The 57,671-nt window shown below is 48.2% G+C and carries 48 protein-coding genes (1 of these 48 running past the window's edge); 19 read left to right on the top strand and 29 right to left on the bottom strand.

Annotated elements, in window-relative coordinates:
- Positions 1–1,173: 1,173 nt before the first annotated feature.
- From CLV25_RS13490 to CLV25_RS13500, 3 genes are all read left to right on the top strand, one after another.
- The gene (locus tag CLV25_RS13490; RefSeq protein ID WP_131840192.1) at positions 1,174–4,473 is read left to right on the top strand and encodes a T9SS type A sorting domain-containing protein; all 3,300 of its coding nucleotides are present in this window, start codon (positions 1,174–1,176) and stop codon (positions 4,471–4,473) included.
- Positions 4,474–4,499: 26 nt separating this feature from the next.
- Positions 4,500–5,861, top strand: a complete 1,362-nt coding sequence (locus CLV25_RS13495; protein ID WP_131840193.1) for an OmpA family protein — start codon at positions 4,500–4,502, stop codon at positions 5,859–5,861.
- A gap of 287 nt (positions 5,862–6,148) precedes the next feature.
- The gene (locus CLV25_RS13500) at positions 6,149–7,402 is read left to right on the top strand and encodes an aspartate kinase (protein WP_131840194.1); all 1,254 of its coding nucleotides are present in this window, start codon (positions 6,149–6,151) and stop codon (positions 7,400–7,402) included.
- A 116-nt stretch (positions 7,403–7,518) separates the two neighbouring features.
- On the opposite strand, the gene CLV25_RS13505 is transcribed toward CLV25_RS13500, so the two are convergent.
- Positions 7,519–8,427, bottom strand: a complete 909-nt coding sequence (locus CLV25_RS13505; RefSeq protein WP_131840195.1) for a helix-turn-helix domain-containing protein — start codon at positions 8,425–8,427, stop codon at positions 7,519–7,521.
- Between the two features lie 251 nt (positions 8,428–8,678).
- On the opposite strand from CLV25_RS13505, the gene CLV25_RS13510 reads away from it, so the two are divergent.
- The 3 genes from CLV25_RS13510 (at position 8,679) to CLV25_RS13520 (ending at position 14,373) form a co-directional block, all read left to right on the top strand.
- Positions 8,679–9,629, top strand: a complete 951-nt coding sequence (locus CLV25_RS13510) for an efflux RND transporter periplasmic adaptor subunit (protein WP_165877087.1) — start codon at positions 8,679–8,681, stop codon at positions 9,627–9,629.
- A complete protein-coding gene (locus tag CLV25_RS13515) occupies positions 9,626–12,706 on the top strand; it encodes an efflux RND transporter permease subunit (protein WP_131840197.1) in 3,081 nt (1,026 codons plus the stop codon). The genes CLV25_RS13510 and CLV25_RS13515 overlap by 4 nt, the downstream gene beginning before the upstream one ends.
- 380 nt (positions 12,707–13,086) lie before the next feature.
- Positions 13,087–14,373: a TolC family protein gene (locus CLV25_RS13520; protein WP_131840198.1), complete on the top strand. Its 1,287-nt coding sequence runs from the start codon at positions 13,087–13,089 to the stop codon at positions 14,371–14,373.
- Between the two features lie 609 nt (positions 14,374–14,982).
- On the opposite strand, the gene CLV25_RS13525 is transcribed toward CLV25_RS13520, so the two are convergent.
- Entirely contained in the window at positions 14,983–15,744 is a 762-nt protein-coding gene (locus tag CLV25_RS13525; RefSeq protein WP_131840199.1) for a DUF6261 family protein, read from the bottom strand.
- A gap of 13 nt (positions 15,745–15,757) precedes the next feature.
- Here CLV25_RS13525 and CLV25_RS13530 point away from each other — a divergent pair, with 13 nt between their 5' ends.
- From CLV25_RS13530 to CLV25_RS13540, 4 genes are all read left to right on the top strand, one after another.
- Complete coding sequence (locus tag CLV25_RS13530; protein ID WP_165877088.1) at positions 15,758–16,147, top strand: hypothetical protein; 390 nt, start codon at positions 15,758–15,760, stop codon at positions 16,145–16,147.
- A 282-nt stretch (positions 16,148–16,429) separates the two neighbouring features.
- A complete protein-coding gene (locus CLV25_RS13535) occupies positions 16,430–17,350 on the top strand; it encodes an ABC-three component system protein (protein WP_131840201.1) in 921 nt (306 codons plus the stop codon).
- Positions 17,350–17,586 (top strand): ABC-three component system middle component 6, encoded by a 237-nt coding sequence (locus CLV25_RS16190; protein WP_394345244.1) that lies wholly within the window; start codon positions 17,350–17,352, stop codon positions 17,584–17,586. The genes CLV25_RS13535 and CLV25_RS16190 overlap by 1 nt, the downstream gene beginning before the upstream one ends.
- Positions 17,577–19,310, top strand: coding sequence for a DUF2326 domain-containing protein (locus CLV25_RS13540; protein ID WP_131840202.1), 1,734 nt, complete (start codon positions 17,577–17,579; stop codon positions 19,308–19,310). The genes CLV25_RS16190 and CLV25_RS13540 overlap by 10 nt, the downstream gene beginning before the upstream one ends.
- Before the next feature lie 146 nt (positions 19,311–19,456).
- On the opposite strand, the gene CLV25_RS13545 is transcribed toward CLV25_RS13540, so the two are convergent.
- From CLV25_RS13545 to mraZ, 15 genes are all read right to left on the bottom strand, one after another.
- Complete coding sequence (locus tag CLV25_RS13545; RefSeq protein ID WP_131840203.1) at positions 19,457–19,648, bottom strand: hypothetical protein; 192 nt, start codon at positions 19,646–19,648, stop codon at positions 19,457–19,459.
- A 97-nt stretch (positions 19,649–19,745) separates the two neighbouring features.
- A complete protein-coding gene (locus tag CLV25_RS13550) occupies positions 19,746–20,441 on the bottom strand; it encodes a hypothetical protein (protein WP_131840204.1) in 696 nt (231 codons plus the stop codon).
- 286 nt (positions 20,442–20,727) lie between these two features.
- A complete protein-coding gene (gene ftsZ / locus CLV25_RS13555; protein ID WP_207895679.1) occupies positions 20,728–22,125 on the bottom strand; it encodes a cell division protein FtsZ in 1,398 nt (465 codons plus the stop codon).
- 12 nt (positions 22,126–22,137) lie between these two features.
- The gene (gene ftsA, locus CLV25_RS13560) at positions 22,138–23,511 is read right to left on the bottom strand and encodes a cell division protein FtsA (protein WP_131840205.1); all 1,374 of its coding nucleotides are present in this window, start codon (positions 23,509–23,511) and stop codon (positions 22,138–22,140) included.
- The gene (locus CLV25_RS13565) at positions 23,508–24,326 is read right to left on the bottom strand and encodes a cell division protein FtsQ/DivIB (RefSeq protein ID WP_131840206.1); all 819 of its coding nucleotides are present in this window, start codon (positions 24,324–24,326) and stop codon (positions 23,508–23,510) included. The genes ftsA and CLV25_RS13565 overlap by 4 nt, the downstream gene beginning before the upstream one ends.
- 1 nt (position 24,327) lies before the next feature.
- The gene (gene murC / locus CLV25_RS13570; RefSeq protein WP_131840207.1) at positions 24,328–25,716 is read right to left on the bottom strand and encodes a UDP-N-acetylmuramate--L-alanine ligase; all 1,389 of its coding nucleotides are present in this window, start codon (positions 25,714–25,716) and stop codon (positions 24,328–24,330) included.
- A 1-nt stretch (position 25,717) separates the two neighbouring features.
- The gene (gene murG / locus CLV25_RS13575) at positions 25,718–26,815 is read right to left on the bottom strand and encodes an undecaprenyldiphospho-muramoylpentapeptide beta-N-acetylglucosaminyltransferase (RefSeq protein ID WP_131840208.1); all 1,098 of its coding nucleotides are present in this window, start codon (positions 26,813–26,815) and stop codon (positions 25,718–25,720) included.
- Positions 26,808–28,022 (bottom strand): FtsW/RodA/SpoVE family cell cycle protein, encoded by a 1,215-nt coding sequence (locus CLV25_RS13580; protein WP_131840209.1) that lies wholly within the window; start codon positions 28,020–28,022, stop codon positions 26,808–26,810. Before CLV25_RS13580 ends, murG begins: the two co-directional genes overlap by 8 nt.
- A gap of 3 nt (positions 28,023–28,025) precedes the next feature.
- Entirely contained in the window at positions 28,026–29,372 is a 1,347-nt protein-coding gene (gene murD / locus CLV25_RS13585) for a UDP-N-acetylmuramoyl-L-alanine--D-glutamate ligase (RefSeq protein WP_131840210.1), read from the bottom strand.
- Between the two features lies 1 nt (position 29,373).
- On the bottom strand, positions 29,374–30,624 hold the full coding sequence (gene mraY / locus CLV25_RS13590; RefSeq protein WP_131840211.1) for a phospho-N-acetylmuramoyl-pentapeptide-transferase: 1,251 nt from the start codon (positions 30,622–30,624) through the stop codon (positions 29,374–29,376).
- Positions 30,625–30,635: 11 nt separating this feature from the next.
- Positions 30,636–32,096 carry a UDP-N-acetylmuramoyl-L-alanyl-D-glutamate--2,6-diaminopimelate ligase gene (locus CLV25_RS13595; protein ID WP_131840212.1) on the bottom strand — a complete coding sequence of 487 codons (1,461 nt, stop codon included), beginning with the start codon at positions 32,094–32,096 and terminating at the stop codon, positions 30,636–30,638.
- 6 nt (positions 32,097–32,102) lie between these two features.
- Positions 32,103–34,226, bottom strand: coding sequence for a penicillin-binding protein (locus CLV25_RS13600; protein ID WP_131840213.1), 2,124 nt, complete (start codon positions 34,224–34,226; stop codon positions 32,103–32,105).
- Between the two features lie 12 nt (positions 34,227–34,238).
- Entirely contained in the window at positions 34,239–34,643 is a 405-nt protein-coding gene (locus CLV25_RS13605) for an FtsL-like putative cell division protein (RefSeq protein ID WP_131840214.1), read from the bottom strand.
- 2 nt (positions 34,644–34,645) lie between these two features.
- A complete protein-coding gene (gene rsmH, locus CLV25_RS13610; RefSeq protein WP_131840215.1) occupies positions 34,646–35,545 on the bottom strand; it encodes a 16S rRNA (cytosine(1402)-N(4))-methyltransferase RsmH in 900 nt (299 codons plus the stop codon).
- Entirely contained in the window at positions 35,542–36,000 is a 459-nt protein-coding gene (gene mraZ, locus CLV25_RS13615; protein WP_131840216.1) for a division/cell wall cluster transcriptional repressor MraZ, read from the bottom strand. Before mraZ ends, rsmH begins: the two co-directional genes overlap by 4 nt.
- A gap of 225 nt (positions 36,001–36,225) precedes the next feature.
- On the opposite strand from mraZ, the gene CLV25_RS13620 reads away from it, so the two are divergent.
- Positions 36,226–37,059, top strand: coding sequence for a 1-acyl-sn-glycerol-3-phosphate acyltransferase (locus CLV25_RS13620; RefSeq protein ID WP_207895681.1), 834 nt, complete (start codon positions 36,226–36,228; stop codon positions 37,057–37,059).
- A 23-nt stretch (positions 37,060–37,082) separates the two neighbouring features.
- A complete protein-coding gene (locus tag CLV25_RS13625; protein WP_131840218.1) occupies positions 37,083–38,024 on the top strand; it encodes a GNAT family N-acetyltransferase in 942 nt (313 codons plus the stop codon).
- A gap of 134 nt (positions 38,025–38,158) precedes the next feature.
- On the opposite strand, the gene CLV25_RS13630 is transcribed toward CLV25_RS13625, so the two are convergent.
- The 3 genes from CLV25_RS13630 to CLV25_RS13640 form a co-directional block, all read right to left on the bottom strand.
- Entirely contained in the window at positions 38,159–38,869 is a 711-nt protein-coding gene (locus tag CLV25_RS13630) for a DUF6261 family protein (protein WP_131840219.1), read from the bottom strand.
- A gap of 1,055 nt (positions 38,870–39,924) precedes the next feature.
- Entirely contained in the window at positions 39,925–41,289 is a 1,365-nt protein-coding gene (locus CLV25_RS13635) for a serine hydrolase domain-containing protein (RefSeq protein WP_131840220.1), read from the bottom strand.
- A gap of 138 nt (positions 41,290–41,427) precedes the next feature.
- Positions 41,428–42,537 (bottom strand): carbohydrate-binding family 9-like protein, encoded by a 1,110-nt coding sequence (locus CLV25_RS13640; RefSeq protein WP_131840221.1) that lies wholly within the window; start codon positions 42,535–42,537, stop codon positions 41,428–41,430.
- Positions 42,538–42,716: 179 nt separating this feature from the next.
- Here CLV25_RS13640 and miaB point away from each other — a divergent pair, with 179 nt between their 5' ends.
- Positions 42,717–44,114, top strand: coding sequence for a tRNA (N6-isopentenyl adenosine(37)-C2)-methylthiotransferase MiaB (gene miaB, locus CLV25_RS13645; protein ID WP_394345245.1), 1,398 nt, complete (start codon positions 42,717–42,719; stop codon positions 44,112–44,114).
- An 88-nt stretch (positions 44,115–44,202) separates the two neighbouring features.
- Here miaB and CLV25_RS13650 read toward each other — a convergent pair whose 3' ends face one another.
- The gene (locus CLV25_RS13650) at positions 44,203–45,090 is read right to left on the bottom strand and encodes an ROK family protein (RefSeq protein ID WP_131840223.1); all 888 of its coding nucleotides are present in this window, start codon (positions 45,088–45,090) and stop codon (positions 44,203–44,205) included.
- Between the two features lie 26 nt (positions 45,091–45,116).
- Positions 45,117–46,139 carry a LacI family DNA-binding transcriptional regulator gene (locus CLV25_RS13655; protein ID WP_131840224.1) on the bottom strand — a complete coding sequence of 341 codons (1,023 nt, stop codon included), beginning with the start codon at positions 46,137–46,139 and terminating at the stop codon, positions 45,117–45,119.
- 240 nt (positions 46,140–46,379) lie between these two features.
- Here CLV25_RS13655 and CLV25_RS13660 point away from each other — a divergent pair, with 240 nt between their 5' ends.
- From CLV25_RS13660 to CLV25_RS13680, 5 genes are all read left to right on the top strand, one after another.
- On the top strand, positions 46,380–46,871 hold the full coding sequence (locus CLV25_RS13660) for a hypothetical protein (protein WP_131840225.1): 492 nt from the start codon (positions 46,380–46,382) through the stop codon (positions 46,869–46,871).
- A gap of 103 nt (positions 46,872–46,974) precedes the next feature.
- The gene (locus tag CLV25_RS13665; RefSeq protein WP_131840226.1) at positions 46,975–47,457 is read left to right on the top strand and encodes an SPOR domain-containing protein; all 483 of its coding nucleotides are present in this window, start codon (positions 46,975–46,977) and stop codon (positions 47,455–47,457) included.
- 63 nt (positions 47,458–47,520) lie between these two features.
- Positions 47,521–49,413, top strand: a complete 1,893-nt coding sequence (locus CLV25_RS13670; protein WP_131840227.1) for an amidophosphoribosyltransferase — start codon at positions 47,521–47,523, stop codon at positions 49,411–49,413.
- A 173-nt stretch (positions 49,414–49,586) separates the two neighbouring features.
- A complete protein-coding gene (locus CLV25_RS13675; protein ID WP_131840228.1) occupies positions 49,587–49,982 on the top strand; it encodes a hypothetical protein in 396 nt (131 codons plus the stop codon).
- Between the two features lie 66 nt (positions 49,983–50,048).
- Positions 50,049–51,101, top strand: a complete 1,053-nt coding sequence (locus CLV25_RS13680) for an endonuclease/exonuclease/phosphatase family protein (protein WP_131840229.1) — start codon at positions 50,049–50,051, stop codon at positions 51,099–51,101.
- Positions 51,102–51,179: 78 nt separating this feature from the next.
- Here CLV25_RS13680 and CLV25_RS13685 read toward each other — a convergent pair whose 3' ends face one another.
- The 6 genes from CLV25_RS13685 to CLV25_RS13710 form a co-directional block, all read right to left on the bottom strand.
- The gene (locus CLV25_RS13685; RefSeq protein ID WP_131840230.1) at positions 51,180–52,343 is read right to left on the bottom strand and encodes a glycoside hydrolase family 27 protein; all 1,164 of its coding nucleotides are present in this window, start codon (positions 52,341–52,343) and stop codon (positions 51,180–51,182) included.
- Between the two features lie 147 nt (positions 52,344–52,490).
- Positions 52,491–54,128 (bottom strand): ABC-F family ATP-binding cassette domain-containing protein, encoded by a 1,638-nt coding sequence (locus tag CLV25_RS13690; protein ID WP_131840231.1) that lies wholly within the window; start codon positions 54,126–54,128, stop codon positions 52,491–52,493.
- Between the two features lie 198 nt (positions 54,129–54,326).
- On the bottom strand, positions 54,327–54,704 hold the full coding sequence (locus CLV25_RS13695; RefSeq protein WP_131840232.1) for a DUF5329 family protein: 378 nt from the start codon (positions 54,702–54,704) through the stop codon (positions 54,327–54,329).
- A gap of 139 nt (positions 54,705–54,843) precedes the next feature.
- Positions 54,844–55,068, bottom strand: coding sequence for a hypothetical protein (locus CLV25_RS13700; RefSeq protein ID WP_131840233.1), 225 nt, complete (start codon positions 55,066–55,068; stop codon positions 54,844–54,846).
- A 24-nt stretch (positions 55,069–55,092) separates the two neighbouring features.
- Positions 55,093–55,317, bottom strand: coding sequence for a hypothetical protein (locus CLV25_RS13705; RefSeq protein ID WP_131840234.1), 225 nt, complete (start codon positions 55,315–55,317; stop codon positions 55,093–55,095).
- A 13-nt stretch (positions 55,318–55,330) separates the two neighbouring features.
- Positions 55,331–55,555, bottom strand: coding sequence for a hypothetical protein (locus CLV25_RS13710; RefSeq protein WP_131840235.1), 225 nt, complete (start codon positions 55,553–55,555; stop codon positions 55,331–55,333).
- A 525-nt stretch (positions 55,556–56,080) separates the two neighbouring features.
- On the opposite strand from CLV25_RS13710, the gene CLV25_RS13715 reads away from it, so the two are divergent.
- Positions 56,081–56,434 carry a helix-turn-helix domain-containing protein gene (locus CLV25_RS13715; protein WP_131840236.1) on the top strand — a complete coding sequence of 118 codons (354 nt, stop codon included), beginning with the start codon at positions 56,081–56,083 and terminating at the stop codon, positions 56,432–56,434.
- A gap of 64 nt (positions 56,435–56,498) precedes the next feature.
- Here CLV25_RS13715 and CLV25_RS13720 read toward each other — a convergent pair whose 3' ends face one another.
- On the bottom strand, positions 56,499–57,671 hold the 3' portion of the coding sequence (locus tag CLV25_RS13720) for a glycoside hydrolase family 97 protein (RefSeq protein WP_131840237.1). It continues 840 nt past the right edge of the window; the window shows 1,173 of its 2,013 coding nt (coding positions 841–2,013); the start codon falls outside the window, past its right edge; its stop codon occupies positions 56,499–56,501.

Below are 57,671 nucleotides of genomic sequence, written 5' to 3' on the forward strand. Positions count from 1 at the left end.
CAAAGGAAGGCTAGGCCTCTTATCGGAGCAAGGGTATACAAGTGGCTCCGTTCCCTCGCCACCCTTGCTCCGATAAGAGGCCTAACCTAAAAGGCAGGTGTAATTCCTGCTTCCGAGAAAATATGGTAGACACAGTTCCGTGAATACTCCCTAAAAGGCAGGTGTAATTCCTGCTTCCGAGAAAATATGGTAGACACAGTTCCGTGAATACTCCCCCTCTACCGTTTCCGAACATGCTTCGAAGCACATAAAATTAGCTTCGACGGCTGTTTACGGGGCTTCGACGATGCTCCATACTCCTTCGAGGAAGGTTTACGGAGCTTCGAGAGATCTTTACGCCATTCAAAAATTGGTTTACGAGCTTTCGACAATGGTTTACGAGCTCGTAAACTACTCTCGAAACAGCGTAAACGTCTTTTGAAAGCACGTAAGCTACCCTCGAAGCTCCGTAAAGCATTGTCGAAAGGGCCTAAACCATATTCGAAAGGGGAAAAACGTTCTTCGAAAGGCCTTTGGGGCGGTTTGGAGCGCCAGACACTCTTTTGTAGCTATCTGCGATTTTTTTGAGGCAAGATGCTGACCACTTACATTCTCATTTTGTCCATAATGAACGAAAGAGCAGATACCCCTCCTATGTTAGGCGGTATATCCTAGGTGCAAAAATTCCCGTTTAATGGCAGGGATATTGGGTAAAAGTCAGAATGGCTAAAGGCGTATTCCTACAACGTTTTCTCGGGGTAAGCCCTAGTCCCATGCCATGCGAGGCTATTCGAGTTCAATCCATTCGGATTGCAACTCTGCTTGGATGAGTCCCCTGTGTATTGCCGTTACCGTTCCGTACGCCTTTAGCTACTAACCCATTAGTTCCAACCCCGAAAAAGTATTTTCCCATTGTCCACTTTTTGTCCCCCTCCGTTTTGCATCAAAACCTCAATCAACGTATAGTTTTGCCCCAATTATACAATCAGACAAATTTATAGTTAAGCGTTACCGGAGATTTATGAATTGATTAAACATTTACTTGTTTTTACACCTCCTGAAGCTTTATCAAACATGATTTTCAACAGGTGTACTAAGGAGAAATAATCATCACAACATAAAACATAAAGCGACAGCTGGCAAGCGGGATAATCTCATCGCACTGTATCAGTAAAAACCAACAACCATTAGCGCATGAAAAAAAAATTGCTTTTTCTAGTTTTCTTCTTAGCCATACTGCAAAGCGGCATGGCGCAAACGCCAGTTCAACTCGATGCTTTCAAGAAGTCATCCACTCTTTTCAGTAGCAAGTACTATAAAGACAACGTATGGGACGTGCAACGATCTCCTGCAAATGCCACAGCAGGAACCCCATGGCGTTTATCAGGGTTTGCAGCACCTTATGATGCTAAAACGGGAGGTTTTATAGATTGGGGTACAACAAAAAACCGGTATTTATCGTTTGACCTTGTAACATCTGCAACAGGATCGTATACAGATGATGTTATGAATTCTGGCAATAAATTCAACATTGTGCTGAAGCTCTACGAAGCCAACGGAACCTATGTTAAGGATATTTGCAGCTTAGGAACGTTTATGGGATTTGGCAATAAAGGATTTCTATTTAACCAAGATAATTTCTACGGAACCTTCTTTGCCAACGACTCCTATACAGCGGGTGGAGAGGTAACGTATACACCAGTAACAGGAAAACTAACAAAACTTTCGGAGCTTAAGGATTACAAGTACTCGCCACAACTTTTAACAAAGCCAGCGGTTACCACCACAACCTTTACCTACAACGGTACACCGCAAGGACTAAGCATTCCTGCAAATGCGGCATATACCGTATCTGGAGCATCTGCAACCGATGTGGGCAACTACACCGCCACCATTACGCTTAATGATAAGGTTAAGTACACTTGGTCTGATGGTACAACTGATGACGTAACTATCGCATGGAGTATTATAAAAGGTACGTACAATATGACCACCGCGAAATGGGACTACACCGCACCTTTCACCTACGACGGCAACCCAAAGAGTGTAACCCTAACGGGCTTACCTATTGGAGTAACCGTACAAAGCTATACGGGGAATAGCGCAACCACCCCAGGGAGCTATTCCGCATCGGCTACGCTAGCCTACGATGCAGCCAACTACAATGCCCCTGCCCCTATTGCATCTCTCAATTGGGAGATAATTAATACAACAGTTATCAAACCAACCGTTGCTACCACAGCATTCACCTACAACGGAACTCCTCAAGGGCTAAGCATTCCTGAAAATGCGGCATATACCGTACATGGAGCATCTGCAACCGATGTGAATAATTACACCGCCACCATTACGCTTAAAGATAAGGTTAAGTACACTTGGGCTGATGGTACAACAGATGACGTAACTATCGCATGGAGTATTATAAAAGGTACGTACAATATGACCACCGCGAAATGGGACTACACCGCACCTTTCACCTACGACGGCAACCCAAAGAGTGTAACCCTAACGGGGTTACCTAGCGGAGTAACCGTACAAAGTTATTATGGAAATAGTTTTACCAACGCAGGGAAGTATCTTGCAGAGGCTGGACTTAGCTACGATAAAACGAACTATAATGCTCCTACCCCTATTGCAGCTCTCAAGTGGCAGATAGATAGGGCTTCGATTAACAAGCCAACCGTTGCAACCACCACATTTACCTACAACGGCACCTCACAAGGGGTAACCATTCCTGAAAATGTGACATACACCGTATCAGGTGCAGCATCAGCAACCAATGCGGGTAGCTACACCGCTACCGTTGCGCTAAAGGATAAGGCAAACTACCAGTGGAGTGATGGTACAACCGACGACGTCAATATCAGCTGGAACATTAGCCCTATTGGCGTGGCAAAGCCAACCATTGCTACCTCCACCTTTACCTTCAACAGCAATACTCAAGGGGTAACCATCCCTGCGAATACGGCATATACCGTATCTGGAGCATCAGCAACCGATGCGGGCCGCTACACCGCCACCGTTGCGCTAAACGACAAAACCAACTATGAGTGGAGTGATGGTACAACAGACAACATCAATATCAGCTGGAGCATCGCTAAAGCGAGCTTCGACATGTCCAATGCCAAGTGGGACTACACTGCACCATTCACCTACAACGGTACCTCAAAAAGTGTAACCTTAACGGGATTGCCTGTAGGAGTAACAGTACAAAACTATACAGGAAATAGCGCAACCAACGCGGGAACTTATACCGCATCGGCTACGCTTACCTACGATGCAGCCAACTATAATGCCCCTACTCCTATTGCTCCACTCACCTGGGAGATAAGCAAGGCAATGGTTAACATGCCAACCGTTACTACCACAGCATTCACCTATAACGGCAGTTCACAAGGGGTAAGCATTCCTGAAAATGCGGCATATACCGTTACAGCCACAACATCAGCTACTGATGCAGGCAGCTACACTGCAACCGTTGCGCTAAACAATAAGGCCAACTACCAGTGGAATGATGGCACAACGGGCGACATCAATATCAGTTGGAGCATTAGCGCCATCGGAGTGGCAAAGCCAACCGTTACGACGACCTCTTTTACCTACAACAGCAATCCACAAGGGATAAGCATTCCTGAAAATACGGCATATACCATCTCAGGAGTAGCATCTGCAACAAATGCGGGTAGCTACACTGCAACTGTTGTGCTAAAGGATAAGGCTAACTACCAATGGAATGATGGTACAACGGGCGACATCAGTATTAACTGGAACATTGCTAAGGCAAGCTACGATATGAGCAGTACCAAGTGGAACTATACTACTCCTATTCCTTTCGATGGCACGCAAAAAACGGTAGCTGTTACCGGGTTACCTAGCGGTGTAACTGTAAAGTCCTACTTAGGGAATACAGCTACAACCGTAGGAATCTATACAGCATCAGCCACCTTTGCCTACGACGAGGTTAACTACAACGAGCCTACAATAGCTTCGCTTAGTTGGGAAATCGAAAAAACCTTCAGCAACCTATCCATCATCAAGCTATGGAATAATGTGCTGGCCGTAAGCAACGGCGACAAGTACGAGGAGATCCGCAACGCCACCTTCCGCTGGTACCGCAATGGCACCCTACTTAGCGGAAGCCTGCAGTACCTCCGCTTCGATGGCGCCATACCCGCCGGCGAGTACAAGGTCGAGATTACCACCAAGGATGGATTTACCATAACAGTAACCTTAACCGTAGCAGCAGCTGCTGCAGTTAAGGCCTACCCTAATCCCCTTATGGCTGGCACCACCCTCACCATTGAAACGGGCGAGGAGCGTTCTGCCAATGAGCAGGTGCAAGTGTACAACCTCCTCGGAACTCCCGTTCGCGCTGCTGTAAACAGAGAAACCAATGGATACCGAATTTCGGGCCTTAACGCCTCAGGAACATACCTAATACGCATTGCCAAGCCCGGCGAAACGCCCACTTCAATTAAGGTAATTGTAAAGTAACTGAATCGCTTAAACCGACATATACAATGATCAAAATATACAAAACGACCCTAACCCTGCTGCTAGCGACCATGCTAGCAGCCGCTTCGGGGGCAGCAGCCCAGACCGACACCACCAGCAGTAAGCACTCACTCGAGGTGTCGGTTATCCCATCATTTAGCAAGCTATCCTACAAGAGCACCGACAACTCCAGCAAGGGGGCATTTGCCCTAGGCGTAGGTATCGGCTACACCTACCACCTTACCGAGCGATGGGGCCTCGGCATCGGGTTGCGCTATCAGAGCTTTACGGCTACGTACCAGAACAAGGGGTACCAATCCACCTCTGCCCTCTTTCCCGAACCCAACGGACATCAATACACCATAACCCAAACGCTCGACAGCAAGGAGAAACAACGGGTAAGCTACCTGATAGTTCCCTTAACGGCCAGCTACCGCTACCCACTTACCAGTAAGCTCTCGCTTAAGGCTGCTGCTGGCGCTGCCTACGCGCTGAACATGAAAGAAAAGATGGAGGTAACGTCGGGAACCATTACCCGTACTGCCTACTTCCCCAATGCCGACCTCACTATCGATAACCTGCCCGAGCAAACCATAGGAACCTACACCGACTACATCAACAGAACATCGGACAAGCAGTTCAAGAATGCCATTATGGGCATAGGTGAACTTGGCGCTGAGTACACCCTCAACGAGCGATGGCTCCTCGCTGCTGGCATCAGCACCACCCTAGGCGGCGACATCAAGAAGCAGGCCGACCCTATTCTCCAACAGTACAGCTACGCTGGGGTTACAGCCTCGAACTACGTAGGCTCGGCAAAGCCCGTTTCAGTTGGCCTGTCGCTAGGCGTGGTGTACCGCTTCGCCCGAAAGTCCTCCAAGCCTGCCCCTGTAGTGGTGGAAGTACCGGTGATAGAAACTCCCGCACCAACCCCCGAACCTAAGCCTGAGATCAAGCCTGAGCCTGCTCCCTCCCCAGCCCCTGTGCCCGTGGTAGCACCCGCTCCTGAGCCCCAAGGACCAACCCCTCTTGAAGAACTGCAGGTAGAAGTGCGCAAGTTCAACGCCAGCGAAAGCGTTCAGTTCAGGTTCAACTCTAAGCAACCGCAGGCCGAAACCAAGCAAAAGATCGGAGAACTCGTACAAATGATCAGCGAAGCTCAGGTAGAGATCGTTGTTGTTGGCCACGCTTGCAATATCGGAAGCACCCAAGTAAACTACAAGATTGGACTCGAGCGCGCCAACCGCGTTAAGCAGTACCTCGTAGAGCAGGGCTTAGCCCCCGAAAAGATCGAGGTGCAGTCGATGGGCGAAAAGAACCCCAAGTTCCCTAACAACACCCCCGAGAACCGCGCCAAGAACCGCCGCGTAGAGATCATCATAAAGTAAAACGACCACTGCCACTCTTTTCATTAAGCTTAACTCCCCCACAGCACTCCTCGCTGTTGGGGGGCTTTTGCATATATTCTGACCAACACACGAGCCCTTTATAGGCGCACCGCTTAACCAGAGAATTATTCAACTAACACGCCTTTATCGTGCAATCAATTTCAGAAAATGCTTACTCCCAGCGGCTATATCGCCCTACGAACGCACGAATCCTTTTCTCTTCGCCAAATAACCGCTATCTTGTGCCGATTTTTTATAGCATCCAACCTTAAAATAATAGTATTCGGATGAAAGTTTACAAGTTTGGAGGGGCATCGGTAAAGGATGCCAGCGGAGTTAAGAATGTTTGCAGCATAATTACCAGCACCAACGACAACCTAGTGGTGGTGGTATCGGCCATGGCCAAAACCACCAATGCGCTAGAGCGGGTTCTTGCGGCGTACCTCGAGAACAAGCCCAACGACCTAAAAGCCGAGATGGCTGAGCTTAAAAATTTTCACGCCAACATCATAAACGAGCTTTTCGCCAATCCCGAAAAGCAGCGGTTCGAACTCGAGGCGGTACTCGAGGGGCTTAGCTACTTCCTATCTATTAACACCAAACGCGACTACGACTTCTGCTACGACCAAGTGGTGTCGGTTGGCGAGCTGATATCGACCAAAATAGTTGCAGCCTACCTTGCATCGCAGAATATCGATGCCGAGTGGGTGGACGTGCGCACCATCCTGAAAACCGACAGCACCTACCGCGATGCCAACGTCAACTTCGAGACTTCGGGCGAGCTGTTCCGCAACACCATCGACTTTAACCAGCACCACATCTATCTTACCCAGGGGTTCATCGGAGCCAACCACAAGGGCTACTCCACCACGCTGGGACGCGAGGGGTCGGACTACACGGCGGCCATCATCGCCAACCTGCTGGGGGGCGAGAGCGTAACCATTTGGAAGGATGTGCCAGGGGTACTCAACGCCGATCCGCGTATCTTTAAGGATACGGTGCACCTGCCATCGGTGTCTTACAAACAGGCCATCGAGCTGGCCTTCTACGGGGCGCAGATCATCCACCCAAAAACGATTAAACCGCTGCAGAACCGCAGCATCCCGCTATACGTTCGGTCGTTTGTCGATCCGGCAGCACCCGGCACCGAGGTGGCGGCCAGCATCGCCAAAACCGAGGCCGTGCCAGTGTACATCCTCAAGCAGAAGCAGACGCTGATTTCGGTGGAGCCCAAGGACTACTCGTTTGCGCTAGAGGATAGCTGGATTAAGGTATTTTCCATCATGCAGAAGTACCGCCTGAAGGCGAACTTGATCCAAAACTCGGCCATCAGCATGAGCATTAGCGTGGACGGCACCAACCAGCAGCTGCCCGCCGCCATCGACGAATTTATGAACGACTTTAGGGTGAAGTACAACGAGGGGCTAAACCTGCTCACCATCCAAAACTACAACGAGTATATCCTAGAGAGCTACTCGGCCGATGTGGAGGTAATTCTGATGCAGAAGAGCCGACGTACGGCGAGGATACTTTATAGATAATCGCATCACGACACATGTATCACGTATCAAGACTTTGGTTCTGCAAACTTTCGTAATACGTGTGTCATGATACGTGAACGATGTAAGCCGTGGCGCAATGCGCTGCGGCTTTTTTGTTACTGCTTTCGATACTCGCTCGGGGTAATCCCCGTCTGATTCTTAAAGTACTTGCAGAAAAATGTCGCCGAAGGAAAATTCAAGGAAAAGGCCACCTCTTGAATGCTAAAAGACGAATATTTAATCCGAGCCTTTGCTTCAAGAATGACGTACTCATCTATCCATTCTGCAGCTGTTTTCCCACTCACATTCTTTACCACCGTTGCCAGATGTTTTGGTGTTACATGCAGCTGGTTCGCATAGAATTCGACCTTACGCTCGCGCTCGTAATGCTGGAGTAGTAGCCAAATAAAACGCTCAAATATTACATCCTTACGGGTTTTATCGCGCGGTGCATTCTCCCTTGTCTCCTTTATTTCCCGCTGAAGAATATTGGCAATAGTATAAGCATATGCCGAGGTTAATCCCCGAACCATCTCATCCCGAAAGTAGGTCGATTCTAGAGCCTCTTCGAGCAAGGAAAAGTATTGAAGGAACGAGTCGTATTCCTTTTGGGTTAGCATCATAAAAGGAGATTCCTTCACCTGAACGTACAGGGGTATAATACTATGTATGTCTATATGAATGCGACTTAGGTACGATGCCGATGCAATTACAAGGCTGGCCTCAAAATCATCGCTCTTTTCCTTTAGCTGGATAATATTCTCGGGCATAATGAAGAATAACGTCCCAGATGCAATCTCGAATTCATTCAGATTTGCATACACCACAACTTTTCCTCTGGTAACAAGCCCCATTACTATACCATCCAGACGAAACGGGTACTTAAAAAGCTCGTAGTTAAGGCTCATCCTATCCGACAGGATAAGCTCGTTTCCATAGGCAAAAGGCTCTATAAGCATCGACCTCATTCGTTCAAAAGGAATGATGCCGATATCCCCCTGCTCCCCCTTTACAATAGTAGCCATAGGCTAGAAAACTTAAAAAAATATCCCATTTAAACCAAAAAAGTGCAATTAATCTGGATATCGCTCTGCCAAAATACGACTTTTAGAACATTTATCATTCCAAAACGACCTTTATTCTAACAACCAAAGTGGCCAACTTTGCTTTTAACATAAAAGGAAATAATATGAAACTCAGAATGAAGAGACCCTACTTCTATGCGGCAATCGCTTTGGCGATGCTGCTAGCGAGCTGTACATCAAAAAGCCAAGAAATGCAAAGAGAGCAAGGCGTAAAGGTTAAAACCATCAGCCTTAAGTCCGACGAGTTAACAGCCTCTAAAAGCTACGTTGGCGTAGTAGAAGAGGAGACGGCCTCAGCGCTTAGCTTTAGCGTACAAGGAAATGTTGAAAGAATTTACGTTACCGAAGGACAGTTGGTAAACAAAGGACAGCTTTTGGCTGAACTTGGTACGGAAAACCTCAAGAGCGCGTGCGATGCGGCACAAGCCACCCTTAAGCAGGCTCAGGATGCTATGAGCCGTTTGCAGCAGCTCTACGATAATAAAAGCTTACCCGAAATAAAATACGTGGAGGCACAAACCAAGCTCGATCAAGCCCGATCGATGGCTGCAATATCGAAAAAGAACCTAAGCAACAGCCGCCTTACGGCACCATTTTCGGGGGTTATCGGCAAGCGAATGGTAGATATTGGCGAAAATGCCATTCCGGGTAGTACCGCCTTCACCCTACTCGACATCACCTCGGTAAAGGTTAAGGTAGCCATCCCCGAAGGGGAGATCTCGCAAATAGCCATCGGCAAGGAGGCTTCGGTAAACATCCCTGCTATAGGAGAACAGAAATTCAGAGGAAAAATTGTGGAAAAAGGAATTGTTGCCCATCCGGTTTCGCACACCTACGACATTAAGATTGGACTACCTAATGGAGATAGAACGCTAATGCCCGGAATGGTTTGCCGCATATGGTTTAATGGCGATGCCAAGTCGAGCGCATTTGTACTTCCCAACAACGTGGTACAGGTTTCGTCCGATGGGCAGAAATACGTATGGTGCGTGGTAAACAATAGAGCCAAAGCGGTGAAGATTACCACCGGAGGACTATCGGGACAGGGAGTAATTGTTGAATCGGGGCTTACCGAAGGCGATGTCATAATTAGCGAAGGCTTCCAAAAGGTAAGCGAAGGAATGGAGGTGGTTGTTCTATGATAGGAAATTTCAAGCTGGTGGAAGCAGCGATGCGCCACCGAAAAATCATGTTCCTACTCACCTTCCTGCTCACCTTAACCGGGATTTGGGGGCTGTGGAAAATGCCCAAACAAGAGTTTCCGCCCTTTACCATTCGTCAGGGAGTAATTGTTGGCGTTTATCCGGGAGCCTCCTCCTACGAGGTGGAGGAGCAGCTGGCCAAGCCGTTGGAGCGATTCCTGTTTACCTATAAGGAGATCAAACGAAACAAAACCTATTCGATATCCAAGAATGGGATGGTGTACGTAATGGTGGAGCTCAACGACAACATCCATAACAAGGACGAGGTTTGGTCGAAAATAAAGCACGGCCTTACCATGTTTAAGACCCAGCTACCCTCGGGCGTTCTAGCCCTTATTGCCAACGACGATTTTGGCGATACCTCTGCGCTGCTTATTGCCGTGGAGTCGGAAGACAAGACCTACCGCGAGCTGGAAGGATACCTCGACCAGCTGGAGGATAAGCTCCGAAGGATTGAGTCGGTTTCCAACCTTCGTCGCTACGGCCTCCAAAAAGAGCAGATAGCCATTTACCTCGACAAGGAGAAGTTGGCCACCTACGGCATCAGCGACAAGCTGCTAATGGCAAACCTGTTTTCGCAGGGAATAACCACCACCGGAGGAACCGTAAAAAACGAAAGCATAGACGTTCCCATCCACTTTACGGCATCGTACGGCTCGGAGAACGAGCTGGCCGAACAGGTTATCTACTCCGACCCTTCGGGCAACATCGTGAGGTTGCGGGATATTGCCCGCATAGAGCGCGAGTACGACGAGCCCGACAGCTACATCACCCAGAATGGGAAGAAGTGCATCATCCTGTCGATGGAGATGCGCGAAGGTTTCAACATTGTTGAGTACGGCCAGCAGGTTGATGAGGTGCTTAAGTCGTTCGAAAAAGAGCTGCCCAAAAGCGTTTCCATTAGCCGCATTGCCGACCAGCCTAAGGTGGTAGACGAGTCGGTAACCTCATTTGTCCGCGACCTGTTCATCGCCATTATTATTGTAATTGCGGTGATGATGATTCTGTTCCCCTTCAAGTCGGCGGTGGTAGCGGCAACCTCTATCCCAATCAGCATATTTATATCGATTGCCATCATGTACACGGTTGGCATTCCGCTGAACACGGTAACCCTTGCCGCCCTTATTGTGGTGCTGGGAATGATTGTGGACAACTCCATTATTGTGATTGACGTTTACCTGGAGAAGCTCGACAAGGGAATCTCGCGATGGAACGCGGCCGTACATAGCGCGAAAGACTTCTTCTGGTCGATCCTGCTGGCAACACTCTGCATCAGCATGATCTTCTTCCCCCTACTCTTCACCATGACCGGGCAATTCCTCGACTTCCTGCAATTCTTCCCTTGGACTATCACCATCTCGCTGATGGTATCGCTGATAGTTGCCATGCTGTTTATCCCCTTTGTGGAGTTTGCCATAATCAGAAAGGGGCTTAGGGGCACGAATCCAACAGAAAAGAAGAAAGGCTTTAGCCTGCTCGACCTAGTTCAGAATGGCTACGAGAGCATGCTTCGCTGGACGTTCAGGAACCCAAAGCTTACGCTGGTAGGCGGCCTAACGGCATTTGTGCTGTCAGTTTGGCTGCTTTCATCGCTGCCCATGCGCATGATGCCTATTGCCGACCGCGATCAGTTTGCCGTTGAGATCTACCTGCCACAGGGCAGCTCGCTACAGCAAACGGCTCAGGTTTGCGACAGCGTCAAGAATCTTCTTATGAAGGATAACAGGGTGAAATCGGTTACGGCGTTTACGGGTACCTCGTCGCCCCGCTTCCAAACCACCTATGCGCCTAACTTCCCCGCGAAGAACTACGCGCAGCTCATCGTCAACACGCAATCCGTAACGGCTACCAACGAACTGCTCGACAGGTTTACCAACGCCTACGCCGACCACTTCCCCAACGCGTACGTAAAGTTTAAGCAGCTCGACTATCAGGTGGTGAACACCCCAATTGAGGTGCGCTTTTCGGGCGATAATATTGCCGAGCTAAAGCAGGTGGCCGATTCGCTGGTGAGGTCGATAAAGCAGATCCCCGATCTGGTATGGGTTCACACCAACTACGAGGAGCAGAGCCCCGTTATCGATGTAGCGCTTAAGCCCATCGAAGCGGCACGCCTTGGCATCACCAAAAGCATTGCCTCGGCCGAGATGGCCATGAACTACTCCGGCATCCCACTAGGGGCAATCTGGGAGAAGGACTACCCGCTTACGGTAAAGCTTAAGACCGACGACCGCGGAGAGACCCCATCGTTTGGCGAGGTTGGCAACGAGTACATCTCCACCATGATCCCCGGCGTATCAATACCGCTAAGGCAGGTTGCCGACGTAAAGGCCGGCTGGACCGACGGCAGCATCGTCCGCCGAAACGGCGTGCGAACCATAAGCGTTATGGCCGATGTGAAGCGCGGCTACAACCAGGTTGCCGCATTCAAGAAGGTTAAGGCGATGGTAGAGGAGCGCATCGAGCCCACGATGCCTAAGAGCATTGGCGTAGAGTACGGCGGCTCCGACGAATCGGATAGGGAGGCCATCAACCCCATCATCCAAGGGCTGATTATTGCCATCATCATCATCTTTTTCTTCCTCCTTATCAGCTTTAAGAAGATAAGCCTTGCCCTTGCGGCGCTGATATCGCTATCGTTCTGCCTGGTGGGAGCATCGGTTGGCGTTTGGATTAGCGGCGAAGAGTTCGGGCTGACGTGCATCCTCGGGCTCATCAGCCTAATGGGGATCATCGTCCGCAACGCCATCATCATGTTCGACCATGCCGAGAAACTCCGTAAGGACAAGAAGGTACACGTTAAGGATGCCGCCTTCGATGCCGGCAAGCGCCGAATGATGCCCATCTTCCTAACCTCGGCAACCACCGCCGTTGGCGTGATACCGATGATTATCAGCCAGAGCTCGCTTTGGATGCCAATGGGTATCGTTATCCTGGCCGGAACCATTATCTCCATGATTATGGTGGTAACCATCCTGCCGGTGGCCTACTGGAAGATATTTGATAGGGAGAAATGATTCGTAATCTTTGTGCCATATGGTATCACGACACACGTATCAAGAAAGCGAAACAGAACACCGTACATCGCATGTCGCATTTTGCCGGCGTAAGCCTCGTGATACTTGATAATGCGAATTAAGAGTTGAAAATGTTCAGAAACGTAATAGGTAATGGGGACGTAATCCTCCCCTTTTTGAAAGGGGAGGTGCCCGAAGGGCGGAGGGGTTAATAGCGTAGGAGGTTATATTATGCATTAACATACAAAAAACAGCTAACCTCCCCGGCTTTCAGCCACCCCTCCTTTAAAAGGAGGGGAATTTGCTTTGTGATAGGTTTGGTAGTAGCATAAACCCGACCCTTAATTAGCATTTATACGTGATACAAAAATCTTAAACGAATGAAGACAAAACACATCATAGCACTAGCCGTAGGGTTGACCACCCTACCGGCTTTTGGACAAACCTACACGCTGGACCAATGCCAAGGCCTTGCGCTCGAAAACAACCGAACCCTTAAGGGGAAGCAGCTCGAACTACAGGGCGCGCAGCAAACCAGGCAGGAGGCGTTTACCAACTTTTTCCCCAAGGTTGATGCTGCAGGATTTGCCTTTAGGGCCAACAAGAGCATCGTCGAAACTACCGTATCGCTGCCCGTTCCCGGCGTGCCCCCAATCCCCTTCGCGATGCTCGAGAATGGGGAAACGGCGATGGTGAGCGCGGTACAGCCTCTTTTTGCCGGTGGACAGATCTTCTACGGCAACCGGCTGGCCAAGGTGGGCGTCGAGGCGCAGGAGCTGATGCTGGCGCTCTCGGAGAAGGAGGTAGCCGAGAAGGTGGCGCAGCACTACTGGCAGATAGCCGCACTTAAGGAGAAGCTCGTTACCATTAGCGCGGTAGAATCGCTGCTAAGCCAGGTGCACAGCGACGTTGCCGTAGCCGTAAAGGCCGGCATCGTACCGATGAACGACCAGCTGAGGGTGGAGCTCCAGCAGCAGGAGGTAGCCAGCAACAAGCTGAAGGTTAACAACGGGCTCTCGGTTGGCAAGATGGCGCTAGCGCAGCTCGTGGGCGTCGATATGATGTCCTTCGATATTGCCACAGCACCGTTTGCCGAGCCCGACAAGCCCGCCGCCATCTACGTAGACCCCAGTCAGGCGCTACCCATGCGCGACGAGTACAAGCTGCTGGATAAGAACATCCTCGCAGCCGAGCTTAAGAAGAAGATGGAGCTGGGCAAGCACCTGCCAACGGTGGGCATCGGCGCCAGCTACGTTTACCACGACTTCATGGGGCCGAACAGCAGCTTCGGCGCCGTATTCGCCACCGCATCCATACCCATTTCGGGATGGTGGGGCGGCTCGCACGCCGTTAAGCGCGAGAACCTAAAGATCAAGCTAACCGAAAACGAGAAGATGAACGCCTCGGAGCAGCTCATCCTTCAGATTAACCTCGAATGGAATACGCTGCTGGAGGCCTACCAGCAGATCGACCTGGCCAAGCAGTCCATCGCCTCGGCCAAGGAGAACCTAAGGCTCAGCCTCGACTTCTACAAGGCGGGCACCGCCTCCCTCTCCGACCTGCTCGACGCCCAACGGCTGTTCCAGCAGAGCAACGACCGCTACACCGAGGCCTTCTCCAGCTACCAGGTTCAGCGCCAAAAGTACCTTCGGGCAACGGGACGATAGTAATTCGTATCAAGACACACGTATCAAGACTTTGGTTCTGCAAACTTTCGTGATACGTGATACAATGTAAGCCGTGGCGCATTGCGCTGCGGCTTTTTTGTGCTAGATGGTGAATTCTGTACCGCTGTTAGGCGAAGGCTCTAGCCCATAGCCGTCAAGCTAAGGCTTCAAACGACTACAGGGGTGGCATTAAAGCGCTACAACGTAGCGCCCCATTAGTAACCGTGGGTGCTAAACCCACGGACATTTGGCCGAAAGCAATCGGCCCCGAAGGGGTTGCCCCAAATGCTGCTCGTACGCATAAAAGGGTCAGCCCCGTTCGGGGCTGCTAAAGAGGGGTGGCGTTCAGCGTCCACGGATTTCATCCGCGGTTATTGAGGGTTTGCTACTTCGTAGCATTTTATCGCTTAGCTTGACGGCTATGGGCTCTAGCCTTCGCCAATCCTATTAATGCAGGCGATAGCCTGCAGAATAGATTCGTCCGAGGCGATAGCCTCAGACGAACTAGGCTTTTTTTTTGTGCCCCCCCCATACCATGCAAAAAGCCCGATGCAAAGGGGCATCGGGCCAAGTGACTATTCTGAAGTACTACCGTTTTCTACAATAAATTTATACGATATTGTCTAGGTTTGTTGAGCTTTGCTGCTTAGCCGCCTCCTTGGCATCCTCGCGGCCTTGAGCCTGACGTAGGTCCAGCTCGAACTTTTGGCCGAAGGTGACGATCTGCGCATGCGCCTGTGCCCACTTAGACGTAGGATTCACCATGGCCTGCGACTCGGTGTACTTGAGCAGCTGCTCGAGCGCCTCCTCGAACTCCACACGGATGGTAGATGCCGAGTCGTACTCCTTGCGCTCGGTGTCGTCTACGCCGCGCGACTGGTAGGTGTCCTCGAACTCCTTCTGAGCCCCTGCCAGCAGGGCAAACGCCTCGGTAAGCCCCATCAGCTTAATGGCTGCAGCGCATTCGGGTGTTTGAATTTCGGCTAGTATCTTATTGAGCTTAGAGGACTCAACGTTGTACTTGTCGTCTTCCAACGACACCCCGTTTCGCTCGATGATGCGCCAAATTAGCTGCGCCGCTGCCCGTTCGGCATCACTATACGAAATCAGGAAGCCCCTTAGCCGATGCTTTATGCCCTTAAATATGGTATCGCGCTTTTTATCGGCCTGCTTAACCAGCTGCGAGTACTTGCTGCGCAGCTCGCGGTTGAGCGCCTCCTTCAGCTTCGCAAATAGGTTAACGGCTTTGGTATAGTAGGAACAGGTTTCGATCTCGGGAATGGAAAGATCATTGAAAACCTTAAATACTTGTTCGCCGAAGGTTACTAGCGAGGCTAGTATCAGCTTCGAAAAATTTACTAATTGTTTCATGGTTAAAAGTATTATGGTAGTACTCCATGTTCTGCGCCAACCATTCCCGCTCCACCAATCATCATCAAACCCTACATACTGGGAAAAACGTTCTATTTACTCGACCAAATTATTTTCCGCTGGCCGCGGAATGCCATTTGCTCGACCAAACGAGCTTCCGCCAACAGCGGAAAGGCATTTACTCGACCAAATGGGCTTCCGCCAGCAGCGGAACGCCATTTGCTCGGCCAAACGGGCTTCCGCCAACTGCGGAATGCCATTTACTCGGCCAAACAGGCTTCCGCCAGCAGCGGAAAAGCATTTGCTCGACCAAATGCCATTTGCGCTACGGCAACCACCCCATCTTTTCGCTCCAAAGGCTATTCGCCTCTGCCACCTTTGCCGCTCGCAGCACCATATTTAAGAACGCCTGCTGTGAAAATAGCTTTTTTTAAGTAAAAAACCTTCGGTTGTGTGATTTTTTTAAAAGATTCGGGTTGCGGTTGGGGTAACGTAGCGATGTAGGGCGGAAGGGCAACAATATTGGTTACCCCTGTATAGGATTGAAACAAAAGCCTGCATCTTAGGTACGATTTGTTTAATATACTTTATCCATTTAAAAGCGAACTCACAATATTTACTATATTTGAGACTCAACTTGATCCTCATTAAACTTTAACAAATTAAAAAGATACTATCTTACAAAATGAATACTCAAGAAAGAACATTAGCCCGAATACTATTTCAGAATAAGATTTACCAAGCGAATGGACAGGCCTTTGAAAACCTTTTTTGTGACATTATGAGTTATGCACACTCTGGTTTTAGAAGGATAAAGGCATGGGGGAATATTGGAGATAGAAAAAATGATGGATATATTGAGGAATTAGGTCGCTACTATCAGGTTCATGCTCCTGAGAACATTGAAACAAGTTATTTACAAGTAGCAAAAAAGATAGAAACAGACTTCAGTGGACTGCAAAAACATTGGGATAATATCCAGGAATTCTACTTCGTAATAAATGATAAGCGTCTAGGCGTTAACCCTGATGCAGAGCAAATACTGACTAAAATAAAGACCAAATATGGCATAAAAGCAAGCGGTTTTATTACATCCGACGATCTTGAGCGAATATTATTTTCACTGGCAGATGATCAGATTCAAGCGATCATTGGCACAATACCAAATCCTGAGCAAATAGTAAGTATCGATTACTCTGTCCTAAATGAGCTGATTAACTTTATCATGAAACTTCCAATCGTTCCTATAGCAGGAGTAGTAAAGTATCCAGATTGGAATGAAAAAATTGAATTTAATAGGCTATCAGAGTACTCTGCCAATTTACTTAATCATGGTTCAGAAACATTAGGTGCTCTGGAAAAGTATTTATCGACACGAACATCGCTTGCAGATGACTTACAAGAACATATTACAGCAATCTACGTTAAGGTAAAGCAAGAGATGAAAGACCTACCTACCACTGGTGACAACATATTTTGGGCAATGATAAACGAATGCAGCCCTAGGAATGAAAGACAGTACTTACTCCCAATTATTACTATAATGGCTAAATATTTTGAAAGTTGCGATATATTTGAAGAGCCAAAGATCGAACTTTCATGTTAATGCCTACAAAACATATCAATTTTTCACAATCTCTGCTGGGTTTTGGTAGCTACTTACTTGGCAAACTCAATAGACCTAAGACTATTGATGAACTGTGGAGAGACTATCAAGACGATTTGAAAAATGAGTTATATGCCTCTGAGCATAGTTTTGACAATTTAGTACTATCATTAATATTCCTCTATGGCATAAATACCATAGTCGAAAAAAATGGATTGATTTACAAATGCGACTAATATCATTAACAGCGAATAAGGATACTTTTAAACCTGTTTACTTCACAAAGGAAACGGGCATTAATCTTATTGTTGCAACCCAAAAGAATCCTCACAAATCAGACAAAGGGGATACTACTAACGGAGTAGGAAAATCCTTACTAATAGCAATTATACACTTTTGCTTAGGTTCAAGTAAAAAAGATGGATTTAAAAATCAACTACCAGGTTGGGAGTTTATCTTGAAATTCAAGATTGATAATAAGGAATACACATCAAGAAGATCAACCGATAATCAAGGCGAAATAGTACTTAATGGAGAAAAACTCATCCTGAAATTTTTCAACAAACGATTGGGGGATCTTCTTTTTGATATACCCGAAGATGTAAGCGAATTAAGTTTCAGATCTATCTTACCTTTTTTTATTCGACCCAACAAAGCATCTTATGTTGACGCTAAAGATCCCAATGCGGTTAAAAAGCCGTTTCAGATTCAGATGATTAACGCCCTGCTTTTGGGCCTTGATTTATCTTTAGCAGAAGAGAAAAAAAACATTACACAAGAAAAGGATAGAATACGTGATTTAGTTAAGAATTTAAGGGAAGATGCTTTCTTAAAAGATTTTTTTGCAGGAAAAAAGGATATCTCTTTAACTAAGCAGGAATTACATGAATCCATTGTAAACCTTGAGGAAAACCTTAAGAGTTTTAAGATAGCCGACAACTATTATGAAATTAAAGAACATGCTGATCGAATAAAGCATAGCATTGAGGGTCTCCAAAATGAAATTGCTCTGGTAGAAATTCAAATAAAAAATATAGATGAGAGTTTAAAAATATCTCCAGATATTAAAAGAGAGAATATTGAACGAATTTACAAAGAAGCATCAGTTATTCTTAAAGAGAATACACTAAAGCAACTTTATGAATTAGAGGAATTCTATGCCCACATCTCACGTAATAGAGGTAAACGACTATTAGAACAAAAAAATAGTTTGATTAGACATCTTGATATCTTAATAACTAAAAAAGCAGATGGATGTAAAAACCTTGATGAGAAGATGAACTATCTGAATGCTCATCATGCATTGGATGTTTACACAAAACTTTCTAATAAACTTTCTGATCTTAAGAGCAAACACGATAACGTCTTACAATACGAAGAACTTTTTGAGAAGTATAAACAAGAAACTCGAAATATTAAAGAGAAGAATTTAAAAGCATCAGAACGTACAGATGAATACTTGAGAGATGCAAAGGAAATTGTTTTACAAACTAATGACTTTTTTAGATCCTTAGTAAAACGCTTCTATCCAAGATCAAATGCAGGTATAACAGTCTATAATAATGAAGGAGAGAATCAAATTAGATATACAATAGAGCCAAAGATTGAAGCGGACAAGTCTGATGGAATAGGTAATGTTAAGCTTTTTGCGTATGATTTCACCATACTTCTAAAAGGATTTGGGCATAAAATTGACTTTCTATTTCATGATAGTCGCCTTTTAGATGGTATTGACCCACGTCAGAAGCATGAACTCTTTTTGATATTGAATGAATTTGTTCAAAAATTTCAGAAACAATACATTCTCACTGTTAACTATAATCAATTGGAAGAAATCAAAGGCCTATTTAATCCAGAAGAATACAAATCAATCATTCAAGAAAATACAATACTAGAGTTGAAAGATAGTTCTCCAAGTGAAAAATTATTAGGGATTCAGATTGACCTTGATTATGACTAAAGAAATATTTTAAAAAGAAATTCAACTGCTCAGTGTAGAATAAGCGCACTAGGTTCGGTGTCATTTGCTGTGCTGAACTCCACGTTGTTCCGTTTGCAATTCCGTCGAACATAAGTAGCGGCCTTAGACCGCAATTAAAAGCCCCGCTAAGCGGAGCGTCCTCGCTCCGCTTTAGAAACCAAGACCTCTGTTAGGCGAAGGCTCCAGCCTTCGTCAATCCTACCATTGCAGGCTATAGCCTGCAGAATAGCTTCGTCCGAGGCGATAGCCTCAGACCAGCATAGTAAATCAATTGCGGTTCTGATGCCGTAGGTATTGCAGGCTTTTAGGCAAAGCATTCAAGGGAAAGCTCTTGACCATAGATACGGAAGGTTGAAAAAAAAGAGGATGCCCCCACAGCGGGCATCCTCTTCCTTTATGCATTTTATTGAACGCCTAATAGCGTTGGTTGGCATTTCGTACAATATCTTCGAGCTTAAGCGTTTTGCGCGCAAATACGAAGCGGCACTTTTGGAAGCTGGCGGTAGACCATCCCGTCCAAGGCACCATTTCGCCAACCGAGTTCTTGTAGTTGTATACGGCGTCCGTTTGCTGATCGAACTCCCAGATCATGGTGTCCTTTCCGTCGAAGAAAACGGCAACATTCATAAACTTGTGGTAGATCACCTGCTGAAGGAAGCTGGTGTTTACCCCAAAAATCTTTAGGATGTCGGTAAGCGCTCCGCCGCCTGCAATGGCGGTTGCCTGCAGCTTGGCCTCCACGGTAAAGTTGTCTACCTGCCCATCGGCCACAAAAAACTCGCCCGTATTAAATCGCATGTTAACGTAGTCGAACAGCTGGTCCATCTTACCGGCCGCCTCGGACCATTTCGAACCCCCGTATACCAGGTAGGTAAACATGGGAGCCATAGTTCCCACCATACCGTTATCGTCGGTAAGCTGAATAGCGGTAACCGGGAAGCTTAGCTTCTGGGTGATATCGGTACCTTGGCTATCGGTAGCCTTTGTGAGCACCCATGTACCCTGCATCTGCTGCTTGGTTGGCTTGGTTGCAACCAGCTCGTTCAAATCGCAGCTGGTAAAGGAAGCCACAGACAGCGCCACAATAAAAAGTCGTTTTAGTAAATTCATTGCTTAGCATTTTGTTTTGATCCTACCCCGTAGGGGAGCGGCTTGGTTTATTCAAGAATTGGGGAATAACACCTCTGGGGTCGATACCGTTGTCCAGAGCAATCGTTGCATTATTCCACCATCTTAAGGGCAGCAAAGGTAGCGATTCGAACTAGAAATCAAATGAAACGATCGATTTTAAAAGCCCCAATCCAGCTCTAAATTAACGGCCATCCCCCAAAAGAAAGCCGCCACCTTCCGAAAACAAGAGAAGGTGGCGGCTTTACCTATGGTTCGAAAACAAAATCTAGTCGACGTTGTCGTGTAGGTACGAGTTGTCTGGGCGGATAATCAGGCTACTCTCGTCCGAAATGGTGTAGCGGGAGATGAAATCGTTCTCGCGCATGGTCATTTCGTTGTTCTGGCGACGGCGCTCGTAGGCCGGACGCTTCTCCAGCTCCTCAATACGACGATCGGTAAGCTCGTACTTGTTGGGCGCCTGCATTGGACGTGCACCTTGTCCGCTCAATGGACGCTGAACGGTACGAACCGTAAAGCCACCATCGGATTCAACCAGCTCGTCCTGCTCAATGTAGCCCTCCGTTTCGGACTCGAAATCGTCATCCATATTTAGCACCACGTATTCGGGCTTTTCCTCGTTAGGTTTCTCATCAGGAAGCGGAACCTTCGTTACCTGAGGAGGAGTCATATTCATCAGCTCAGGAATAACCGACGAGGTAAATCCGGTGGCAATAATGGTAATGCTGATCTCGTCGGTAAGGTTCGGATCGATACCGTTACCCCAGATAACATCGGCACCATTACCCGCCGCATTCTGGATGTAATCACCAATAAGGCCTAGCTCGTCCATGGTGATTTCGCTCTGGCCCGACTGGATATTGTAAAGGATATTCTTTGCTCCTTGGATGTTGCAGTTGTTAAGTAGCGGCGAGTTCAGGGCCATCTCAACGGCAATACGCGCCCTATCGGGACCGCTTGCCTTACCCGAACCCATCAGCGCTACGCCGCTACCGCGCATCACAGTTTCAACATCGGCAAAGTCGACGTTTATATACCCGTGAACGGTGATGATTTCGGCGATACCCTTGGCGGCAATGGCCAGCACATCGTCGGCCTTAGCAAACGACTCGGAGAGCTGAAGGTTTCCGTAGATCTCGCGGATGCGCTCGTTGTTGATCACCAGCAGCGAGTCTACGTAGTTCTGCATCTCCTTAATGCCTTCAAGCGCATTGTTAAAGCGCTTAGGCCCCTCGAAACGGAAGGGAAGCGTTACAATGCCCACGGTAAGAACGCCTAGGTCTTGAGCCGCTTTAGCGATTACAGGAGCAGCACCGGTACCGGTACCACCACCCATCCCTGCGGTGATAAAGACCATCTTGGTATTCGTACTAAGCACGTCCACGATGGTTTCGAGCGCCTCATTGGCCGACTCCATACCAACCTCGGGTTTGTTGCCCGCACCACGTCCTTGGGTAAGCGAGTTTCCTAGCTGTATCTTTATAGGGATAGGGCTTTTGGCAAGCGCCTGCGAATCGGTATTTCCTATTACGAACTCAACATCCTTGATGCCGAGCTTGTGCATGTGGTTTACGGCATTACCGCCACCACCACCAACCCCGAAGACCTTAATAATTGGCGCTTCTCCTGTTGGCAAATCGAAGTTCATTAAATCGTCGTTTAGCATCGCGTTCCTTTTTTACGATTTTTGGTCAAACGATATATCATCATCGCTAAAGAGGTCGCCGATATTCTGCTTGATCTTCTGAATGAAGGAGCTTTCCTTAATCGACTTCGTCTTCATGGGCTTTACCGGCTTTGGAGCAATCTCGTCGAGCGTTGGCTCAAGATGTTCCTCGGGAGCAGGTGCTTCGACAACCTTTGCCTTTGCCTTTTCCTCTTCCTCCTCCCGCTTAATCATATCCTCGAATCCCAGCAGCATCAAACCGATACCGGTTGCGTGCATCGGGCTGTTCATTTCGTTATCGGTATTGGCTACCGTGTTGATATTTGGCCTACCGATGCGCACGTCGTAGCCGGTGTGAAGCGTAAAGAGCTGGCTTAAATCCTTAAGCTGCGATCCGCCACCGGTAATTACGATACCTGCATTTAGCATATCGCCGTAACCCGAGTTGGCTATCTGGTAGGCAAGGTGATCGATGATCTCCTCCATACGGCACTGGATGATGTGAGCAAGGCTGCTAAACCTGATTTCCTTCGGCTCTCGACCCGAAATGCCGGGGATGGTTACGATCTTATCGGATGGTGCCGCATCGCCAATTGCCGATCCGAACTGTACCTTTAGCTGCTCAGCCTGGCGCTGCAGAATACTGCATCCCTTCTTGATATCCTCCGTAACAACGTTACCACCAAATGGAATAACGGCAGTGTGACGAACGATGCCCTCATGGAAGATCGCCAAGTCGGTGGTACCGCCACCAATATCTACGAGAGCAACCCCAGCCTCCATCTCATCCTCGGTAAGCACCGCACGAGCCGATGCCAGCGGCTCTAGCATTAGATCCCTAACCGAAAGACCGGCACGCTCTATACATTTTTCAATATTCTTCATTGCGGCAACCTGCCCTACCACAATGTGGAAGTTACCCTCAAGGCGGCGTCCCGAAATCCCAACAGGATTCTTAATGCCCACCTCGTTATCCACCATAAAACTCTGAGGAAGCACGTGCAAGATCTTATCGCCCGGTTCGAGCGGAATCTTGTACATATCGTCGATCAAGCGCTTAACATCTTCCTTCGACACCTCCGAATCGTACGCTTCAAGGTTAATAAGCCCACGATTCTTTATTCCTTTAATGTGCTGTCCCGCAATTCCAACGTACACCTCGTTAAACTCAAGGCCCGTCTTGTTCTTTACGTCTGCAACAACTGTTTCTATAGCCTTAACCGTCTCATCAATGTTCTGAACCATTCCCCGTTTAACTCCGGTTGATTCGGTTTTGCTATGCGCAACAATTTTTAGCCGTCCATTGCTTTCGAGCTTTCCAACAAGGGCTACAATCTTGGTTGTTCCCAAATCGATGGCTACTACGTAATCGTTCTTGCTGGTCATAATACTTTATTTTTGCAGATTACCTGATTCTTGTACTTTAAATTAATGATGCTATACCTATTCCACCCTTCACGAGGAAGAGCATTTTTGTAAAACACGAACAGTTTTTTGAGCTTCGTCTGAAAATCCTCAAAGGAGCCCAACAGTACAGTATGGTTGCCCACACGTGTAATCAGTTCGATATCCTTAGGGCTATTTATGTAGACATGCTCTATTTGAGCATTCCAGAACTCATCGTTTCGTATGTAGGTTACAAAGTCGAACAGCTCAGGCAGCAGCCCCTTTCTATCGCAGCTATCCTTCGATGTATCGACAACCCGAACTCGTCCACCCTTCCCGTTCTTTAAGCTGATATTTCCGCTTACCACCACCACATCGGCAGCCGAACGTTCCGACAGCGGGATGATGTACCCATCCTTGTCTATGTAGCAGCTGCTACCATCGGCATTGAATATGCGCATGATAACCTCGCGCTGCTCCACCTCTATTCTTAGCACACCACTTACCGAAGTGTACACCTCTGCCCTCTTGATAAAAGGCATCTCCAGAATCTTGTTCTCGATGCGGTGAGTATTAATCTTAGAGATTCGGGTTCCAACGAGCTTCTTAACTACCTTATTCGCGGTAACTATGATATCTTCCGTATTGATGAATCGGTTTTGCGCGCTATCGGCAATCACCACTTCTACCCTACGGCAAACAGTACCCTTCTCCCTATCCTTTACAAAGAAAATGGAAAAGCCTAGGTAGGAAAGTATTCCCACCCATAGAACAATCGTTCCTACAATAGCCCATTTTCTTTTCTTGATCTTCATTTTACTTTATGCTGTATCGGTTTTTAAGCATATCGGCAATTGGCTCTACCAGTTTATCGATGTCACCTGCGCCAACGGTCATCAGCACGTCGATCTCGCGCTTGCTGAGCACATCCAGCAACTCGCTCTTCGTGATAAGGACTTTATTTGATGCTGTTATCTTTTCAAAGATTATCTGTGATGTAACACCTTCGATTGGCAGCTCGCGAGCTGGGTAAATGTCAAGCAGGATAACCTCGTCGAGGAGGCTAAGGCTCTGGGCAAACCCTTCGGCAAAGTCGCGAGTTCGAGTGTAAAGGTGTGGCTGAAATATGCCGCAAACTTTACGGTTTGGGAACATCGCCTTTACCGATGATATTGATGCGCGCAGCTCCTCGGGGTGATGCGCGTAGTCATCCAAAAACGTTAGCGTAGGCGTGTTGATGTAGAAGTCGAAGCGACGCTTTACCCCGCCAAACGATGCAAGGGCACGCTTAAGTGCCTCGGTATCGTCGGTTACAGTAAGCGCCAAGGCTACCGCCGCGATGGCGTTCTCTACGTTAATCCACCCGGGTACACCAAGGGTACAAGCCTCAATGCGCGTTTTGGGGGTAACGATATCGAAGGTGTAAGTACCGTTGCTGTTGCGAACGATGTTCTCCGCATGGTAATCCCCACCCTTATCAATCGAATAGCGGTAAACCGCAATCTCCTTATTCTCCAAAGGAACCTCTACACCCTGCTTTAGCACTAGGGCACCACCGGGCTTAATCTGATTGATGAAATCAGCAAATGAGCGGAGCACTGCCTCGTGCGAGCCGTAGATATCCAAATGGTCAGCATCGGTAGACGTGATAACGGCTGCATTAGGGAATAGTTGAAGGAACGAGCGATCGAATTCGTCGGCCTCGGCCACCAGCACATCGTTCTTCGATAGCAGCAAGTTGGTGCTATAGTTCTTGGCAATTCCACCAAGGAATGCGTTAACGCCACCCAAAGCCTCCACCAGCAAATGCGAAAGCAGCGTCGATGTGGTAGTTTTCCCATGCGTTCCGGCAACCCCCAGCGTCCGTTTCGATGCAGCAATAACGCCAAGAGCCACGCTACGCTTAATCACCTTAAAACCATTAGCAATAAGATAATTCAACTCGCTATGATCTGAAGGAATTGCTGGCGTATAAATTACCAGTGTATCCGCAGGATTGCTCCTAAAATCGGATGGAATTAGAGAGATGCTATCATCGTAGTGTACATCAACACCCTCGGAAGCAAGCGCACGGGTTAGCTCCGTTTCAGTACGGTCGTAGCCAGCCACCTTAAACCCTTGATGGTTAAAGTAGCGGGCAAGAGCGCTCATTCCAATGCCTCCAACACCTACCAGGTACACGTATTTGTATGATGGTATCTCCATACTACTTAATTAGCTTCAAAACTTCGTTAGCAATACGTTCGGCCGAGTTGGCAATTCCCAACTTGGCAATATTTTTAGTAAGCAGCGCGCACTTTTCGGGGTTATTCACCAGTGCCACTACCTCGTTAATTAGCTTCTCGTTACAATCGGCATCGGTAACCAGCTGCGCGGCATCTACGTTCACGAGCGCCATCGCATTCTTGGTTTGATGATCTTCCGACACGTTTGGCGATGGCACCAAGATGCAGGGTTTTGCCACGAGGCAAAGCTCCGAAATGGTTCCTGCTCCTGCACGCGATACTACTACATCGGCAGCTGCAAAGGCAAGATCCATCTTGTAGATGAAATCCATTTCTTTTACATTGGTAGCACCCGATTCTTCAACAGCCTTCTTCGAATCGCTGATGTAGAATTTCCCGGTTTGCCATAGCACCTGAAAATCTTGTTCCTTAATCTCTCCCAAATGGGCAGCAATGGTACGATTGATTGTGCGGGCACCAAGGCTACCGCCAAGAACCAATACCGTTTTCTTATTGGGGTCTAAGCCAAAGAAGGTGTACGCATCTGCACGCTTCTCGTCCAAATTCACCAAATCCTGACGAACTGGATTTCCTGTTTTTATAATAGACTGTGCCGGAAAAAACCTTTCCATACCATCGTAGGCAGTACAAATGCACTTTGCCCTTTTTGACAGAATCTTATTGGTTACACCAGCGTATGAGTTCTGCTCCTGAATAAGCGTAGGAATTCCTCGACGATTAGCCATAAAAAGCACTGGTCCACTGGCGTATCCACCAACACCAACTACAACATCCGGCTTAAATTCCTTAATCACACGACCAGCCTCACTTAAACTTTTCATCAGCTTAAATGGAACTGAAAAGTTCTTTAGCGTTAAGCTACGCTGAATTCCTGCAATTGGAAGCCCTACAATCTTGTAGCCTGCAGCAGGCACCTTCTCCATCTCCATCCTACCCTGAGCACCCACAAAAAGGATCTCAACAGTTGGGTCGATAAGTTTTAGCGCGTTGGCTATTGATATAGCTGGATAGATATGTCCACCTGTACCACCACCCGAAATGATAATTCGCTTACTCATTTACCAGTTCCTCCTTTGGTTCTTTTTCGGGCTTAGCGTCCGATTGTTCCTCTTTTTCTTTTGCTGCAGGTTTTACCTCTGCAATTTTTCGGGTTGCGCTTTGGATAAGCCCAAAGACAGCCCCTGTCATCCAAATAGAGCTCCCCCCCATACTTACGAAGGGTAGCGTTTGCCCTGTTACCGGGAATACCCCAACGGCTACTCCCATATTTATCATTGCTTGAACAACAAGCAACAGTATAAGCCCCATCGTCAGAAACGCGGGGAATGTTTTATCTGTCTTTTTGACAACAACCCCTGCTCGATATAGCAGCGCTAGGTATATCATCAGAATTATAAAACCTCCGATTAATCCATACTCCTCTATGATGATGGCATAGATGAAGTCGGAATAAGGGTGAGGCAAATAGTTACGCTGCGTGCTGTTTCCTGGACCCTTCCCAAATACGCCTCCTGTTGCCACGGCAATCTTCGACTGATCTGCTTGAAAAGTGTCATCTTTAGAAGGCTTATTCGACTTATCATCTCCCACAAAGGTGTGGTAGCGCTTCTCCCAGGTTGCAATACGATGCTTCTGAAAACCGGTAGCCTGAGCGATAAGAATAAAGCCAGCAACCAGCACGACTGCACCAACACCTGTCAGCATAATATGCTTGGTGCTTACCCGCCCAATAAACATCAGAATCACGCAAATTAGGCCAAGCATGGCGGCGGTAGAGAAGTTATTCGGTAGGATTATAAGGCATATAACACCGACAACAGCAATAATCTTCAGGTAAACCCTCAACTCCTTAATGTCGTTTTGATGCGCTGCCAACATGTGCGCCACATACATAATTAGCGCAACCTTGGCAAAGTCGGAGCTCTGGAAGGTTATCCCACCAATCGAGATCCAGCGTGCTGCATCGTTAAGGTTTGCCCCCATAGCCATGGTAACCAACAGCAACGGAATGCTAAACCACACCAGTAACTTGGATAACTTTTGGTAAAACCTTAAGTCGAGTAGATGCACAACATAGGCGATGGCAATCCCCGAGAATACGAAGAATAGCTGCTTAAGTAGGAAACGGAAAGTTTCCCCATGATACTTTGAGTACGCCAACGTTCCTGTTGCCGAGTATACCACCAGAATGGATACCACCGCGAGTACCGTTAGCATAGCCCAAATTACTGGGTCTCCCTTAAAATGTTTAAGCAGGCGATTCATCGTCTATAGGTTTCTAACTGCGTTTTTAAACTTACGTCCTCTATCCTCGTAGTTTTCGAATAGGTCGAAGCTGGCACATGCAGGGGAAAGCAGCACCACATCGCCTTCGGCTCCTAGCTTATACGATTCCAGAACGGCATCCTCGGCAGATTGGGTATCGATAATGGTAGGAACCATATCCTTAAAAGCCTCATGAATCTTAGCATTATCTACACCAAGACAAACGATAGCCTTAACTTTCTCGTTAACTAAGCTTGCCAATGTAGAGTAGTCGTTACCCTTGTCTACGCCACCAACAATCCAGATAACATTCTGGCGTCCCTTCATGCTTTCGAGAGCATACCAGGTAGAGTTGATGTTAGTTGCCTTAGAGTCGTTTATAAAGGTAATACCACGTACCCTAAGCACTGGCTCAAGACGGTGCTCAACACCCTGAAAATCGCTAAGTGACTTGCGAATTACATCGTTGCGAAGCTCCAATACGGTACCGGTAATGGCAGCCGCCATCGAGTTGTACACGTTGTGCTTACCCTTAAGCGAAAGTTCATCTACCGGCATCTCGAACTCTAAGCCCGCACACTTAACGGTGAGCGTCTCTCCATCGAGGTATGCACCTTCTTCCACCTCAAACTCTTGAGAGAAAGGAAGCAGCCTTGCCCGAAGCACGATCTTTTCGAGATTTTCCATCGTCACCTCGTCGTCGGAGCAGAAGATGAAGCAGTCGTTTTCTTTCAAATTTTGGGTAATGCGGAACTTCGAATCAACATAGTTCTGCATTTTATACTCATAACGGTCTAAATGGTCTGGAGTAATATTTAGCAGTACCGCGATATCTGCTTTGAAATCGTACATACCATCAAGTTGGAAGCTGCTTAGCTCCAAAACGTAGTAGTCGTAGTTTTCGAAAGCCACCTGATAGGCAAAGCTCTTGCCAATATTTCCACCTAATCCAACATTTAGCCCAGCCTTCTTAAGCATATGGTAGATTAAGGAGGTAGTCGTAGTTTTACCGTTGCTACCGGTAATGCAAATCGTCTTTGCATTGGTGTAGCGACCAGCAAACTCTATCTCCGAAATAATTTTCATACCCTTATCCTTGATCTTCTTAATCAAAGGAGCCTTTTCGGGGATACCAGGACTTTTGATAATCTCGGTAGCATTAAGGATAAGTTCCTCAGTATGCTGCTTTTCTTCAAAAGGGATGCTGAACTTAGTCAGCGTTTCCTTGTACGAATCCTTTAGCGCCCCTAAGTCCGATAGAAAAACGTCGAACCCTTTCTCCTTGGCAAGCACCGCAGCTCCTACACCGCTCTCGCCACCACCTAATACTACAATTCTCCCATTACCCATACTACCTAATCTTAAGCGTTACAATAGTAATTACAGCCAACATTATTGCCACAATGGTAAAACGCATTACAATTTTTGGTTCTGGATACCCCTTCTTTTGGAAGTGGTGATGCAAGGGCGCCATCAAAAAGACACGACGCCCCTCTCCAAATTTCTTTTTGGTGTACTTGAAGTACGAAACCTGTAGCATCACCGAAAGGCTCTCTACGAAGAATATCCCGCAAAGGATGGGTATTAGCAGTTCCTTTCGAATGATGATGGCAAACACAGCGATGATTCCTCCTATGGCAAGGCTTCCGGTATCGCCCATAAATACTTGGGCGGGGAAGGTGTTGTACCAAAGGAATCCGATAAGCGCACCGATAAATGCCGCAATAAAGATTACCATCTCACCAGTATTCGGGATATACATGATGTGCAGGTAATCGGCATAAATAACGTTACCCGAAAGGTACGCCAGTATCCCCAACGTTGTACCAATAACCACCGAAACGCTCGTTGCCAAACCATCGAGACCATCGGTAAGATTCGAGCCATTAGATACGGCAGTTACAATAAGGATGGTTGCCAACACAAATACGATCCATCCCCACATCTGCCTATTCTCTGTCTTAAATGGAACCAACTTCGAGTAGTCGAACTCGTTGTTTTTCACAAACGGAATGGTTGTTTTAGTAGCCTTTTCGGCAGGAGATAGGTATACCACCTTCTCGTTGGCGTTGCCTGCGCTTCCTACAATTGTCACTTGAGCATTAACCGCATCGCTACGAACCTTTTCGCGGATTACCACATCGTCGTTCACCCAAAGGGTAATCCCAACAATAAGCCCTATTCCAACTTGACCTAATATCTTAAAACGCCCCGAAAGGCCTTCCTTGTTCTTCTTAAATACCTTGATGTAGTCGTCGAGCAAACCGATGCCACCTAACCAAACGGTGGTGATCAGCATTAGCTGAACGTACACATTCTTAAGATCTCCCAATAGCAAAACAGGAATAACAATGGATGCTAAAATGATGATCCCTCCCATGGTAGGCGTACCACGCTTTTGCATTTGGCCTTCTAAGCCCAAGTCGCGAATTTCCTCGCCAATCTGCTGGCGTTGAAGCATTCGAATTATTTTCTTCCCAAAAATCAATCCAATTGTAAGCGAAAGAATAATTGCCAAAGAAGCTCTAAACGAGATGTAATGAAACATCCCTGCTCCTGGGAAATTAAGCTCGTCCAAATAGTTAAATAGGTAGTAAAGCATAGCGTTCTATGTTATTGTAGTGATTCAAAAATTTCTCTTAAAACTTCCTTATCGTCAAAATGATGCTTAACACCATTTACCTCCTGGTAGTTTTCGTGTCCCTTACCTGCTACAAGGATAATATCGTTGGCTTTAGCCAGCATGCACGCTGTTTTTATCCCTTCCTTTCGATCGACAATCGTAAGCACCTTACCCATCTGCTCGGGCTTAATGCCTTGACGCATATCGTTAAGGATATCGTTTGGATCTTCATTACGAGGATTGTCTGATGTAAGGACAACAAAATCAGCGTTGTTTACTGCAACAGAAGCCATAACCGAACGCTTGGTTTTATCGCGGTTACCGCCAGCACCTACAACCACGAGGAGACGCTGATCTTCCTTGCGCATCTTATTAATGGTAGCGATCACGTTATCCAGCGCATCGGGCGTATGGGCATAATCTACAATAGCAGTTATGCCCGATTTCGACTTAACGTACTCAAAACGTCCGCTTACAGGTCCTAGCATGCTAAGCACCCGAAGAACCTCATCCTTATTGGCCCCAAGTAGAAGCGATGTTGCATATACAGCCGTTAGGTTGTAGCCGTTAAACTCCCCAAGAAAGCGGGTCCAAACATCATCTCCGTTAATATTAAGGAGCATTCCATCGAAGTGGCTCTCTATGATTCTGCTCTTATAGTCGGCAGGGCTTTTAAGCCCGTAGGTTTTAATGTTAGCGTTGCAGTTCTGCACCATCACCATGCCGTTTTTATCGTCGACGTTGGTAAGCGCGAACGATGACTTCGACAGGTTATCAAAGAATGCCTTTTTTGCCTTAATATAGGCATCAAATGTTTTGTGGTAGTCGAGGTGATCGTGAGTGATATTCGAGAAGATGGCACCTTCGAAGTGAAGACCTTCGATACGATGCTGATCTATAGAATGCGAGCTAACCTCCATGAAGCAGTACTCGCAACCAGCCTCCACCATCTGATTCAGAAGTTTATTCAACTCTACAGCATCAGGGGTAGTATGAGTTGCATCTACCTTTTTATCATCAACATAGTTGACAACGGTAGAAAGCAGGCCAACCTTATAGCCCAGCTCGCGAAACATCCGGTAAAGAAGGGTTACGGTAGTTGTTTTCCCGTTGGTTCCGGTTATCCCAACCAATCTCAACTTCTTCGATGGATTGTCGTAGAAGTTTGCTGCAATACGACCACAGGCAACCAACGAATCGGGAACAACCACAAAGGTTACTCCTTCGGGCTGTACCTCGGGTAGCTTCTCGCATACAACTATTTTAGTCCCCTTCGCAATTGCATCGGGTATATACTTGTGACCATCGACCTGTGTTCCGCTTATAGCAATGAAGAGCTGCCCTGAAACAACATTTCGAGAATCGAATCCAACACAAGGAACATCAAGAGCCGTGCTCCCAATAACCTGAACTATCTCTACACCACTAAGAACGTGCTCTAATTTATTCATGGCATCTTACATTGACATTTCTAAATAAACTTTTTGGCCACGGGTTATCGACTGTCCTGCGGCAATCGACTGTTTTTTAACTTGCCCTCTACCCTTAAATACGACTTTAAGGCCTGCATTCTCAAGAAGGAACAAGGCATCCTTAATGCCCATGTTGGCTACATTAGGCATTATATTCTTTGCAATGCTGCGCTTCGACAGTACTAGTTCGGAGAAGTTTGTGCTATCAATAGCAGCGTAGCCTTTTTCCTGCTCCTCCTTTAACCGGTAAGGTATTTTAAGGCCATCAAAAACAGCGGTCAAACTCTTTATATCGCCCGATTTTGAGCGGGGCAAATCTACGAATTTACCATTAGGTTCTAAAGGCTTATGCCAGGTTAAGCTGGTGGAATACACCTTGTCGGCAATCTCCTTAAACACAGGACCTGCCACCAATGCTGCGTAGTAAACATCGTTCGAGGGAGCGTTAATTACCACGATACAGCTGTACTTCGGGTTGTTTGCCGGAAAGTATCCTACAAACGAAGCTTGGTAAACCCTTCTTCCTTCGGAACCATATCCGCGCGAACCCTGGGCTATTTGAGCGGTTCCAGTTTTTCCTGCAATCTTATAGTTCGGATTACGAAGATTAGTTGCAGTTCCAGAATCGACAACACCCTGAAGCACCTGTCGCACCTTTTCGAGCGTACCCTTTGATGCAATGGAAGGAACAATAACTTCTGGAGGAAACGACCTCACGACATTGCCATGCAACCTAAGCTCCTTTACCAACTTTGGACGTACCATTCTACCGTTGTTGGCAATGGCATTATAAAAAGTTAGCATTTGGAGCGGAGTAAGCTTAACCTCGTAGCCCATAGACATCATAGAAAGCGATAAACCCGACCAATACCTATCCGTCGGATACTTTATGTTTGGCTTAACCTCACCCTTAATATCAAACCCTACCTTTTCGTCGAGTTTCATATTGTAGAGGCGGTCGATAAAGGCAGCCTCGCGCCCCTTATAGCACTTGTTGATAAGCTTAACCACGCCAACGTTAGACGAAACCTCGAATACTCGCTGTGCCGTAATCACGCCATAACCTCCATCGTGTTTCGAGTCCTTTATTCGCTTATTATAGATATAGTATTCGCCATCTTCTTCGGCATCGACCTTCTCGTCGAGAGAAATAAGCCCATCCTCTAGCATGCAGATCAGCGAAGGTATTTTAAAGGTCGATCCAGGCTCTACCGACTCTCCAACAGCATAGTTGTAGTTCTCGGAGTAGCTGCCATCTGCATTCCGTTTTAGGTTTGCAATGGCGCGAATCTCACCCGTAGCAACTTCCATCAAAACAGCCGTACCATGATCGGCGGCATTTTCCTCTAACGAACGGTAGAGAGCACTCTGCGCAACATCCTGCAAGTTTATGTCGAGCGTAGATACTACGTCAAGGCCATCCTTTGGTTCAATCTCAACACCACCACTTAATGGAATCCAAGTACTACCAGCCACTCGTTGCGCCATAGCAACACCTTCGGTACCCTTCAAATCTTTATTAAACGAGTATTCTATACCAACGCCATAACCTTCTGCGTTTATTGCTCCAATCGTTCGAGCCGCCAGAACCCCATTTGGCTTTAGACGTCGACCTACTTGAACTAGAATTAATCCGCTCTTATTCCGTCCCAAGTTGAATAGAGGAAAAGATTTAATCTGCTTCATCTCAAGGTAGTTTACCCTTCGAGGAACAACAGCAAAGTACCTTTTGCCCTGCCGACGAGCCTTCACCAGCATTCGACGGTAAGCGCTTGCAGGCTTATCCTTAAATAGGTTAGACAAGCTTCTAGAGAGCGAATCAACCTTTTCGTTAAAGACCGAATCAACCAAGCCGGTTGCGTTGAGGTCCATACGCACTTCGTAGTAAGGTATAGAGGTGGCAAGTATCCGCCCATCGACAGCAAGGACATCGCCTCTGTTGGATTCGATGCTGATTCGCTTATAGGTAACCTCGTTCGCCTCTTCCCTCCACTTGGAGCCTTGAAAGAACTGAAGCCGGATGGCTTGTCCAAGGATAATCAACCCAAGCAGAAGGAGACCAAGGTAAACAACACCTATTCTCCACATTATGTCTTTCTTAACCGACATTCTATATCGACCTTACTTATTTTCAATAATTTTTGGTGGAGTGGTCGATTCTTCGAGCTCCATTCCACGTTCTTTTACAAGATTCACCACCTCCGACTGACGGCTAATGCGCATCAGCTCGGCTGCGGTGGTTATCGACTCCGACCTAAGATTCTTCAACTCCTCCTGAAGCTTCTGCTCCTCTATGGCAATTTTTTCGTTCTTATACCTATTAGTAATATAAAGGATTGCCAAAAAAACGAGCAGTATAATATAGGGTACATGCTTCACAAGGTATCCGCGCACGAGCACATTCCCGGATATCACATCCTTTACCGGACTCATCCGCTTTGATGGACCCGACTTCGGCTGCTTGATGTCGGTAAACTCAGGAGCCTCATCCTTTTTGCCGCCAACCTTATCTAAAACTTCTTCCATGACTATCTCTTTTCTGCAATCCGTAACTTTGCACTCCGCGAGCGGTTATTCTCTTCCAGCTCCTTTGCGCTTGGAACAATTGCCTTTCGGTTTACCAGCGTAAACGGTGTATTAGCATTTCCGTAAAAGTCCTTCTCAACCTTACCCTCAAAGTTTCCGCTCTTCATAAAGTTCTTAACCAATCGATCCTCCAACGAGTGGTAGGTAATTACGCTTAGGCGTCCGCCTGGTTTCAGCACCTTAAGCGACTGCTCCAGCATCTGCTTCAACGCCTCCATTTCGCGGTTTACCTCTATGCGCAATGCCTGAAACACCTTTGCCAAAAACTTATGCTGCGCATTTGCTGGAATATGAGGCTGAAGCGCCTCTACCAACTCCTGCACGGTTTCTATGGGCTTCTCCTCTCTTTTTTTGATAATAGCCTTAACGAGCACCTTAGGGTTATCCACCTCGCCATACACGCGGAATATCTCCATCATCTTAGATGGGTCGTAGGTATTTACCACATGAGCCGCATCGAACTTCGAGAGCGTATTCATGCGCATATCGAGCGGCCCCTCGAAGCGAAAAGAGAAACCGCGCTGCTCATCATCGAAGTGGTGCGACGATACGCCAAGATCGGCAAGAATACCATCAACCTGCTCGTAGCCGTTAAGGCGAAGGAAGCTGCGTAGGTAGCGGAAGTTACCGTGCACAAACACCAGCCTATCGTTAGCAGGAATATTTGCCTGCGCCTCCAAATCCTGATCGAACGCAATCAGCTTACCACCGTCGAGCTGTTCGAGAATATAGCGCGAATGGCCACCTCCGCCAAAAGTTACGTCAACGTACACCCCGTTGGGGTTGATATTTAGCCCTTCTACGCTTTCGTGAAGCATTACGGGAATATGGTACTCGCTCATAGCTCTTCTATTTCGCCCCCAAGAAACTTTTCGGCTCCTGCCGCAAGCATCTCCTGAGACATATTGGTGGTTTGATACTTATCCTTATCCCAAATTTCAATCTTATCGCCAATGCCAATAAACACCAGCTCCTTAACCAAACCCGCCATTTCGACAAGTCGCTTAGGAATCAGCATTCGCCCGTTGGAATCGAGCTCTACTTCGGCTGCCGACCTGTAAAACTCCCTCAAAAACTGGTTTTGCTCCTTAACGTAGGGATTAATCTTTTTACGAATAAGCGCCAGCTGACGTTCCCACTCCTCCATAGGGTAAAGCACAATGCAATCCTCGAAGATATCCTTCTTCAGGATAACGCGGTCGAGCGAGCCTTTCCACTGCTTGCGAAATGCGGCAGGAAAGAGCACGCGCCCCTTGTCGTCGAGTTTGCAACTGTAATCTCCTACAAAAGAGTTCATTAATTTGAGGTTTTTCCAATGGTAAAATTACTACATTTTCACGCAACAACACCCACTTTTTCCCACTTTTTCCCACCCGGTTGGCTATTTTTATGTTAAAAGAAACTCCAATCCTTAAAAAATATTCATCCAAAGAGGCTAACATTGGGTACATTGCCTCAGATTTTTATGCGAAATCGATATTTTTCTTACATTTGCCAACTAGCAAAAAAAACAAGTTTAACCGTGGAAGACCATACGGACTATTACATAGACGTAGATAAAGTTATAGCCAACAAAAATCCAAGGCTAAAAAAGTTCCTACCAAAATTCATCATCAGCTACCTTAAGCGCATCGTTCATCAGGATGAGATAAACGGCGTGCTACGGAGGCATGGCCATAAGCAAGGGCTCGAATTCGTAAACTCGGCACTAAAGGACTTAGGGATAACCTACCGGGTGTACGGCGTAGAAAACCTAAAGCTGGAGGGCCGCTACCTCTTTGCCTCGAACCATCCTCTTGGAGGTCTCGATGGGCTTATCATGATGAGCGAAATGGGGCGCCACTACGACAACATCAAGTTTGTGGTAAACGACCTGCTGATGAACGTTAAGCAGCTCGAGCCGCTGTTTATCCCCGTCAACAAGTTTGGACGGCAATCGACCGACTACGCCGCAAAGATTGAGGCTGCCTACGCATCGGATGCGCAGGTGCTCTACTTCCCTGCCGGGCTTTGCTCCCGCAAAGTCAAAGGGGAAATTGTGGATCTGGAGTGGCACAAGAACTTCATCCAAAAGGCCGTTAAGCACCAGCGCGATGTGGTGCCCGTTTTCTTCTCGGGCCGCAACTCCGAGTTCTTCTACAACCTATCCAACTTCCGCTCGAAGCTGGGGATAAAGGCAAACCTAGAGTTCATCTACCTTGTCGACGAGATGTTCCGCCAAAAGAGCAAGAAGATCGACATTATTATAGGCGAGCCAATCCCCTTCCAAACGTTCGACAAGAGCCGAACGCTCAACGAGTGGGCGCTGTTTGTTCGTAACAAATCGTACGAGCTAGCCGAGGAGCTAGACTTTTAAAATAGAGCACTAATTAAATAGTCATGGAACCAATTATTCAACCGGTTGATAAAAAGCTTATCAAAAAAGAGTTGACCAAGGATAAGTTTCTCCGCCACACCAACAACGGCGGAAACAAGCTGTACATTGTAGACCACCACGACTCGCCCAACATCATGCGCGAGATTGGCCGTTTGCGCGAGCTGGCCTTCCGTGCGGCTGGCGGCGGTACCGGCAAGAGCATCGACATCGACGATTTCGACATCGACCCGGTACACCCCTACAAGCAGCTCATCGTTTGGGACCCCAGCGAGGAGGAAATTCTGGGCGGCTACCGCTACATCGTGTGCGACGACCTCGAGGTGAAGCACCTGGCCACCTCGGAGCTGTTCAACTTCTCGGAGAAGTTCCAAAAGGAGTACCTGGGCAACATGATTGAGCTTGGACGCTCGTTCGTGCAGCCCAACTACCAGAGCACCCGCCTGCGCAGCAAGGGCATCTACGCCCTCGACAACCTGTGGGACGGTCTTGGCGCGCTGGTGGTGGAGCACCCCGACCATAAGTACTTCTTCGGGAAGGTAACCATGTACACCTCGTACAACGTGGAGGCGCGCAACATGATCCTCTACTTCCTGAGAAAGTACTTCCCCGACAACGACAACCTGGTTACCCCTATCGAGCCGCTCCCGCTAGAGCTGGATCAGGAGGTGCTTGACGCCCTGTTTGAGGGTAAACCCTACGAGGAGGGCTACAAGATCCTTCAGAAGAGAATCCGCGAGCTGGGCGAGAACATTCCGCCGCTCATCAACTCGTACATGAACCTTTCGCCCTCGATGAAGGTGTTCGGGACGGCCATCAACCACGAGTTTGGCGGAGTTGAGGAGACGGGAATCCTGATTACCGTGGGCGACATCTACCTCCGAAAGGTGGAGCGCCACATCAAGTCGTTTATACCGCGGTTTATCCGCCGAAAGATACGCAAGTAGCAAAAGGAGCCCACGAGGCTCCTTTTTTTATTCTGCTCAACGGCCTACTGATACAAAAGGCCCCACCTTACGGCAGGGCCCACCCAAAACTTAACTATAAACTAAAAACTAAAAAGAAACCCCGCCAAGCGCGGCTATTTTTTATCGTCGGGAGTGGTGCGAAGCAGCGGGTTGATGGCTGTATCCAGCCGTTCCTGTAGCTTCTTCTCGAACAGCTTATACTCTTCCGTTTTTTTGGTGACCACCATGCCATGAACGAACTCGAAGTAGTCGCGTAGGGCTTGTTCCAAATCGCGACGCAGGGCTGTTGCCGACTGCACCTCGCGGATAGCCACCAAATCGTTTCCGCGCTCGATGATCTTTGCCTCAAACTCCTCGTTCGCGGCCTCAAGGGCATCAATCCAAGGTTTGAGGTTGAGCAGGGTTACATCGTCCTTAAGGCTGGCATCGCGCAGCTCGGCAATCATCTTGCGGAGGTGCTTGCTCTCGTCGGCGTAGGCCTCCGACTCCACGTTGGGGTAGCGCTCAATAATATCGTATACACGTCGTGCTGGCGCATGCATGGTCTCGATGGGCGATTCGAGCAGCGAAAGTACGTACTCGTCCATGCGCCGGCTGATGCCGTCGCGCTTCTTATCCAGGGCCACCATGTCGTTAGTAAGCTTGCTGTAGAGCCTTTTGCTGAGACCTTCGGTGTAGCGTTTCGATTTCTCCTCGAGGTTGGTAAAAGCCGAATCGGTTATAACATCCTGTAGATTCGACTCCTTTGTGGTTGTGATAACTCTATCGGTTACGCCACCTAGCGAGGCAACCGGAATTTTAGAGAGCTTGCTTGTGCTTGCCATACCTGTTTGGTTTTAATTAGTACCTATTTTTACAGTAAAACTCATCTTACTTTTCTAGCATGGTTAAAGCCTAAACCGCACACTACCTTAAAACATCTTGCTGCATGAAACCAGCAGCCAACGAATAAGATTCTCCTCCACCAATTTCCCGCAGAACTGCGGGAAGCTCAAATGCCCATTTTGAGGTTACTTCCACTCTGCGGGAAGCCCAAAACGCGAAAATGGGAAACTTCCAAGTTGCGGGAAGCCCAATTTTTCTATTTTGGGGTTGCCGCCAAAGTGCGGGAGGCTCAAAATGAGATTTTGGGGTTACTTCCAACCTGCGGGAAGCTCAAAATGGCGTTTTGAGGTTACCGCAACTTTGCGGTAAATCCAAAAAGCAAGGAAAACCCCAAAATCATCGGTATCCTACACCAATGGAGCTTTAACCAATCGCTAATCAAAGATCGCCGAACTCAAAATTAGCAGCATTAGGCATTCGTTAGCTATATTTTTGTGAATTTTTTTCGAAAAGTTTTCAACATGTCGGGCAGAATGCGCTGAGGGGCAGATTTTGCCCCCACCAAAGCCAGCGATACGCCCCAGTTTTGTGGGCTTGCACAAAGGTTTTGATAACTGAATGGATAAGTAGCCGATTCCAGAGCAGGGGCAGGTTCTACCCCACCGCCGTTAGATGCTATAATTGGAGGGCGGCAAACTCCATTTTTCATTTCTTTTGAGGGATCAAAAGAAACGAAACAAAGAAAAATCCTGCACGAAATAACTCGTTCGGTCGCTGCTTAGCGCTATTCCTATATTGTTCGTTCCTGATTGTTGGTGTTTTTTCGGCTAGTTAATCTTGTAGATGCTCCGCTCTCCCGCAGAGCGGGATGTACCAACTCGAACAGATTTCGTGCCAGTCTGGTATGCCCCGTTTCCGGGATGTTCCAGCTTCTCCATGGTGTTTACGGAATAGCCTTACGACTCTTTTTACCAATCCATGCCGGCTATTCGTTATACATCAATTTTACTCTCCGATTTTATCCTTCTATAAATAGTCATTACGGCTATAGACCCTAGCCCACCGCCGCCACCACGTCCTTAACCAGCAGCCCCAGCTTTAGGGCGTTGCTCGAGCGGGGCGAGTAGCCGAGCACCACAATGGCCAGCTGGCGCGATGGGATAATTACGACGTACTGCCCATCGTGCCCCTCGCACGAGAAGAAGTCGCCGGGCAGCTCCGGGGCACTCTTAGGCCCCTTCCGCCAGAAGGATGCGCCGTAAGCGCCATCGCTTGCCGGGGTTGGCGTTCGGGTGTAGCTTACCCAGCCCTTGGGCAGAATGCGCTGGCCGTTGAATACGCCATCCTGCAGGTAGAGCAGCGCAAAGCGGGCGTAGTCGCGCGCCGTGGCGTAGATGTACGACGAGCCTGCGGGAATCCCGCTGGCATCCGGCTCGAGGATGGCATCCTGAAGCCCAATGCGGTTGAGCAGCTTACCGTATATAAAGGCGTAGAAGGCGGAGTCGCTTTTAAAGTGCTGCCGTGCCCAGTAGCATACAATGTTGGAGCTGCCCGAGGAGTAGGTCCAGCGCGAACCTACGGGGTGCTCCAGCGGCTTGCCGATGGCGTATTGGCCAAAGCTGCCGCTGCAGTACAGCATTTGGGTAACGTCGGAGCGCGAGCCATAGCCCTCGTTCCACTGAAGGCCGCTCTGCATCCGCAACAGGTCGTTCGGCGTTATCCGGCTGCGCCCGTCGTGCTGCCACTCCGCAATGCCCGTTGGCTGGTAGATGTCGGCCATGCCGTTGGCCACCATCACCCCAACAATGGCGCTGGCCACGCTCTTGCCCATCGACCAGCCCAGAAGACGGCTCTTGCTGCTGAAGCCGCTACGGTAGGCCTCCTCTACCGGAACGCCGTTATGCAGCACCACAAAGGCAAAGGGATGCCCACCATACTTGCTCCCCCCAACCAGCTCGCGCGATACGGCCTTCAGCTTTTTATTTGGGCTGATGGCCACCGAGTCGGGCAGCACGTTGCCCAACGGCCAGCGCACCGTGTCGGGGTTGTAGCCGATGGCGTTGGTAAAGGCAAACCTACGGATGGAGGCCAAATCGGCATCGCGAACCAAGGTGCTCCCTACCCCACGCCGAAAAACGGCCGTAGACTTTCCCCACAGGAAGCGGCTGGTAACCGTGGAATCCTTGTAGCTAACCGTGTTGACGGCGTACTTAACCGGGAAGAAGCTCAGGTCTAACACCTCAACATCCTGCTGCGCTCGGTTCGAAATAAATACCGACGAGCAAAGATGCTTGGCGCTGTAGCCGGTAACTATTGGAATTATGGAATTCAGAAAAGATATACCCCAAAATAGCGCTACCAGCACTACGGCGAGGATACCAACAATTAGAGTCCGCTTTGTACGCGCTGCGAGTGGCATAACCGTATAGTTTTTATAGATGTAGGAACTGCAGCTACAAGTATAGGCAAAAAAAGCGAGGCATCGATCCTGTGCAACCGATGCCCCGCCTTTAATGTCCTAATATAAAAGTATAACGCCTATACCAGCATAGCAATCCTAGTACACCTTGCCATCGCTGAATATCTTGGCGGCTGCTTTTCCATCCTTGTCGAGCAGCGTTGCCTGGTACATGTCGGTAGTAGCTTCCAGCAGCAGCGTATAGGGTACGCCGTTTACCGCGATGCTCTTCTTAAAGCCAAGCTCCTTGAGCTCCTTGGCGTAGCGACCGTTCTTTCCGGCATACTCCTGCTGACGGTAGAATAGCGCCCAAAGCGCGCTCTTGGCCTGCTCTGTCTGTGGTATCTCTAAAGGCTTAACCCCATCCAAGGTGGCGGAGCTGGCGAAAGAGAGGTACCCCCAGCGCTCGGGGTAGTGCATGTTGATAACCCCTTGTGGCGACCATACCCAGTTGTTCTCGGGCTTTCCCTTTCCGGTTGATGGATCAATTTCCTTAACGTACTTGCCGTTCTCAACCTTGGTGTCCCACTCCACGCGCGAGAAGTTGATACGCCAAGGCTTTTGCAGCGATGGCGTTTTAAACTCGAACGCCATTGCCTTAAACGGGATAGCAATTTCGACCGTCCACTTGCGATCGACATCGTTGGGGTTGTTCACCGTGCCGTCGATGCTGATGCCCTGCCTAAGCCCTTCAAAGTTCCAGCTAAGAATAGGCGGTGCTCCAACCCGGTACGTTTTTACCAGAAAAAGATCGAAGATGGTTCCTAGCGCGTTCACCTCGTACTCGTAGTAGTTGTGGTTATCGCCATCAGGATCGATGAATATTTCGAAGTCGTTGTCGTAGAAAACAACCTGATCGTGCTCCTTAAGGTTGGCCCAAATATGCGGATCTTCCAGCTCGGCCGCAAAGTAGATGTACTGATCGTCCCACGCCATCTTAACCCGAGTGCCGTAGCGCGGGGTTGGCCTTCGATCGCCCTCTATATCCACAAATTTATCGGTCCATGGGGCGTTGGCCCATGTTTTCTCGTCGAACTTACCGTCTAACGTAATAGGATCGCTCGCCTTAACGGCCGTATAGCTTTTAGGCGTAGCCAAAAGATGCTCAATGCCCTGAGTGGGGACGCCAACCATAGAAGGTTGTGCGTTGGCATTGCCCATCGACCCTAGAATAGCCAATGCTGCTAGTAGCGTTTGGACTTTCGTCATAAATAATAGTAGTGTAGTTAATTCGAGGCGAAGATATTCCTTTTATAAGCTAAATACATTTATTGTCCTTTATAAAAGGAATAATGCAGCAATTCCATCCCTACGAATGCAAGGGTTTGCCCTCCCCGCTATACTCACTACTCACTTAAAATGCTACATTTGCACAAATTTTTATGACGATGAGTATCAGCTTAGACAACAAGGGAGCAGTGGACTTTAAATCCATCAGACCCGTAGTAAACGAAACCCTGCCCAAGCTGTACATCGAGACTTACGGCTGCCAGATGAACGCCAACGACTCGGAGGTGGTGGTGTCCATCATGCAGCAGCACGGCTACTCGCTTACCCAAGACATGGCGAAGGCCGATCTAATCCTCATCAACACCTGCTCGATCCGCGACAACGCCGAGCAGCGCGTATGGGGACGTCTGGATGTATTTAAGCAGCAGAAAAAGAAGCGCCCTGTGCTTGTGGGCGTAATTGGCTGTATGGCCGAACGCCTCAAAACAAAACTTTTGGAGGAGGATAAGGTGGTTGATATCGTAGTTGGCCCCGATGCCTACCGCGACCTGCCCAACCTGGTGGTTGGCGCCGAAGGTGGACAAAAGGGAATCAACGTGCTGCTCTCGCGCGAGGAAACCTACGCCGACCTTAGCCCCGTTCGCCTCGACCAGAATGGCATAACCGCCTACGTTTCGATCATGCGCGGATGCAACAACATGTGCACCTACTGCGTGGTACCCTACACCCGTGGTGGCGAGCGCAGCCGCGACCCACACACCATTCTGCGCGAAGTTCAGGAATTGGCCGACAACGGCTACAAGGAGGTTACACTGCTCGGACAGAATGTGAACTCCTACCGATGGACCAGCCCCGACAGCGAAAATGGCGATGTAAGCTTCGCCAACCTGCTCGACATGGTTGCCAAGCAAAATCCAACCATGCGCATTCGCTACTCAACCTCACATCCTAGAGATATGAAGGACGAGGTACTTGAGGTAATGGCCGCCCACGACAACATCTGCAAGTACATTCATCTACCAGCACAGTCGGGCAACACCCGCATGCTTAAGATGATGAACCGTGGCTATACCCGCGAGTGGTACTTGGATCGCATAGCAGCCATCCGCAGGTACATGCCCGATTGCGCCATCTCAACCGATGTCATCGCCGGATTCTGCACCGAGACTGAGGAAGAGCATCAGGATACGCTATCGCTCATGGAGGAAGTTGGGTACGAGTTTGCCTACATGTTTAAGTACAGCGAACGCCCCAACACCAAGGCACAGCGCACCCTTACCGACGACATACCCGAAGAGGTAAAAACGCGCCGCCTAAACGAAATCATCGAGCTGCAAAACAAGCTTTCGCTAAAGAGCAACCAAAAGGATATCGGAAAGGTATTTGAGGTGCTGGTTGAAGGGACTTCGAAGCGCTCCAAAGAGGAACTCTTCGGACGAAGCTCGCAGTATAAGGTGGTGGTTTTCCCTCGTAAGAATTACAAAGTAGGAGATCTTGTTAAGGTTAAGATAACTCAAGCCTCCTCGGCTACGCTAAAGGGCGAGCCTGTAGAGTAGAATTGGCTCAACAATATGATAAAGTAAAGCCCCACACCAGTATTGGTAGTGGGGCTTCTTAATTTTTCCAGCAAAAGAATTGCTTTTTCTACTTGCTAAATATGTTTCGATTCTTTGCGTCAAGACAAAGCGCAGCGGCTCCAAGAATGGCAATATCCTGGGTTTCGGTTTGCGAAATCTTTAACCTATCGGCAGCTTCGCGATAGAAGAACGTGCGCACTTGCTCCCACATCGTTTTCTCGAAATAGGGGAATGCCTTCGAAAGAGCTCCACCAACAACAATCAAATCGGGATCAACCGAGTACATGATGGTTTTAACGATGTTTCCCACATCGTAACCAAACTGTTCGAATACGGCTAGAGCAATCTTATCACCGTCTTCGGCTCTTTCGAGGAATGCGTCGGCCTTAATGCCATACTTTTCTTCGAAATAACCTTCGGAGCAGTAGTACTCGTAGTCGTGTTCTTTGTAAGGAATAAGACCGAACTCACCAGCAACGCAGTTGTTTCCAGAGAAGAGATGCCCATTCAAAACAATACCTGCACCAACACCAGTTCCAATGATAAGCCCAACCATGTTGTCGTAAGGGAATCCTTTGCCAAAGTACTTCTCGCCAATAGCAAAACAGTTAGCGTTGTTATTTACGTAAACTGGCACCCCAAACTGCTGCTCCAGAATAGCCTTAAGTTGCACCTTTCGCCACGAAGGAATATTGATTACCTTGTAAACAATGCCCTGCTTAACATCTACCACGCTGGGCACGCCAATCCCAATGCTGCTAACATCAGGAGTCATTGCCTCCTCTATGGTCGATATCAGCTCGCGTAGGATTACCTCTTCTACCTCGCGGTTGTTAATTCTTCGGGAAACCTGTTGTTCGATAACCTCCCCTTTTACACGGCCCACCTGAATGTAGCGACCGCTCATATTTACACCTATATAGGTAGTATTCTCGTCATCACCTGTAAATATCATAGCAAAAATGTATTCGTGTTACAAAATTATCTAAAGCTAGTTCCTCTGACAAAAAGTTCTGTAGGAATAATAATAGTGCTGGCTGTAACCTGCTCGCCATCGCTTAAAAGAACCTCCTCTACCTTTGCTAGCAGCTCATCTGCCATAAGGTTAGAGTCCGCCTCGATGGTAGAAATTGATGGAGAAATGTACATATTATACTCAAAGGCGCCAAAAGCAACCACCGGTATATCGTTAGGAACCGATATATTCCGTTCCTTAAGCCTGTGAACAAGGTGAAGGGCATTCTGCGGGCGTCCAACAATCATCGCATCAGGCGGCTCTGGTAGCGAGAATAAGTATTCAATAGCATACTCAACAGAGCTATGATCGAGGTTGCAGTTAACCACATACTCCGGACGCCATGCACGTCCAACCTTATAAACGGCCTGCTTTATACCTTTCACGATCTCCTCGTAAATATGGCAACGGCGATTCCCCACGATTACCCCTATTCGTTGAGCGCCCCCAGCAATAAGCTTACTTGCGGCCGAAAAAGCTCCTTGGTAGTTGTCGGCTATAATCTTAGGTACTGGAAAATCGAAGTTTACCCGATTGAAGCAAATGAGAGGTATACCTGCATCAATAAGCTGGTTAAAATGGCTATAGTCATTGGTATCTACCGCCGTAGAAAGAACTACAGCCGCAGGTTTTATTTCTATCAGCTTATTAACAATTTGTTTTTCTACTTCCGATCGATTTTCGGTGAAGAAAGCAGACACTATGATTCCCTTAGTCAAAAGAGCGGGTTGTAACTTCTCCAGTGCCGTTCGGTACATTCGGTTGTTAAGATGCGGGCAAACCAGCGCAACTATTTGCCCTAAAGACGTGAGCCTCCTCCCATAATCGGACAAACCTGGCTTATAGCCCAATTCCTTTGCTTTCTTTAGCACCTTTTGCTTGGTGGCATCGCTAATGCGAGGATGGTTGTTTAGCGCACGCGAAACCGTTGAAACAGAAATTCCCAACTCGCTTGCAATATCATCAATGGTAATATCCATTCGTTTCATGCACTGCTCCTTTTGTTTGCACAATTTTACAACAAAAAAGAACAACAATTGCAAATTATTGCTCTGTTTTTATTGAACGAAACCGTACAATGCGTTACCATTGTGCAATAATTTTCACAAACCATCATAAAACGCTATTAAGAAACACTTTAAGGCCAAAGACAGTATTTATATCCTCGGACATCTAACCAGTAGCAAATCGCATTATTTTGCTAATTTAGCCCCCAAATTATTCGCCACATGCGCTACACCAAGCTACTATTCGTCATTCTGCTCTGCCTACTACTTGCCTCTTGCAGCAGCTACAAGGACATTCGTATTGAAAAGGTAACCAACGTTACCCTTAAAGAGTTTAGCGGTTCAACAGCCTATGTTGATATAACCTTGCTGGTAAACAACCCAACCCATAGCAAGGTATGTCTTAGAAAGCTAGATCTCGATATAAATAGATTTGACAGCAAGTTTGCACATGTAGAATCGCTCGAAAAGGTTGAGGTCCCAGCCAAAAGTCAGATAGAAAAGACGGTTCAACTCAAAATTCGTATTTCCAACATTCTTTCTTCCGGGTTTATGCTTCTTACCCGAAAGCTCAACCCAGACGACTTTACCGCAAATGGCTACGTTAAGGTTAGTTCGTTCCCTTTCTCCAAAAAAATCAAAATTGAAAATCAGAAACTGAGCAAATCAATAAAAGGCCTAGATAGCATTCTAACAACATCGCGAAAGCAGTGATTGTAGCAATTCTTAACAATTAACTTTGCGTAGTTTACTGGTTTGAATTTACTACCTTTGCAGCCATAAAGGTCTTCAAAACAAGCGAACAGGATATCCCAAAATGAAGAAAATTATTGCCGTAATTGCGATTTTGATGGCGGGTTACTTAAAAGGTTACACGCAAAACCTAACCGTTTCCTCCGACACTACTCAGCGAGTTGTTTTCTACAATATATACTCTGATATAGCACAGCCAGGGCCCAATGAAGCAACAGTCAAGCTTAATCAGCCTGCATTTCTAAAACAAGCGGTAGCCCAAATGGCTGTGAAAAACGAACGAACTTTCACCCAAAACGGCTATCGAATAAGAATTTTCTCCGACAACAAGCAAAATTCTAGGCAAGAGTCGGAAGCGCTGGTGCTACAGTTCGAGGCAAAGTATCCTAGCGTTAAAGCCTACCGATCGTACTCAAGTCCATACTTTCGCGTATCTGTTGGAGATTTCAGAACATTAAACGAGGCTAAAGCCTTTCTCGAAGTTGTTAAAATAGAGTACCCCAAAGCATATCCTGTAAAGGAAAAAATAAACTTCCCACCCTTGTAGTGGGATTTTTTATTTGTTGAAATAGAGAGAACACACAATAACAAACAGCAAACTAGTTGAAAGATGAGCGATCAAATTAAGCACGAGTGCGGCATAGCCCTTATACGCCTACGTAAGCCGTTGGAGTACTACAAGGAGAAATACGGCTCGTGGACTTATGGAATCCAGAAGTTGTACCTAATAATGGAGAAGCAGCACAACCGCGGACAGGACGGCGCCGGCGTTGCCAGCGTAAAGATTGACCTTGCCCCCGGGAAACGCTACTTCGACCGCTATCGCTCCAACCAATCGACCCCAATAAAGGATGTATTCGACAATATTCGTCAAGGAATTGCCCATGCCGATAAGTCGCTTGTAACAGACCCTAGTTGGGCAAAGGAAAATGTCAACTTTGCAGGAGAGCTGTACCTTGGTCACCTGCGTTACGGCACCTTCGGTAACCACTCCATCGACTTTGTGCATCCGGTGATGCGCGCCAACAACTGGCGTAGCCGTAGCTTGGTACTGGCCGGAAACTTCAACCTTACCAATGTTGATGAACTCTTCAACCGCCTAGTTGAACTTGGGCAACATCCAAAGGATTTTACCGATACCGTTACCATCCTCGAGATGATGGGCTTCTTCCTCGACGAGGAGAACCAGATGCTCTTCCGCAAGTACAAGAACGAAGGTTTCAACAATAAGGAGATATCTAAGCTAATCGAATCGAACCTAGATGTTCGTAAGGTTCTTGAAATTGCTACAAAAGATTTTGACGGAGGCTATGCTCTTGCAGGCCTAATTGGGCATGGAGATGCCTTTGTTGCCCGCGACCCTTGGGGCATTCGTCCAGCCAACTACTACATCGACGATGAGATTGTGGTGGTAGCCTCAGAGCGCGCCGTTATCCAAACCGTGATGAACGTTCCTGCCGCTGAAGTTCACCAAGTGAAGCCAGGAACTGCGCTTATAATCCGTAAGAATGGTGATGTTTCACTCGAACCGATACGTGTACCACAGGAGCGCAAATCGTGCTCTTTCGAGCGCATCTACTTCTCGCGCGGAACAGATAAGAACATCTACCTCGAGCGCAAGGGCCTAGGTGCTGGCGTCGTTAATCAAGTGCTAAAGGCTGTTGACTACAATCTAAAGAATACCGTATTCTCGTTCATTCCCAACACTGCCGAAACCGCTTTCTACGGGCTTGTTGAAGGTGTTGAGAAGTATATGGCGGAGCAGAAAAAGCAGCAGATTATTGAGGCAAACGGTAACATTACCCAGGAGAAGCTTATTGAGATCATCTCCGAGCGCCCACGCATCGAGAAGATTGCCGTGAAGGACGTTAAGCTACGTACCTTCATCACGCAGGACGAAAACCGCGACGACATGGTTGCCCACGTATACGATATCACCTACGGTACGGTTAACGCTGGTGTAGATAATCTAGTAATTATTGATGACTCCATCGTTCGAGGAACCACACTACGCCAGAGCATCCTGCGCATGCTCGACCGCCTCAACCCTAAAAAGATTGTGGTGGTAAGCTCAGCGCCTCAGATTCGCTACCCCGACTGCTACGGCATCGACATGACAAAGATGGGTGACTTTATCGCCTTTACGGCCGCTATCGAACTGCTTAAGGATGCCGGAAAAACGGATGTTATCGATGATGTTTACCAGCGCTGCAAGGCACAACAATACCTTCCAAAAGAAGAGATCATCAACCACGTAAAGGATATCTACCGTCCATTTACCGACGAGCAGATATCCGCCAAGATTGCCGAAATTCTTCGCCCTGCCGATATGAAGGCAGACCTAGAGATCGTTTACCAAACGGTTGAAGGACTTCACGAGGCTTGTCCAAACGACCTTGGCGATTGGTACTTTACCGGCAACTACCCCACCGATGGAGGTAACCGCGTTGTAAACACCGCGTTCATCAACTTTATTGAAGGGGTAAACAAAAGGGCATATTAGGATTCGTAGGGGTAGATAATCATCTACCCGAATATTTTATAGGGGCAGATAATTATCTGCCCCTACGTTATTGTAATAGATAAAAATTTGGTTGCATAATCGGCGAAATAGAATATTTGCAATGCCAGTCCAAACGCATTACTTTTGCCAATCAAATGTAAAAGACACACGTCATGTTTCAACAATACTCTGCTAAGGTGGACCGATTTGGAAGCGCCTACGCGCTCTTAGAGGCTACCGAAAAGGATAAAAAGGTAACCATAGAGTACTACCTCATTTTTAAAGATGGCGAAACGCCCTCTATTAAAGGTGGAGTGCTGGAGGTGGAAGCAGTACTGGATCAAACGCTGGAAACCTACGTTAATGAGCATGTGGAAGAATCGCTACCCTACATGATTCTACGCTACCTAGTAGACAACCATCAACCTTCAGAGCTAGAGAATCTGCCCGAGGTTGTTTTCGCCGAGGACGCCAACGCTATTGCCACCATCAAGGCTAACTTCCCCGATTATGCAAGCATGATTATCCAGAAAAGCACCTCAAAAGCGATTAAGGAGGCTCTTGCCTAATAAATACGAGACGCTATTAGCGTCTCTTTTCATATTACACCATCTAAACTCAATACCCTAAACACCATGAGATCATTATACCACTTACGAGGGTGGCTGCTGCTTTTGGCAATCCTCCTTCTCTTCTCTTCGGCAGAAGCTAAAAAGAGAAAGACCATCAAGGTCCTGCAGTTTAACATCTGGCAGGAAGGGACTGTAATCCCTAACGGATACGAGGCTATTGCCGACGAGATTGCTCGTACCGATGCAGACTTCGTTGCCCTAAGCGAAGTGCGCAACTATAAGGGCACCCGCTTCTGCGACCGTATCGTCGAATCGCTACGCAAGCGAGGCAAGACCTACTACTCCTTCTACAGCTACGATTCGGGTATCTTGAGCCGCTACCCTATTGTCGACAGCGCCACCGTATTTCCCGAAAATGATGACCATGGCAGCATCTACAAAGTAGTAGCCGATATGGGCTCACACAAGGTTGCCTTCTACACCGCCCACCTCGACTATCGCAACTGTGCCCTCTATCTCCCACGCGGATACTGCGGAACAACGTGGAAGAAGTTACCCAAAAAAGTAGACAACCTCGACACCGTCCTTTTCGACAACGCCGCATCGCAAAGAGTTGCTGCCATTCGATTATTTATTGAGGATGCCCAAAAGGAGATTGCCAAAGGACATTTGGTAATGTTGGGCGGCGACTTCAACGAGCCCTCGCACCTCGATTGGATAAAGGCCAACCGCAACCTGTACGACCACAACGGGCTTGTAGTACCCTGGCATGTTACCAAACTACTCGAAAAGTCGGGCTATAAGGATGCCTACCGCCAGCGCTATCCCAATCCGGTAACCCACCCCGGTTTTACCTTCCCTGCCGATAATCCTTTGGTGGACATCAAGAAGCTGGCATGGTCGCCCGAGGCAGATGATCGCGATCGCATCGACTTTATCTTTTACCATCCATATAAAGGCCTAAAACTAAAGGATGCCGTAATCGTCGGACCTCAAGGATCTATTTGCAGGAATAAGCGTATAGTGGAAACCTCGAATGATAGATTTATAAAGCCTATGAATGTTTGGCCAACCGACCACAAGGCGGTAATGGCAACCTTCTTCCTTGCCCAATAGAAACAATACAGACAAATAGCAAACATCCCCAAGCGGTTCTGCCACTTGGGGATGTTCCTTTATATCCTGTTGTTCTTGTTACTTGCCCTTAACCCTTAGCACAACGATACCGTGCTTTGGAATATCTAACGAAAGTTTTCCGTTGATTACAGAAACGTTTTTATGCTGCCAAACATCACGAGCCTTTGACACTCCGTTTATTCCCAAATTCGCAAACGAAAGCGTGTAGGTTGCTGGATTATCGCCTCTATTTAGTACGGCAACGGCAAACTCCTTCTTGGCGGCCTTGCCCAACGGCTTCACCCAAACCTCAACGGAGCCCTCCTTTAGCTTGCGCTCAGCCTGAATGCAAGCCTCATCCTGATGGATGGCAATCATCTCCCTGTTGGTAAGGATTTCGATGGTCTCCTTGCTCATGGTGCGAAGATCGTTGCCAGCTAATAGCGGAGAGAGCATCATGCACCACATGCTAAAGTGCGACTTATCCTCGTCGTAGGTCATTCCTCGGCCAACCTGAAGCATGTCCATGTCGTTGAAGTGCCCGGGCGATGCGTACTTTGCCAAATCGGCATTCAGGTCGATGATATGGCTGATGCTGCCCCATTTGGCGTCGATATCGCCAGAGATGCGCCACGAGTCAGCCTCCTTAACGGCCCACTCGCCGGGAAACTGCCAACGACATATGTTGAAGATAATATCCTTTCGGATGCTTCTAACCTCCTTTATGATGGCAAGATATTCGGTCTTTTCATCTAGCTTTTGTTTTTGACCGCCGCACCAGTCAACCTTAAGGAAGTCGTAACCCCACTGGTTGAAAAACTGATTGCAGTCCTGCTTGATGTAACCATATATGCCTACTCCGATACCATTCTTGTCGTTATCCCAGATAGAGCCGCAGGTGTTAGATCCGGCATCGGTGTAAATTCCAGCCTTTAGCCCTTTGCTGTGGATGTAGTCGGCTAAGGCCTTCATCCCGCTAGGGAACTTGATGCTATCGGCAAAAAGGTGCCCCTGCGCATCGCGACCACCAAAGTAGCCATCGTCGATATTTACATACCGGTAGCCCGCCTTTACCATACCGGAAGAAACCATCGCATCGGCCTGCTCGCGGATAAGCTGCTCGTTAATATTTACACGGAAGTTATTCCAGCTACTCCATCCCATAATCGGGGTTTTGGTCTTCTGAGCCCAAAGACCCAGCGAAATAAGCGCGCATAGCGCAGTAATGTATGCTCTCTTCATCACCCTGCTCTTATCTATTTGTAAATTCTAGGGAATAATCATCCCGATTGTGCAATTTATCCCTAAGGGATGAATAAAAAAAGAGATGCCAACTCGCATCCCTCTTTTTTCTAATATCTAAATTCTAGCGACTAACGTCTTCCCCCTCTAGTTCTTCCTCTCAATCTCCCTCAAGTTCTCCATCTTCTTTACCTCTAGGAAGTACTTGATGTCGCCCAAGTGCTCCTTTACGCGCTTGTTGCCGAACTCGTACACCTTGCTTACGAGGCCGTCGAGGAAGTCGCGGTCGTGCGAAACTACGATGAGCGTGCCGTCGTAGTCCTTGAGGGCTTCCTTAAGGATATCCTTCGTTTTTAGGTCGAGGTGGTTGGTGGGCTCGTCGAGGATGAGGAGGTTGACGGGCTCCAGCAGCAGCTTAATCATAGCCAAGCGGGTGCGCTCGCCGCCCGAAAGCACCTTTACCTTCTTGGTGGAGTTGTCGCCGCCGAACATGAAAGCGCCCAGTATATCTTTTATTTTGGTACGGATGTCGCCCTTGGCCACATCGTCGATGGTTTGAAATACGGTTAGCTCCTCATCGAGAAGTGAGGCTTGGTTTTGGGCGAAGTAGCCGATCATCACGTTATGACCAAGCGTTAGCGTTCCCTCATGGTCTATCTCCTTCATGATGGACTTCACCATGGTAGATTTACCCTCGCCGTTCTTGCCCACAAAGGCCACGCGCTCGCCGCGCTCGATGGTGAACGAGGCGTTCTGGTACACCAGATGGTCGCCGTAGCTCTTGCTAACGCCCTCGGCAATTACGGGGTAGCTACCCGCACGAGGCGATGGCGGAAACTTGAGGCGAAGCGCCGAGGTATCCTCCTCGTCGATCTCCACCAGCTCGAGCTTCTCGAGCATTTTTACGCGCGACTGCACCTGCAGCGTTTTGGAGTAGGTTCCCTTAAAGCGCTCGATGAACTCCATGTTGTCGGCAATCATCTTCTGCTGATCGTCGTACTGCTTCTGCTGCTGCTCGCGGCGCTCCTTGCGCAGCTCCAAATATTTTGAGTAGTTTACCTTGTAGTCGTAGATGCGGCCCATGGTTACCTCGATGGTGCGGGTGGTGATGTTGTCGACAAAAGCCCTATCGTGGCTGATGACGATTACCGCCTTGGCGCTGTTGATGAGGAACTCCTCTAGCCACTGAATCGACTCGATGTCCATGTGGTTGGTGGGCTCGTCGAGCAGGATGAGGTCGGGCTTTTGCAGCAGAATCTTGGCCAGCTCGATGCGCATGCGCCATCCACCGCTGAAGTCGCCGGTTGGACGGGTGAAGTCCTCGCGGACGAAGCCCAAGCCGAGCAGGATCTTCTCCACCTCGGCATCGTAGTTGATATCCTCGATGGTGTAGAACTTCTCGCTGAGGGTTGACACCTCCTCAATCAGGCGCGAGTACTCGTCGCTCTCGTAGTCGGTGCGAACGCCCAGCTCGTCGTTGATCTCCTGGATGCGGCGCTCCATCTCGTGGATGTTCGAATAGGCCAGCGAAGCCTCCTCGAACACGGTGCGCGTGTTCTCGGTCATCAGGTGCTGGGGCAGGTAGGCGATAACGGCATCCTTGGGGGCAGAAACGCGTCCAGCCGATGGCTGACGGGCACCTGCCAGTATCTTTAGAAGGGTAGACTTTCCGGCACCGTTCTTCCCCATCAGGGCAATGCGGTCCTTCTCGTTCACCACAAACGTCACATCCTTAAACAGGGTTGTTCCCCCAAACTCTACGCTAAGCCCGTCCGCTGCAATCATCTCTGCTATTTAAATTTGAGGCGCAAAGATAGAAAAACGGATCGCGGATGAAACGGATTAGGCGGATTTACACAGATTTTAAGTGAACCACGAAGGGTGCGCCTCGGCTTCGCTCGGCGACCGCCGAGCAAAGCCGAGGCGGTTCTACTAAAATGCGCTACAAAAAAGGCAACGCCTACCAGCGCTGCCTTTTGCTATCTAGCCTTTCGAAGCCGTTATTTCCTTAAGCTTCTGGGTAAAGAACGCCTTGGTGGCAACCTTTCGCCCATCGGAAAGCTTTATATGGTACTCCTCGCCGCTGAGGTACGACTTGGAGCCAACTACCTCGATAAAGTCTTGAGCCGTTTTCACCCGGCTACCGGCCTTTCCCCACTTCATGCGGAGGTGCTCGGCTGCTTTTGCGGCATCGTAGTACGAGCCGTTGCGGTAGAACTGCGCGCCCTTTAGCTGCTGAACGGACTGGATTAGCAGCTCTATTTTCTGATTTTCCGTAAGCTTAACTTGCGCCTTCGCAGGATTTGCCAGCAGCACAGCAAATAGACCGATTGCAGCAATAAACATCGTTTTTATACTCATAGGATATCGCTATTACTCTAAATGATTGCGCACAAATGTAAGCATCTCGAATTAATACCCCTATTTCAGTACCGGTTAATTACGGGTAAATCTTTCCTCGAAATGTCAAGCCGTGCTCTTACGGAACCGAGAAACCAACCTAATCGCAGCGGCCTCGTCGGCTCCAGATGTGGCAAATAAAGCCAACAACCGAAGCAGCTCCAAAGCTGATAGGTTCGACAAGTGAACCGTCGTCGCTCTTAATGTAGGCCAACAGAGCAAGCCCTGCCCAACATATGCCTGCAATTAGATATCCATTTCTTGTAACCCACCTCCAGATAGGATCGGTAATCCTTAAAAACGACGAGTAAATCTTCCAGAACATATTGTGATACTTTTACTATTCACCCTAATCCCTATAGCCACGCTTGTACTTGATGTGGCGGATGAGGAAAACAATCGAAGCAATACCATAGACTACCAGATCGAGGTGCTTTTCTTCATTCCATCGGAGGATGTACTTTACCGTCAAAGTGCCAAAGCAGATAAAAGCTATAATATTCCCATTTTCTTTCCACCCTTTTTGCAGCGGAACGGCTAGGGCTTTAAGCTTTACGTGTATTTTTCTAAACATGGTTTAAGAGGTTTTACGGATTGGTTTTCTTGCTAAACTTTCGGTAGATAAATCTTACAAAACAGATGGTGCAGAGCACCGAAAGCAGCCCCCAAATCGTGAGGTTCACCCAATTCTTCGGATCGTACTGAATGAGGTACTTTACGGTAAGCGCCCCTGTTGCAACAGCTACTGCAAGGCTTCCCCAGCCATCGAAGAGCAAGGAGGTGGTTGGTTTTGATTCTTTTTTAATTTCCATTTTGTATATGTTATTAAATGCACCTCCAATATTAGCAAATTACAGAAGCTTAACCAAAAAAAGGCTTTCTTTTTCACGGTCACCCCCCCAATCGTCGGTTGCTCCCCCTCGCGAATTGCTAGAGGCAACAAAGCCGAAGGTAGCCGCTACTAAATCGGAGGTAAAAGCCACTAACCCGAAGGCTCAACCCTCAACCGCATTGCTCAAATCCTCGACGTCGTACCTGCCAAGTAGTAAAAATAACCTCCCGATGTATTAAAATACCCTTTCATGTAATTTTACTACACTTTGAGAGTAGACAACTCCGCTTTTGAGATATATTTATTACTTGCTATAATATTTTTATTACCCAGTAGCGTATTATTATTACTTGGAAGCGTATTATAATACCCTGCCATGTTCGAAAAAGTTGTGCTGAGCCTCGTTAAAGTAGCTCCGAGGAATATCATCCTCGGTTTTTAGAGGAATTTTTAAAGTCCGAAAATAATACGCTAAATTAGAGGGCCTAACAAATACTTAACCGATATGATAAAGCTTAATATCGAACGGATGATTCGGATGCGGGGCCACGGCAACCCGCTCCATTACCTGCAAGAGCAGGGGTTTTCCTACCGAGCATGCTACATCATGCTTAAAGGATCGGTAACGCTGGTAAAGTTTAACCAGCTCGAACACCTGTGCCGCCTGCTGCACTGCACCCCCAACGACCTGTTGGAGTGGACCCCAAAAGAGGAGACTCCCGAGGAGCTGTCGCTGCCGCTGGCCAAGCTCCTCCGAAGGGGTACCTACAGTCCTCTAGTAGGCGCCATTCAGGGCATCCCGCCCAGCAAACTCGACAAGGCGCTGGAGCTGCTCAAGAAGCTTGGCGAGGAGGAGTAATCAAATAAGAAACACCCGCCGAAGCTGCTCGACGGGCGCTATCAATATCGAAAATAATAATCCTCTACTTTACCGGAACGATGCGCACAGCTGCTCCACCGCCCTTTGCCAGCTTTAGGGTAAGGGTCGATTGGGCATCTACCTGCTGCGCGGTGATGGCAATCGACGTTGGGTTGCTCTTCCAGTCGGCATCGGCGCCATCGGCATAAACTTGGGCGGTGTACTTCTTTCCCTTAGCTAGGAACGATAGCGGGATGGCGAGCGTGCGCTCCTGCTCGTTGGTTATCGAGCCGATGTACCACCCCTCGGCGTTGCGGTCCTTACGGGCGATGGTGATGTACTGGCCGATTTCGCCGTTGAGCACTTGGGTCTCCTCCCAGTCGCAGGGCACATCCTTGATGAACTGGAAGGCGGGGTTGCCCTCGTAGCTCTCGGGAAGGTCGGAGGCCATCTGAAGTGGACTGTAAATTACCACCATCATGGCGAGCTGCTTGGCAAGGGTGGTTTGCACGCGCGTTCCCTTAAGTCCGGTATTCTCGAAGTTGAAGGTGCCGGGGGTGAAGTCGAACGGTCCGGCCAGCATGCGGGTAAATGGGATTACGGTGGTGTACGATGGGGGATTTCCTCCGTCCATCGACCAGGCGTCGTACTCCTGACCGCGGCCACCCTCCTGGGTCATAAAGTTGGGGTAGGTGCGGCAGAGGCCGGTGGGCTTCACGGGCTCGTGGTTGTCGATCATGATGCGGTAGCGGGCCGCCTCCTCGAACACCTTACGGTAGTGGCGGATGCCGTACTGGCTGTCGTGCCACTCCTTGCCGTCGATATACTTGTTCACGTAGCCGGTTTTAATGCAGCTTACGCCGTTCTGCTGGTACAGCTTAAAGGCATCCTCGAGCTGCTTCTCGTAGTTGGCGGCAAAGCCTCCGGTTTCGTGGTGGCCGATGAGCTTAACATTCTTCGATGCGGCATATCGGCATATCTCAGGAAGATCGAAATCGGGGTAGGCCTTGGTGAAGCTAAAGCGGTAGCCCTCCTTCGACCAGTCGTAGTCCCAGCCTTCGTTCCATCCCTCAACCAGTACGCCCGCAAAGCCGTTGGCGGCGGCAAAGTCGATGTACTCCTTCACGATCTTGGTGGTTGCCCCGTGTTTAGAGCCTTGCCCCCAGGTGTACTTGTTGATGTGCATGCCCCACCAAACGCCGATGTACTTGGCAGGCTTAACCCACGAGATATCCTT

The sequence above is a fragment of the Acetobacteroides hydrogenigenes genome (genome assembly GCF_004340205.1).
GTDB classification, from domain to species: Bacteria; Bacteroidota; Bacteroidia; order Bacteroidales; family ZOR0009; genus Acetobacteroides; species Acetobacteroides hydrogenigenes.

Coding starts and splice junctions, on each gene's coding strand:
- CLV25_RS13650 (WP_131840223.1), bottom strand. CDS start 45,090: ATGATATTTACAGGTGATGACGAGAATACTACCTATATAGGTGTAAAT.
- CLV25_RS13675 (WP_131840228.1), top strand. CDS start 49,587: ATGTTTCAACAATACTCTGCTAAGGTGGACCGATTTGGAAGCGCCTAC.
- CLV25_RS13710 (WP_131840235.1), bottom strand. CDS start 55,555: ATGGAAATTAAAAAAGAATCAAAACCAACCACCTCCTTGCTCTTCGAT.
- CLV25_RS13510 (WP_165877087.1), top strand. CDS start 8,679: ATGCAAAGAGAGCAAGGCGTAAAGGTTAAAACCATCAGCCTTAAGTCC.
- miaB (WP_394345245.1), top strand. CDS start 42,717: ATGAGTATCAGCTTAGACAACAAGGGAGCAGTGGACTTTAAATCCATC.
- CLV25_RS13550 (WP_131840204.1), bottom strand. CDS start 20,441: ATGAATTTACTAAAACGACTTTTTATTGTGGCGCTGTCTGTGGCTTCC.
- CLV25_RS13530 (WP_165877088.1), top strand. CDS start 15,758: ATGGTAGTACTCCATGTTCTGCGCCAACCATTCCCGCTCCACCAATCA.
- CLV25_RS13655 (WP_131840224.1), bottom strand. CDS start 46,139: ATGAAACGAATGGATATTACCATTGATGATATTGCAAGCGAGTTGGGA.
- CLV25_RS13660 (WP_131840225.1), top strand. CDS start 46,380: ATGCGCTACACCAAGCTACTATTCGTCATTCTGCTCTGCCTACTACTT.
- mraZ (WP_131840216.1), bottom strand. CDS start 36,000: ATGAACTCTTTTGTAGGAGATTACAGTTGCAAACTCGACGACAAGGGG.
- CLV25_RS13520 (WP_131840198.1), top strand. CDS start 13,087: ATGAAGACAAAACACATCATAGCACTAGCCGTAGGGTTGACCACCCTA.
- CLV25_RS16190 (WP_394345244.1), top strand. CDS start 17,350: ATGCCTACAAAACATATCAATTTTTCACAATCTCTGCTGGGTTTTGGT.
- CLV25_RS13700 (WP_131840233.1), bottom strand. CDS start 55,068: ATGTTCTGGAAGATTTACTCGTCGTTTTTAAGGATTACCGATCCTATC.
- CLV25_RS13630 (WP_131840219.1), bottom strand. CDS start 38,869: ATGGCAAGCACAAGCAAGCTCTCTAAAATTCCGGTTGCCTCGCTAGGT.
- CLV25_RS13625 (WP_131840218.1), top strand. CDS start 37,083: ATGGAACCAATTATTCAACCGGTTGATAAAAAGCTTATCAAAAAAGAG.
- CLV25_RS13500 (WP_131840194.1), top strand. CDS start 6,149: ATGAAAGTTTACAAGTTTGGAGGGGCATCGGTAAAGGATGCCAGCGGA.
- CLV25_RS13665 (WP_131840226.1), top strand. CDS start 46,975: ATGAAGAAAATTATTGCCGTAATTGCGATTTTGATGGCGGGTTACTTA.
- CLV25_RS13600 (WP_131840213.1), bottom strand. CDS start 34,226: ATGTCGGTTAAGAAAGACATAATGTGGAGAATAGGTGTTGTTTACCTT.
- CLV25_RS13640 (WP_131840221.1), bottom strand. CDS start 42,537: ATGACGAAAGTCCAAACGCTACTAGCAGCATTGGCTATTCTAGGGTCG.
- CLV25_RS13545 (WP_131840203.1), bottom strand. CDS start 19,648: ATGCTTTGCCTAAAAGCCTGCAATACCTACGGCATCAGAACCGCAATT.
- CLV25_RS13535 (WP_131840201.1), top strand. CDS start 16,430: ATGAATACTCAAGAAAGAACATTAGCCCGAATACTATTTCAGAATAAG.
- CLV25_RS13685 (WP_131840230.1), bottom strand. CDS start 52,343: ATGAAGAGAGCATACATTACTGCGCTATGCGCGCTTATTTCGCTGGGT.
- CLV25_RS13525 (WP_131840199.1), bottom strand. CDS start 15,744: ATGAAACAATTAGTAAATTTTTCGAAGCTGATACTAGCCTCGCTAGTA.
- CLV25_RS13495 (WP_131840193.1), top strand. CDS start 4,500: ATGATCAAAATATACAAAACGACCCTAACCCTGCTGCTAGCGACCATG.
- CLV25_RS13490 (WP_131840192.1), top strand. CDS start 1,174: ATGAAAAAAAAATTGCTTTTTCTAGTTTTCTTCTTAGCCATACTGCAA.
- ftsA (WP_131840205.1), bottom strand. CDS start 23,511: ATGACCAGCAAGAACGATTACGTAGTAGCCATCGATTTGGGAACAACC.
- CLV25_RS13705 (WP_131840234.1), bottom strand. CDS start 55,317: ATGTTTAGAAAAATACACGTAAAGCTTAAAGCCCTAGCCGTTCCGCTG.
- CLV25_RS13690 (WP_131840231.1), bottom strand. CDS start 54,128: ATGATTGCAGCGGACGGGCTTAGCGTAGAGTTTGGGGGAACAACCCTG.
- CLV25_RS13635 (WP_131840220.1), bottom strand. CDS start 41,289: ATGCCACTCGCAGCGCGTACAAAGCGGACTCTAATTGTTGGTATCCTC.
- CLV25_RS13505 (WP_131840195.1), bottom strand. CDS start 8,427: ATGGCTACTATTGTAAAGGGGGAGCAGGGGGATATCGGCATCATTCCT.
- CLV25_RS13605 (WP_131840214.1), bottom strand. CDS start 34,643: ATGGAAGAAGTTTTAGATAAGGTTGGCGGCAAAAAGGATGAGGCTCCT.
- CLV25_RS13580 (WP_131840209.1), bottom strand. CDS start 28,022: ATGAATCGCCTGCTTAAACATTTTAAGGGAGACCCAGTAATTTGGGCT.
- mraY (WP_131840211.1), bottom strand. CDS start 30,624: ATGCTTTACTACCTATTTAACTATTTGGACGAGCTTAATTTCCCAGGA.
- CLV25_RS13680 (WP_131840229.1), top strand. CDS start 50,049: ATGAGATCATTATACCACTTACGAGGGTGGCTGCTGCTTTTGGCAATC.
- CLV25_RS13540 (WP_131840202.1), top strand. CDS start 17,577: ATGCGACTAATATCATTAACAGCGAATAAGGATACTTTTAAACCTGTT.
- murG (WP_131840208.1), bottom strand. CDS start 26,815: ATGAGTAAGCGAATTATCATTTCGGGTGGTGGTACAGGTGGACATATC.
- CLV25_RS13515 (WP_131840197.1), top strand. CDS start 9,626: ATGATAGGAAATTTCAAGCTGGTGGAAGCAGCGATGCGCCACCGAAAA.
- CLV25_RS13715 (WP_131840236.1), top strand. CDS start 56,081: ATGATAAAGCTTAATATCGAACGGATGATTCGGATGCGGGGCCACGGC.
- CLV25_RS13595 (WP_131840212.1), bottom strand. CDS start 32,096: ATGAATAAATTAGAGCACGTTCTTAGTGGTGTAGAGATAGTTCAGGTT.
- CLV25_RS13670 (WP_131840227.1), top strand. CDS start 47,521: ATGAGCGATCAAATTAAGCACGAGTGCGGCATAGCCCTTATACGCCTA.
- rsmH (WP_131840215.1), bottom strand. CDS start 35,545: ATGAGCGAGTACCATATTCCCGTAATGCTTCACGAAAGCGTAGAAGGG.
- ftsZ (WP_207895679.1), bottom strand. CDS start 22,125: ATGCTAAACGACGATTTAATGAACTTCGATTTGCCAACAGGAGAAGCG.
- CLV25_RS13565 (WP_131840206.1), bottom strand. CDS start 24,326: ATGAAGATCAAGAAAAGAAAATGGGCTATTGTAGGAACGATTGTTCTA.
- murC (WP_131840207.1), bottom strand. CDS start 25,716: ATGGAGATACCATCATACAAATACGTGTACCTGGTAGGTGTTGGAGGC.
- CLV25_RS13695 (WP_131840232.1), bottom strand. CDS start 54,704: ATGAGTATAAAAACGATGTTTATTGCTGCAATCGGTCTATTTGCTGTG.
- murD (WP_131840210.1), bottom strand. CDS start 29,372: ATGGGTAATGGGAGAATTGTAGTATTAGGTGGTGGCGAGAGCGGTGTA.